We start from the raw sequence: 57,671 nt of genomic DNA, 5'->3' as shown, positions 1-57,671 counted from the left end.
TCAGCAGGATTACGCCGCCATCTCGGCGGGCGTGATGGTCATTGGCGCGCTGGTCATTACCGTGAACGTGCTATCTGATATTCTGGGAGCCATGGCTAACCCTCTGAAACATAAGGAATGGTATGCCTTACGATAGCGTGTACCTGGAGAAGCGCCCCCCGGGAGCGCTGCGCACCGTGTGGCGCAAATTCTACGGCGACACCAGCGCCATGATCGGCCTGTACGGCTGCGCCGGGCTGCTGCTGCTGTGCGTTTTTGGCGGCTGGTTTGCCCCTTACGGCATCGATCAGCAGTTCCTCGGCTACCAGCTGCTGCCGCCCTCATGGTCGCGCTACGGCGAGGTTTCGTTCTTCCTCGGCACCGACGATCTCGGCCGCGACGTTCTGAGCCGTCTGCTGAGCGGCGCGGCGCCCACCGTCGGCGGCGCGTTCGTCGTCACCTTCGGCGCCTCGCTGTTTGGCCTGGTGCTCGGCGTGATTGCCGGTTCGACCCACGGCCTGCTGTCGGCAATGCTGAACCACGTCCTCGATACCCTGCTGTCGATTCCGTCGCTGCTGCTGGCGATTATCGTCGTCGCCTTTGCCGGACCGCATCTGAGTCACGCCATGTTCGCCGTCTGGCTGGCGCTGCTGCCGCGCATCGTGCGTTCGGTCTATAGCATGGTGCACGATGAGCTGGAAAAAGAGTACGTTATTGCCGCCCGGCTCGACGGCGCCTCAACGCTGAATATTCTCTGGTTCGCGGTCCTGCCCAATATCACTTCCGGGCTGGTGACCGAGATTACCCGCGCGCTGTCGATGGCGATCCTCGATATTGCCGCGCTGGGCTTCCTCGACCTCGGCGCGCAGCTTCCCTCTCCGGAGTGGGGGGCGATGCTCGGCGACGCGCTGGAGCTGATTTACGTGGCTCCGTGGACGGTGATGCTGCCGGGCGCCGCCATTATGATTAGCGTCCTGCTGGTTAACCTGCTGGGCGACGGCATCCGCCGCGCAATTATCGCCGGGGTGGAATAATGCCGTTACTCGATATTCGCAATTTAACCATCGAATTCAAAACCAACGAAGGCTGGGTCAAAGCCGTCGATCGCGTCAGCCTGACCCTGAACGAGGGCGAAATTCGCGGGCTGGTCGGCGAATCAGGTTCCGGTAAGAGCCTGATTGCCAAAGCGATATGCGGCGTAACCAAAGACAACTGGCGGGTCACCGCCGACCGCATGCGCTTCGACGATATCGACCTGCTGCGGCTCTCCAGCCGCGAACGCCGCAAGCTGATTGGCCACAACGTGTCGATGATCTTCCAGGAGCCGCAGTCCTGTCTCGACCCTTCCGAACGGATCGGCCAGCAGCTGATGCAGAACATTCCCGGCTGGACCTTTAAGGGCCGCTGGTGGCAGCGTCTCGGCTGGCGTAAACGTCGGGCGATAGAGCTCCTGCACCGCGTGGGTATCAAGGATCATAAAGACGCGATGCGCAGTTTCCCTTACGAGTTAACCGACGGGGAGTGTCAGAAGGTGATGATCGCCATCGCCCTTGCCAACCAGCCGCGTCTGCTGATCGCCGATGAGCCGACTAACGCGATGGAACCCACCACCCAGGCGCAAATTATCCGCCTGCTGACGCGGCTGAATCAGAACAACAGCACCACTATTTTGCTGATCAGCCACGACCTGCAGATGCTGAGCAAATGGGCGAACAGAATCAACGTCATGTACTGCGGGCAGACCGTGGAATCAGCGCCGAGCGAAGAGCTGGTCACCACGCCCCATCACCCCTACACCCAGGCGTTAATCCGCGCGATCCCCGATTTTGGCAGCGCGCTGCCGCACAAAAGCCGCCTGAACACCATGCCCGGGGCCATTCCGCTGCTGGAGCAGTTGCCGATCGGCTGCCGGCTCGGGCCGCGCTGCCCTTACGCCCAGCGCAAATGCATCGAAGCCCCGCGGCTGACCGGCGCGCGGGCGCATCTGTACGCCTGTCATTTCCCGCTGAACATGGAGAAAGAGTGAAATGGTCGAAACGTTGCTCGAAGTCCGCAATCTGAGTAAGACCTTTCGCTATCGTACCGGCTGGTTTCGTCGTCAGACGGTGGAAGCGGTCAAGCCGCTGAGCTTTACGCTGCGCGAGCGCCAGACTCTGGCGATCATCGGCGAGAACGGCTCGGGGAAATCCACGCTGGCGAAAATGCTGGCCGGCATGATTGAACCCAGCGCCGGCGAGCTGCTGATTGACGACCGTCCGCTGGAATTCGGCGACTACTCGTTCCGCAGCCAGCGTATCCGCATGATTTTCCAGGATCCGTCAACTTCACTGAACCCGCGCCAGCGCATTTCGCAGATCCTCGACTTCCCGCTGCGTCTGAACACCGAGCTTGAGCCAGAGGCTCGGCAGAAGCAGATTATTGAGACGCTGCGAATGGTCGGCCTGCTGCCGGACCACGTCAGCTACTACCCGCATATGCTGGCGCCGGGGCAAAAGCAGCGTCTGGGCCTTGCGCGCGCGCTGATCCTGCGGCCTAAGGTCATTGTCTGCGATGAGGCGCTGGCGTCGCTGGATATGTCGATGCGTTCACAGCTGATCAACCTGATGCTGGAGCTGCAGGATAAACAAGGTATTTCATATATCTACGTTACCCAGCATTTAGGCATGATGAAGCATATTAGCGATCAGGTTCTGGTGATGCATCAGGGGGAAGTGGTGGAGCGCGGCAGCACCGCTGACGTGCTGGCTTCGCCGCTGCACGATCTGACCAAGCGGCTGATCGCCGGCCACTTTGGCGAAGCGCTGACCGCCGACGCGTGGCGCAAAGACGGTAAATAGCCCTTCAATCACCCGGGTAAGGCTGGCGCCTTACCCGGGCCTGTTACTTAGCGGTGCCCGCAGGCGCGTTCTCAGCCCGGAAGTATGGTTTGCGCCGGCAGCACCCGCCGGTCAAAGCGACGCAGCGAGTAGTACAGCAGCCCGGTGGCGAACCAGCCGATAATCCACGACACGTCGTTATCGGCGAATACCCACGTCAAAGAACCGTGGAACAGCGGGTTCTCGATAAACGGCAGCTGGATAAGCACCCCCACCACGTAGATGGTTATGGCGTAAATATTCCAGTAGCCGTAGCGTTTTTTCGGGTCAGACAGCGCGGGAATATCCACGGCACCGGCAGAGATAAGATAGTAATCGGTGAGGCTAATGGCGCTCCACGGAACAAAGAACGCCAGCAGGAACAGCAGGAAATGGGTGAAGTTCTTCAGAAACGCCGGCTCGCTCAGCAGGGCGATAATGCACGATATGGACACCATCAGAACCACGAAGATGAGGCGCGATCGCTGCGATAGCGACGTCTGGCGGCGAAAGCCGGAAACGATGGTGCTCAGCGACATAAAGCTGCCGTAGGCATTGAGCGTCGTGAAGGTGATTTTGCCGAAGCAGATCGCAAAGTAGATAACCATCGCCATCACCTGGCTTTTACCTAATCCCACGATAAAGCTCACTTCATGCCCGGGGAAGGCGCTGCCAGCAATAGCCGCCGTCAGCACGCCCAGGGTCATTGACGCCTGGGTGCCAAGCACCGTCCCGCTAAAGACGCAGAAAAAGGTTTTCGCGCCAGACACGTTGCTCGGCAAATAGCGCGAGTAGTCGGAAACGTAGGGACAGAAGGCTATCTGCCACGACGAGGAGAGCTACACGGCCAGCAGGAACATCGGCAGGGAGAAATGGCTATTCTGCGCGATGGCCGTCAGGTCTGCGGAGAGCAGCAGCGTAATGAACAGATAGGCAAACGCCAGCACGCCGACGATGCTCGCCACTTTGCCCAGCTTATGGATAACCCGATAGCCCAGCACGGCAATGACGATGATAATCGCGCTGAACAGCAGCATGCCGGTGACGTTTGAGACCGACAGCAGCCTTGCCATCGCCTGCCCGGCAAGGACGGTGCCGCTGGCGGAAAAGCCAACGTACATAATGCAGACCAACACCAGCGGCACCACCGCGCCAAAAACGCCAAACTGCGCGCGGCTGATGATCATCTGCGGCAGCCCCAGGCGCGGGCCCTGCAGGGCATGCAGCGACATCACCGCGGCCCCAAGCACCTGCCCCAGCAGCAGACCAATCAGCGACCACACTACGTCACCGCCCAGCACCACGGCTAGCGCGCCGGTGACGATAGCGGTAATCTGCAGATTGCCGCCAAACCACAGCGTAAACTGGCTGAAAGGATGTCCATGTCTCTCGCCTTCGGGAATAAAATCGATCGAGCGCGTTTCCGTTATGCGCTGCTCACTGCCTTTTGACTGCCCATCTGTTGAAGAAAAAGAAGACATAGTTTCCTCGCTATAATCGGTGTTCTTGTTGCGTCGCGTTTTTCACCGACGGTCCGCTATGCCAGCCAGTTCGCCGGCTGTTTTTTAATCGTCGCGACCGCTTTAGCGATTTCTGGGGCAAGCCAGCGATCGTCTTCCCACGTCGCCACGCTTTGCCGCAGCAGCGCCAGGCCGTGGCGGGTGCCCCGCGCCAGCATGTTGATGGGATGGAACTCCAGCGCCTGAGCGGCGAGTAAATACTCGATCGCCAGAATTTGATACAGGTTGCTCAGCAGACGCTGAAGCTTCAGCGCCGAGCCGGTCCCCAGGCTCAGGTGATCCTCCTGCAGACCCGAGGTGACAAAGTTATCGAGCACCGCGGGCTGCGCCAGCTGCTTGTTTTCCGCGCACAGCGAGGCCGCGACGTACTGCGCAATCATCATCCCGGAATTCACCCCCGGCTTTGCCACCAAAAACGCCGGCAGGCCGCTGACGAGCGGGTTAACCAGCCGATCCAGACGCCGCTCGGCAATGGCGCCGAGCTCGGCCATCGCAATCGCCAGCAAATCGCAGGCCATAGCCACCGACTCGCCGTGCGGATGCGCCTGGGAGACCACTCGCCAGCGATCCAGCGTCCCGAGAATCAGCGGGTTATCCGTGCAGGCGTTCAGCTCAACGTCGACCTGCCCCGCCGCGTGCGCGAACTGATCGCGACAGGCGCCGTGGACCTGAGGCATAGAGCGCAGACTCAGAGCGTCCTGGGTACGCACTCCCTGGCTGGCCGCCAGCAGCGGGCTGTCCGTCAGCATCTGCCGTAAGCGAAGGCCGCAGTGCTGCATTCCCGGGCTGGCCTTCAGCGCGAGGATCTCGGCGTCAAAGGCCACCGCCTGCCCGCACAGGGCTTCAAAACTCATGGCACCGGTCACATCGGCCCAGTCCAGCAGCCGGGCGGCATCATCCAGCGCCAGGCAGGCCATGCCGGTCATACAGGGCGTACCGTTGACCAGGCTTAGCCCCTCTTTTGCTCCCGGCGCAATGGGCTCGAGCCCGGCCTGCGCCAGAGCCTGCTCGGCGGGAACGACCTGCCCCTGCCAGCTCACGTCGCCGATCCCCATCAGCGCCAGGCCGATATGTGCCATATGGGTCAGGTAGCCCACCGACCCTTGCGACGGGACCTGCGGCGTAATCTGCAGATTCAGGAAGGCGAGCAGCTGCTCAACGATGGCGCAGGAAATCCCCGACTTCCCGTGGCTGTAGTTGGCGATCGCCGCGCACATAATGGCGCGCGTGTGCGCTTCATCCAGCAGCGGGCCAACGCCGCAGGCGTGGCTGAGCAGGGTGTTGCGCGATAGCTGCCCGAGCTGCTCTTCGGGCAGCGTGATATTGCACAGCGCCCCCAGGCCGGTATTAATGCCGTAGGCTATCTGCCCGGAGTCAATAATGTGCTGAACAATCGACCGGCCCTGGGCAATGCGCTGCCAGGCGCTGTCGCTCAGCGCCAGCGCGGCTTTTTCTCGCGCTACCCGCACGACGTCCTGCCAGCATAACGGGGCGTCGCCCCACAGCACGCGTTCGCTCATACTGGCTGCCCCGGCTGATGGTGGCTGGAAATAAACTGCTGAAAACGCGGCGATGCGTGTGAACCAAAGAGCGCGTCCGGCGGGCCGTCGCAGTCGATCGTCCCCTGATGCATAAACACCACGCGGTTGGAGACGTGGCGGGCAAATCCTAGCTCATGGGTCACCACCAGCATGGTGCGCCCCTCTTCTGCCAGGCTGCGCATCACTTTCAACACCTCACCGACCAGCTCCGGGTCCAGCGCCGAGGTCGGCTCATCGAAAAGCATCACTTCCGGATCCATTGCCAGCGCACGGGCGATGGCCACCCGCTGCTGCTGCCCGCCGGAGAGCTGTGCCGGGTAGAAGTCCTTGCGGTTCAGCATGCCAACGCGATCGAGCAGCTGCTCCGCCTGTTCAATACACTCCTGCTTACTGCGTTTTAAAACGTAGTGCGGGCCTTCGATAACATTTTGCAGTACCGTCATATGCGACCACAGGTTGAAGCTTTGAAAAACCATCCCCAGCCGCGAGCGGAGGCGCTCAATCTGCTTCGGGTTGGCCGCCAGACGGTGGCCGCGGGCATGATGCTTCATCTCGATGGTTTCACCGCCGACGCTGACCACGCCCGCATCCGGCGTTTCCAGCAGGTTAATGCAGCGCAGGAGCGTGCTTTTTCCTGAACCGCTGGCGCCAAGGATCGAAATCACATCGCCTTTTTGCGCCTGGATAGAAATCCCCTTTAACACCTCGAGCGAACCAAAGGATTTGTGGATGTCGCTGACTGACAGCGTCACGGGACGGGAATCGTGCATACTACTCTCCTTTAGCGGCGGTATTGAGTGAAACGGTGGCAGGGTTTTGCCGGGTGTGCGGCGTCAGGCGACGCTCCAGCAGGGCATAAAGCTGCACGATAATAAAGTTAAGTAGCAGGTAGATCGCTGCGGCGCAGAGAAAGACCTCCATCGTCCGGTAGGTTCGTTGGATAATCTGCTGCGCCACGCCGGTGACGTCCCATACCGTGACCAGGCTGGCCAGCGCCGTCGATTTCACCAACAGAATCGCTTCGGTGGAGTAGGCCGGCAGCGCGTAGCGCAGCATCACCGGGGCGACAATCCTGCGCAGCAGCAGGAAGCGCGACATTCCGCAGGCCTGGCCGGCCTCAATCTGGCCGATGGGAACCGCCAGCAGCGCCCCGCGCAGGATTTCGGCCGTATAGGCCGCAGTGCACAGAGCCAGCGCCAGCACCGCGCAGATGAACGGCTCCCGCAGCAGCGGCCATAAAAAGCTGTGGCGGATAACGCCGAACTGCCCCAGCCCGTAGTAGATCAGAAACAGCTGAATCAGCAGCGGAGAGCCGCGAAAGATCAGAATGTAGCCTTTCGCAAAACCGCTCAGCAGCGGCCAGCGGCTCATCCGCAGCGCCAGCACGCCCAGCGCCAGTACCCCGCCGCAGATAAACGAGCTGATAAACAGCCCCAGCGTCACCGGCAGTGCGGTGCAGAGTTTTAAAAACGTGTCGCTGAGGAAGGCGAAGTCGATAAACATAGATTCTCCTTAGGCCTGAGCCGCCGCGCGGCGGGACCAGGCCCGATTGAGACGAATTTCCGCCCGAATAAATGCCCGGTTAGAGAGTAACGTCAGGAGCAGGTAGCAACCGCCGCCAATCAGGTAGAACAGGAAGTATTCCCGGGTGGATCCGGCGGCTATCTGGCTGGCGCGCATCAGCTCCACGATCCCGGTAACCGAAACCAGCGCCGAGTCCTTCAGGCTCATTTGCCACACGTTGGACAGCCCCGGCAGCGAGTAGCGCACAATTTGCGGCAGCATAATCCGCTGGAAAATGCGCCAGCGCGGCATGCCGATGGCCAGCGCCGCCTCAACCTCACCCGGCGTCAGCGCCAGACGCGCCGCGCGATAAACTTCGGCCTGATAGGAGGCGGAAATGAGGCCGATAGCCAGCGAACCTATCAGGAACGGCGGGATTTCAATAAAACCATCGGCGCCAAACAGCTGCCCTACCCACGACACCAGCCCCGACCCGCCAAAATAGAACAGGTAGATAACCAGCAGCTCAGGGATGCCGCGAAACACCACCGAATAGGCCGAGCCAAACCAGCGGGCCGGCGCTCGGGGCGACAGCTTTGCGGCGGCAATGATGCCCCCCACTACCGCCCCCACCGCAAGCGCGGCGAGGGACAAAAGAAGCGTTGTCAGTGTTGCGCTAAGGATGACCGTCCCCCAGCCGTTCTCACCAAAACTCAGCAGACTTGCCATCTTCAACCTCGCTTATGGGGTGACGTCACTCTTAAACCATTTTTCACTCAGCTTTTTCACCGTTCCGTCGGCCAGCGCGGTCTGAATTGCCGCATCGAGCTTCGCTTTCAAATCGGCATCCGCATGGCGAACGCCCATCGCTTCGCCTTCCCCCCAAATGGGGCCGCTCAGCTGCGGGCCGCTAAAGTTCAGGTTGCTATTTTCCGGGCGCGCCAGCGTGGTATTGGCAAAGGTAATATCGTCAAACACCGCATCAATACGCTCGGACTGCAGATCGAGAATCGCATCCGCCGAGCTGTTGTATTCACGAATGTCCGCGATATCTTTGAAATACTTGTCAATAAACGGCGTATAGACGGTACCGGAGGCGATACCAATGGTTTTCCCTTTTAGCGCCGCCCGCAGCGGCGCAATCGCCGCCTGAATCTCTTTTTCGTCATCGTGGAGCTTGATGGTGTGGCCGGCGCCGGTCGCTGGCGGCAGCAGCGTGCCTTTTACCGCAATAAATGAGGCCGGCGTGGCGGCATAAGGCTGCGTGAAGGTGACCACCTGCTTCCGCTCAGGGGTGATCACAATGGCATCCATAATCACGTCGTATTTGCCCGCGTTCAGGCCGGCGATCATCCCGTCCCAGTTTTGCACCACCAGCTTGCACTCAATCCCCATGCGCTGGCAGAGATTTGCCATCAGCTCGGGTTCGAATCCGCTCAGCTTCCCTCCCGGCAGCGTCAGGTTCCAGGGCTCATACCCTCCTTCGGTCGCGATGGTAATCGACTTCCACTCCTTCGCATTGACCGATCCACCGCAGAGCAATAGTCCAGAAAACAGGGCTGACAGGCAGGTCTGACGAAAGGTGATGCTCTGATTCATGATTGATTCTCCTGATGCCATTAAAATAGTTGCCGTGCGGCTGCTGCCAGGCGGGTACAAATCGCAGATGACAGATCATGTATATACAAGCATTGACAATTCCATACACTGTTCCGATGATGGATTTGTGAACCAGGCTGTAAATAATTTGTAATTGAATTGAAAACTAGATGTATCAAAAAATTTACATGTATTCACATATAAGGTGGTATGCCCGCGATGATTATGCCCTTTACATTTTCCTCCCTGCCCGTCACGCCGTGGAAAAACGGCGGCGGCGAAACCCGTGAAATCGTCAGCGTGCCGTCGCCTGATGCGCCGTTTCTCTGGCGGGCCAGCATCGCCACTTTACAAAGCGACGGGCCGTTTTCGGCTTTTCCGGGCGTAGATCGGGTGATAACGCTAATAGACGGCGGTTCGCTGTGGCTGCGCGGCGGAGATATCGCCCATCACCTGCACCTGTGGGAGCCATGGGCCTTTGCCGGCGAATGGCCGCTGGCCAGCGAGGGGATTGCGCAGCCGGGGCTGGACTTCAACATCATGACCCAGCGTAGCCGGGCCACGGCGCAGGTGAGCGTGGTATCCACCGCGCGGCGGCCCGGCGCGGCGGGTGTCGCCTGGGTGCTGCAAGGTCGCTGGCAGTTGGGGGAGCAGCTGCACGCTGCCGGGAGCGGCATCTGGTGGCAGGATACGCCGCCGGGGGAGCTTCTCCCGCACTCCGCCGACGCCAGGCTGCTGCTGGCGAGCCTGAGCGTACGTTAGCCGCATTTTGCCCGGAGAACGGCGCCGAACGCCCGCGATATCCGGTGATATACTGGAGAGTACGCGATGGCAGGGATACGATAAGCCGCCTGCGCTGACCGTGAAGGTTGACGCCCATGAACGCAGCGGTAGCGCCGATGTCGCCCGCGGGATGTCGGCTATTGCTGAAAAATAGCGTGACACAGGGGGTCGTCAGTGGGATATAATTCTCGGCTAAATTTGAGTTATTTTGAAATAACAACACTAACTACATGATTGTTAAAGTAAAAATAAGCAATAACGATAAGGATTAAAGCTATGGGTTTTCTTTCCGGTAAGCGCATTCTGGTGACTGGCGTTGCCAGCAAACTGTCCATCGCCTACGGTATTGCGCAAGCAATGCACCGTGAAGGGGCTGAACTGGCGTTCACCTATCAGAACGACAAACTGAAAGGTCGTGTGGAAGAATTTGCTGCGGCACTGGGTTCCAACATCGTACTGCCGTGCGACGTGGCTGAAGATGAGAGCATTGAGTCTCTGTTCACCGAACTGACCAAAGTATGGCCGAAATTCGACGGTTTCGTTCACTCAATCGGTTTCGCACCGGCGGATCAGCTGGACGGCGACTACGTTAACGCGGTAACCCGTGAAGGTTTCAAAATCGCTCACGACATCAGCGCCTACAGCTTTGTGGCGATGGCGAAAGCCTGCCGCGAGATGCTGAACCCAGGCTCCGCCCTGCTGACGCTCTCCTACCTGGGCGCAGAGCGCGCAATCCCTAACTACAACGTGATGGGCCTGGCTAAAGCGTCTCTGGAAGCGAACGTACGCTACATGGCGAACGCGATGGGTCCGGAAGGCGTGCGCGTCAACGCCATCTCTGCTGGTCCGATCCGTACTCTGGCAGCATCCGGGATTAAAGATTTCCGTAAAATGCTGGCCCACTGCGAAGCCGTCACCCCGATTCGTCGTACCGTGACCATCGAAGATGTCGGCAACAGCGCAGCGTTCCTGTGCTCTAACCTCTCTGCGGGCATCTCCGGTGAAGTGGTTCACGTTGACGGCGGCTTCAGCATTGCCGCTATGAACGAGCTGGAACTGAAATAAGTTCTTTGCCCTCCTCACGCCCGTGAGGAGGGTTTTACTCTGCTGCTGCTGACGACCTTTTGCGCCATCTCTCCCGCTCTGTTATTCCAATCAGCTATTTGTTAGCACGTATCAATATTTTCTCCTGCTCCAGGGTTACGCCAGGATAGTTATGCATAGATGGCCCACAGAAGTGCGGCCGGACACATATCGATCAAGGAACGCCCATGGAGCAACGCCGCGTGTATGGCAAAAACCACTGGTATCACGAGACCCAGTCAACAATCTGCCCGGTGGATGTATTACCGCTCGTCCCTGAAGCCGCGTATGTCGAAGACCGTTTTTTACTCGACCTGACGTTGCCCGCAGAGCTGCTCCACGCGCATGCGGGCTGGCTGGCGCCGGCACGATGTTTGGCCGACGCGCTCTTTCCGACCTCCGTGACGGCGAATCGTCTGCAAACTTTTAGCGCCTACGACCGCCTGAGCACGGCGCTCACCGTCGCGCAGGTCTATGGCGTGCAGCGGCTGTGTAACCACTATGCGGCGCGCCTGGCGCCGCTGCCTGGCCCGGACTCATCCCGCGAGAGCAATCGTCGTCTGGCGCAGATCACGCAGTATGCGCGCCAGCTGGCCAGCTCGCCCTCGGTCATTACCTCCCTCTCCCGCAGCCAGCTGGACGAAGTGGGCTTAACCAGCCGCGATATTATCCTGATTAACCAGATTATCGGTTTCGTTGGCTTCCAGGCCCGCGCAATCGCCACCTTCCAGGCGACGCTGGGCTTTCCGGTGCGCTGGATGCCGGGAATGCCGCAGCAGGAGGATGCGCCGGCAGAAGGCTTTGCCGCCGCGGACGCCGACTGGCTGGCCGACGTTAACGACAGCGACCTGCGCTACGCTGACGACGATCGCCAGGCACGGCTGGTCAGCTGGCAGCAACATCCCGGCCTCGCCGAGCTGGCGCCGCTGCTGGCGGTACATGATGCTATCCTCAGCGCGCAGGATGAGCTGCTGACCCGACTGAGTGAAAATCAGCCGTTTGCGCCGCTGGTCGCGCTGATTGCGGCGCGGATCAACGGCAGCGTCAGCTGCTTTAACGCCTGGGCGCGAGAATGGTCCGCCTCGCCGACGTTTCCTGAGGCGCTCCGCCACGACGATCGTGCGCTTCAGGCGTGGGGCGAAAGGCATCAATCCGAACGCGCAATCTATCTGGCGGTGCAGCTGTTAACCCGCTCCCCCGACCGCTTCAGCGCCGCTCAGCTAACGCCCCTCACTGAATACGGGCTTTCCCGAACTCAGGTTATCGATATTCTGGCCTGGTGCGGGCTATGCGGCTGGATCAACCGGCTGAAAATCGCCCTCGGCAATGTTGGTCAACGGACGTAAAATGCCAAACAGCGCTTGCTGCAACAGGCATAATCGCGTAAAAATGACAGCCGCTCTTTTAGCCACGAAAATACCAAATTATGTTTCAGGACAACCCGCTGCTAGCGCAGCTTAAACAGCAACTGCATTCTCAGACTCCTCGCGTTGAAGGGGTCGTTAAGGGTACGGAAAAAGGCTTTGGCTTCCTCGAAGTTGACTCGCAGAAAAGCTATTTCATTCCGCCGCCGCAAATGAAAAAAGTGATGCATGGCGATCGTATTACCGCCGTGGTCCATACTGAAAAAGAACGTGAAAGCGCGGAGCCGGAAGAGTTGATCGAGCCTTTCCTGACGCGTTTCGTTGGTAAAGTGCATAAGAAAGACGATCGCCTGTCTATCGTTCCCGATCATCCGCTGCTGAAAGATGCCATTCCGTGCCGCGCCGATCGTAGCGTCAGCCACGATTTCAGCGAGGGTGACTGGGCGGTTGCCGAAATGCGCCGTCATCCGCTGAAAGGCGATCGCGGCTTCTACGCCGAATTAACCCAGTTCATCACCTTCAGCGACGACCATTTCGTGCCGTGGTGGGTGACCCTGGCGCGTCATAATCTGGAAAAAGAAGCGCCAGACGGCGTGGCTACAGAGATGCTGGACGAAGGGCTGGAGCGCCGCGACCTGACGGCGCTGGCGTTCGTGACCATCGATAGCGCCAGCACCCAGGATATGGACGATGCGCTGTATGTGGAAGCCGCCGCTGACGGCAAGCTGCAGCTGACCGTCGCGATCGCCGACCCGACCGCCTGGATCGCCGAAGGCAGCAGGCTGGACGACGCGGCAAAAATCCGCGCCTTCACCAACTACCTGCCGGGCTTTAACATCCCGATGCTGCCGCGCGAGCTCTCCGACGACCTGTGCTCGCTGCGCGCCAACGAAACGCGCCCGGTGCTGGCCTGCCGCATGATCCTCTCGGCCGACGGTACGATTGAAGATGATATTGAATTCTTCGCCGCCACCATTGAGTCGAAAGCAAAGCTGGCCTACGACAACGTCTCCGACTGGCTGGAGAATAGCGGCAGCTGGCAGCCCGAAAGCGAAGCCATCGCGCAGCAGATTACCCTGCTGCAGGACCTGTGCCTGCGCCGCAGCGAATGGCGTAAAACCCATGCGCTGGTGTTTAAGGACCGTCCGGACTACCGCTTCGTGCTGGGTGAGAAAGGTGAAGTGCTGGATATCGTTGCCGAGCCGCGCCGTATCGCCAACCGCATCGTTGAAGAGTCGATGATTGCCGCCAACATCTGCGCCGCTCGCGTGCTGCGCGACCGTCTGGGCTTTGGCGTTTACAACGTGCATACCGGCTTCGATCCGGCCAATACCGAACAGCTTGCCGCGCTGCTGAAGACCCATGACGTGCACGTCGATCCGCAGGAAGTGCTGACCCTTAACGGCTTCTGCAAGCTGCGCCGTGAGCTGGACGCACAGCCTTCCGGCTTCCTCGATAGCCGCATCCGTCGCTTCCAGTCCTACGCCGAAATCAGCACCGAGCCGGGCCCGCATTTCGGCCTTGGCCTCGAAGCCTACGCCACCTGGACCTCACCGATTCGTAAGTACGGCGATATGATTAACCATCGCCTGCTGAAAGCCATCATTAAAGGTGACACCATCGCGCGCCCTAATGATGACGTAGCGGTGCAGATGGCAGAACGCCGTCGACTGAACCGGATGGCCGAACGCGACGTTGGCGACTGGCTGTACGCGCGCTATCTGAGCCCGAACGCCGGCACCGATACGCGCTTTGCGGCGGAAATTATCGATATCAGCCGCGGCGGCATGCGCGTGCGCCTGGTTGATAACGGCGCGGTTGCCTTTATTCCGGCACCGTTCCTGCACGCCGTCCGCGATGAGCTGGTCTGCAGCCAGGAAAACGGCACCGTGCAGATTAAAGGTGAAACCGTCTACAAGGTGACCGACGTTATCGACGTCAAGATTGCCGAAGTCAGAATGGAAACGCGCAGCGTGATTGCCCGGCCGTTCGCCTGATATTGCCCCTCAGCGGCTCCCGACTCAGGGAGCCGTTCTTTTAGCCAATCCCCGTTCCCCGCCCGCGCCTGCGCTAAAAACCTCCCGATGAGATAGGTTGTGCGATCTTTTCACTTCTCTTTTGCATCCGTTTTTTGCATCATTGATTTCATTCGCTTTTGTAACCAGGATAATACTATGTCTGATCTGAATGCCCGCCTGCTCGCCCAACGTATCGATACCGTGCTGGATATTCTGGTTGCCGGAGACTATCACTCCGCGATTCATAATCTGGAGATCCTCAAGGCGGAGCTGCAGGCTCTTGCTAACGATGAGCCGGAAAGCAAGCCCGGTCAGCCGAAAGCCCCCTGGGAAATCTGACAGCCCTTCGCGCCGCAGCCGACCGTACAGCGTCGATTGCCCGTAAAATAGCCCCCTAACTGTGATGTTGCTATGAACGCCCGACAACAAAGTATTTTGCAAATGGTCATCGATAAAGGCCGCATGAGCGTGGCCGATCTCGCGAGAATGACCGGTGTCTCTGAAGTGACCGTACGTCAGGATTTGAATCTGCTGGAAAAGCAGAGCTATCTGCGTCGTACCCACGGTTTTGCCGTGCCGCTGGATAGCGAGGACGTAGAAACCCGCATGATGACCTATTTCGCCATTAAGCGTGAGCTGGCTATGCGGGCCGCTGAGCGGGTTTCGTCCGGCGAGACGGTATTTATCGAAAACGGTAGCTGCAACGCCCTGCTCGCCCGGACGCTTGCCGAGCGTGGCGATATCACCATCATTACCGTCAGCAGCTATATTGCTCATCTGCTGAAAGAGACGCCTGGCGAGGTGATCCTCCTCGGCGGGATCTACCAGAAACGTAGCGAGAGCATGGTCGGTCCGCTGACCCGGCAGTTTATCCAGCAGGTTCATTTCAGCAAAGCGTTCATTGGCATCGACGGCTGGCAGCTTGAGACCGGGTTTACCGGGCGGGATATGATGCGGGCGGACGTGGTTAACGCGGTGCTGGAGAAAGGCTGCGAGGCCATTGTGCTCAGCGACAGTTCAAAATTCAGCGTCGTACACCCTTACCCGCTCGGTCCGGTTGGGCGCTTTGATCGCATCATTACCGATAGCAACCTGCACGATACCGCTCGTCAGCAGCTGGCTGACAGCGGTTTAACCGTCGATATCGTCAACGTCGCCTGATCTGCCCCCTTCTTCTATTCCTTTCTTCGTCGCCCACTCAGGTGGGCGCAGGCCGCACCGCCCCACGTCTGAGAGTATTCTGAGCCGCCAATTCAGACTTTTTACCTGCCGGTAAAGTTTAAAAAAAGTAGAATTATTGTTAGCGATATAACAGGAAGTGACTATCACCCGCGTGATTAAAGTAACACCTGCGCAACTAAACTTCATGGAATAGCCCTTAACGCATAGTTCACGCTATGCTTTAAAGGAAGTTGTATCCATGAATAGATTATTCAGGAGAAAAATATGATGACTTCAATGAGCAAAAAAATGGCTGCAGCAGTTCTGGCTGTAACAGTGGTAATGTCCCTGAGCGCGTGTTCTAACTGGTCAAAACGCGATCGTAATACCGCCATTGGCGCCGGTGCTGGCGCGCTGGGCGGCGCGGTATTAACCGACGGCAGCACCCTGGGTACTCTGGGCGGCGCAGCGGTCGGCGGGATTATCGGTCACCAGGTAGGTAAATAAGTTTTAAATCAGTTCAAATAAAAAATAACTGCTCGCAGATTTTCTGACTTACGCACCGGAAAAAATCAGGGCCACGGTATTTACCGTGGCCCTGTTGTTATTATCAGCCGCCGGCCAGCTTGACCTTCATGCCCTTAGCTTCGAGCAGCGATTTTATCAGGTCGCGCTTATCACCCTGAATTTCAATCACCCCCTCTTTTACCGATCCGCCGCAGCCGCATTTCTTTTTCAGCTCAGCGGCCAGCTTCGCCAGCGCGTCATCGTCCGCGTCAATGCCGACGATCAGGCATACGCCCTTACCTTTACGGCCGCTGGTCTGGCGCTGAATACGCACCACGCCATCGCCTTTAGGGCGCTCGACAACCTGCTTCGGCTCATCGATACGTCCGCTCTCCGTCGAGTAAACCAGACGGCTGTTAGAATCGGTCATTAGGCCCCCTTGTTCAGCGATGCATTAATCTGGCGTAAGGTCGCCGCCGGGTCGGCAGACTGCGTCACCGGACGGCCGATAACCATATAGTCCACGCCCGCGGCCTGCGCCTGCTCCGGCGTCATAATGCGGCGCTGGTCGCCCGCATCGCTGCCCTCGGGACGAATGCCGGGGGTCACCAGCTTAAAGGCCTGGCCCAGCTCCTGTTTGAAGCGCGCCGCTTCCTGCGCCGAGCAGACGACGCCATCAAGGCCGCAGCGTTGGGTCAGCGCCGCCAGCTTGGCCGCATGGTCGGCCGGAGAGAGCGTAATACCCAGCTCCTGCAAATCACCGGCTTCCATGCTGGTCAGCACGGTGACGGCAATCAGCAGCGGCGCATCTTTGCCAAACGGCAGCAGGGCTTCGCGCGCTGCGGTCATCATCCGCGCGCCGCCGCTGGCATGGACGTTGACCATCCAGACGCCAAGCTCGGCCGCCGCCGCAACGGCATGCGCGGTGGTGTTAGGGATATCGTGAAATTTGAGATCGAGGAAAACTTCGAAATTACGCTGGTGCAAATCGCGGACAAACTGCGGCCCCAGCAGCGTAAACATCTCTTTGCCAACCTTGAGGCGGCAGTCCCGCGGATCGATGCGGTCGACGAACGCCAGCGCCTTATCGCGGTTATCATAATCGAGAGCCACAACAACGGGAGAGGATGTGACAACGCGAGAAGAAGATGTAGCAGTAGACGTCATGACCAGACCTTAATTGTTGATGGGCGCCGGGCTCGGCGCAAAAAAGGTAAACGGGCAGCATTCTACCTGCGATAAGGGGAAAATAACAGGCTGCGTTTCAGCACCTGCCGGACGATGGCGGCGCAATGGCCCAACGACGGCGCGGTGCAAAAAACCATCAGGATGTTGTAACTAAAGAAGGGCTTTTTTTAAATCTTACTGGCCGTCAAGGCCGCGAATCGGTTTGATGGTGGACCACGAGCGGCAGGACGGGCAGTGCCAGTAGAGGCTGTGGGCGGTAAAGCCGCATTTTTGGCAGCGGTATCGCGGCTTGCTGCGTACCTGCTCACCAACCATATTGCGCAGCACGCCGAGGCTCTCTTTCGCGCGCCCCTCTTCCGCTTCGTTAAGGTGGTAGTCCATCAGCTTATGGAAAACGCGCATCGTCGGATGGCGCTCCAGCTGACGGGTGACGTAGCTTTGGGCGGCTTCAATCCCCTCGCGCTGCTCGAGGATCTGCGCCAGCATCAGCTCGGCGGTCGCGCCGGTATTTTCATCGGCGCAGCGGCGGAGAAACGCTTCCCACTCGTCGATTTTACCCAGCTGCTGGTAGCAGGTCTGGAGCATTTCGAGGGTCTCGCCGACCAGCTCTTTGTCCTGATTGATCACCCGTTCCAGGCTTTCGACCGCCTTCGGATAATCGCCCTTTTCCATCCACACCCGGCCCATCATGATCGACACCCTGGCGCTGTTGCGATCGGCCGCGGCGCCTTTTTTCAACAGCGACATGGCCTTTTCCATATCGCTGTTTGCCATCTGCTGCAGCGCCAGCTCGCACCAGAAGTTGGCGATATCGCCGCGATGCTTCTCTTTGCCGAGCTTCACCAGACGTTCGGCTACATCAATGGCGGACTGCCAGTCGCTGGTGGCCTGATAAATCTGCAGCAGCTGCTGCAGCGCGCTGAGGCGAAAATCGGTTTCATCCACCAGCTGTTTGAACATGTCCTCCGCGCGGTCATACAGGCCGGCGGCCATATAGTCACGTCCCAGCTGCTGCACGGCAAGCAGGCGCTGATCGTAGGTCAGCGAGGCGCTTTCCATCAGGCTTTGGTGAATGCGGATAGCCCGGTCAACCTCGCCGCGGGAGCGGAACAGGTTGCCGAGAGTCAGGTGAGCTTCAACGGTGCCGGTATCCTCTTTCAGCATATCGAGGAACAGATCCACGGCTTTATCCTGCTGATTGCTCAACAGGAAGTTAACCCCGGTCACATAATCACGTGACAGGCGGCTAGCGTCGTCCTGTTTGGACTGTTGTGCACTTCTGCGCCCCATATACCAGCCGTACGCGGCGGCTACGGGCAAAAGCAGAAACAACAACTCCAGCATAAACGATTATTCCTTCACCGCAGGGGTACCTGCGTCGACTGGCGCTACGCCCGCTGGCGCAATCTGATGCTCAAGGCGCTTAACTTTGCGCTCGGCGCGAGCCAACGAGACGCGAACCCGCAGCCAGAAAAGGCCGCAAATCAGCCAGCCAATAGCAAACCCTGCCGCGAAGAGCACCGCCAGCAGCGTTGAAATACGGAATTCACCCTGTGCGAGTAAATAGTTGAACGTAACCAGTTGGTCATTTTGCGCACCCAGCGTCACGGAGATGACGAAGATCGCGAGTACCAGTAAGAAAATGAGTAAATATTTCACACTACTTCCCGTTATGTGGGTTGCGCGAAAAAATCCCGCGTTCAGCCCTATAAAGTATCATTTTCGCTGCAGCGGTGGAATGGAAAAGCACGACACCACTGCAGGATATGGGGCCGTATGGCGCGAAAAACAACGTTAGCCCCGTTATTGCGTCCGTTTCTTAATATCCTGCGTCTCTTCCCCAGGCGGCGTCAGCGGGCCACACAGCCGCTGGGTCAGCCAGGTGGCCAGCGTCACCAGCAGCCAGGAGATAAGCGTGGCAACGAGCAAATCCTGCGGCCAGTGCATTCCCAGCGCCAGACGGCTCCCCATCACCGCGGTGGCCCAGACCATCAGCAGCGCAATGGTCAGCCAACGGCGGCGCGGCCACAGCAGCCCCACGCCGAGCAGCGCCCAGCTGGCCGCAAACATGGTGTGTCCGGATGGAAAAGCAAAACCGGTCTCTTTCTGCCAGTGTTTGCGCAGGAATTTAGGGATCCCCTGCTCCTGAACCAGCTGTTCATGCACCAGTTTAGCGCGTTCTTTGCGTTTTAACGCGTAGAATTGATCGACCGGAACCTGCTGCGTTTTTTCCAGCCAGATAACGAAGGGACGCGGCTCCTGCACCTGGCCTTTGATCCAGGACTTAATGCCCTGTCCGAGCAAAATAGCCGCGGCCAGAATCATAAACAGCACCACCGCGGCCCGCAGGCGAAAGCGCAGGCACCACAGGAACCAGCCGCAAAGGATCGTATGGGTGATGATGCCCCACGGCTGAGTCACGCTCTCGGTAACCCAGTACAGCAGCTTTAACCCCTGCTGCGGAAGTCCAGGATGCCACTTCCAGCCGGTGAGCCAAACCACTGCGGGCATAATCATTAATAGTGCCGCACCGGTGGCGGTTCGTCTGGCAATCGACAGCATTTCATCTCCTTAATCCTTTCTGCCGACTATCATAACGGAAAGTGGTTCGTTTGTGCGCTTTACGCGCAGGCAGCAGTGCGTAATTAGGAGAACCTCACGGCATTGTGGCAAAATAGCGGCAAACAGAAAGCACATTCAGGTGCTGACAAAGTCTGGAGAATCACATGCAGCTTAAACGTGTGGCAGAAGCCAAACTGCCAACCCCATGGGGCGATTTCCTGATGGTGGGTTTTGAAGAACTGGCAACCGGGCAGGATCATGTCGCGCTGGTTTTCGGCGATATTTCGGGCCAGGCGCCCGTCCTGGCTCGCGTACACTCTGAGTGTCTGACGGGCGATGCCCTTTTCAGCCTGCGTTGTGATTGCGGTTTTCAGCTGGAAGCGGCGCTGTCGCACATCGCCGAAGAGGGTCGCGGGATCCTGCTGTACCATCGTCAGGAAGGCCGCAACATTGGCCTGTTAAACAAAATCCGCGCCTACGCCTTACAGGATCAGGGCTACGACACCGTAGAAGCGAACCATCAGCTCGGCTTTGCCGCCGACGAGCGCGACTTTACGCTGTGTGCTGATATGTTCAAGCTGCTGAACGTTGAACGCGTCCGCCTGCTGACCAACAACCCGAAAAAAGTAGAAATTCTGACCGAAGCCGGGATCAATATCGTGGAACGCGTGCCGCTGATCGTCGGACGCAATCCGAAAAATGCCCACTATCTGGATACCAAAGCCGCCAAGATGGGGCATCTGCTGAATAACTGATTCGGCAGGATAAATTCAGGGCCAGCGATTGCTGGCCCTTTTTTTTACAGCATATTGCGGATCACATAGTGCAGAATGCCGTCGTTCTGATAATAGGTCAGCTCCGTGGCGGTATCGATACGGCAGCGGCAGGCAATCACCTCCTGCTTCCCGTCCGTCCGCGTCAGGGTCACCGGCACCGTTGCGCCGGGTTCTAACGCCTGCAGCTGGCTGATATCAATCCGCTCTTCACCGGTGAGCCCCAGCGTTTTGCGGGTTACGCCCTGCGGGAACTCCAGCGGTAAAATCCCCATGCCGATCAGGTTAGAACGGTGAATACGTTCAAAGGATTCGGCGATCACCACCCGCACGCCGAGCAGACGCGGGCCCTTCGCCGCCCAGTCGCGGCTGGAGCCGGAGCCGTACTCTTTCCCGGCAACCACCGCCAGCGGCGTCCCCTCATCCTTGTAGAGCATGGCCGCGTCATAAATCGCCACCGGCTCGCTGCCCGGCAGGTGTCGGGTCATGCCGCCCTCAATGCCCGGCACCATTTCGTTACGAATACGGATGTTGGCGAACGTCCCGCGCATCATCACCTCGTGGTTACCGCGCCGGGATCCGTAGGAGTTAAAGTCGATACGCTCAACGCCGCGGTTTTGCAGATAGCGTCCGGCGGGGCTTTCCGCCTTGATGCTTCCCGCAGGCGAGATATGATCCGTGGTCACCGAGTCGCCGAGCATCGCCAGAATCCGCGCGCCGCGAATATCCTCTACCGGTTTGGGCTCAACGCCCATCTCATCGAAGAACGGCGACAGGCGGATATAGGTTGAGTCGCTCTGCCAGTCATAGGTATCCGAACGCTCGACGCCAATGGCCTTCCATTCAGGCGTGCCTTCGAAGACCTCGGCATACTCTTTATGGAACATCTCGGTGGAGACCTGCTCTACCGCCCGCGCAATCTCCAGGCCGCTCGGCCAGATATCCTTCAGATAGACCGGCTGACCGTCTTTGCCGACGCCCAGCGGGTCGCGGGTGAGGTCAACGTTCATATTGCCGGCCAGCGCGTAGGCCACCACCAGCGGCGGCGAGGCCAACCAGTTGGTTTTCACCAGCGGATGAATGCGCCCTTCGAAGTTGCGGTTGCCGGAAAGCACCGCCCCTACGGTCAGGTCGCCCTTTTTAATCGCCTCTTCAATCGGCTCCGGCAGCGGACCCGAGTTACCGATACAGGTGGTGCAGCCATATCCCACCAGGTTAAAGCCCAGCGTATCGAGATAAGGCGTCAGTCGCGCATGCGCGAGATAATCAGAAACCACCTTCGATCCCGGTGCCAGCGAGGCTTTGACCCACGGCTTCGGCTTCAGGCCGAGCTCCACCGCTCGTTTTGCCAGCAGGCCGGCGGCCATCAGGACGCTGGGGTTGGAGGTGTTGGTGCAGGAGGTAATGGCGGCGATGGCCACCGCGCCGTCCGGCAGCGAATACTGCTGTCCGTTCAGCGTATAGTCGACCGGCCGTTTGTCTTTCTGCGCGTGGTTGACCTCCAGCTCGGTGCTGGCCGCAAAGGCTTTCGGCACATCACCCAGCGCGACGCGGTCCTGCGGGCGCTTCGGCCCGGCAAGGCTTGCTTCTACCGAGCCCATGTCCAGCGCCAGGGTGCTGGTAAATACCGGCTCATCGCCGGTCAGGCGCCACATGCCCTGCGCTTTGGCGTAGGCTTCCACTAGCGCCACCTGCTCTTCACTGCGCCCGCTCAGGCGCATATAGCTGAGGGTCACCGCATCGATCGGGAAGAAGCCGCAGGTTGCACCGTACTCCGGCGCCATATTGGCGATGGTTGCCCTGTCCGCCAGCGGCAGCGAATCCAGGCCGTCGCCGTAAAATTCGACAAACTTACCCACCACGCCGTGCTGGCGCAGCATCTGGGTGACGGTGAGCACCAGGTCCGTCGCGGTGATCCCTTCGCTTAATTTACCGGTCAGCTTAAAGCCGACGACGTCGGGGATCAGCATCGAGACCGGCTGGCCTAACATTGCCGCTTCAGCCTCGATGCCGCCTACGCCCCAGCCGAGCACGCCGAGGCCGTTAATCATGGTGGTATGCGAGTCGGTGCCGACCAGGGTATCGGGCCAGGCAAACCATTCGCCGTTATGCTCTTCGCTCCACACGGCCTTGCCGAGATACTCGAGGTTGACCTGGTGGCAAATGCCGGTACCCGGCGGCACTACGCTAAAGCGGCTGAACGCCTGCTGCCCCCAGCGCAGGAACGCGTAGCGCTCGTGGTTACGCTCCATCTCCAGGCGAACGTTCTCCTCGAAGGCGTCATCGTTACCAAAGCGGTCTACCGTCACCGAGTGGTCAATCACCAGATCGACGGGGGAAAGCGGGTTAACCTTAGCGGTATCGCCTCCCAGGCGTTTTACCGCTTCGCGCATAGCGGCGAGGTCTACCACCGCCGGCACGCCGGTGAAATCCTGCATCAGAACACGCGCCGGGCGATAGGCAATCTCCCGATCCGCATGGGCCTGCTTGAGCCAGGCGGCCAGGGCGTGGATATCCTCTGCGGTGACCGAGTCACCGTCCTGCCAGCGCAGCAGGTTTTCCAGCAATACTTTGAGCGATTTCGGTAACCGGGTCAGATCGCCCAGTTCTTTAGCGGCCAGCGCGAGGCTGTAGTAGTGGTAGGTTTTATCATTGACCTGTAGCGCGTCCTTACTGGCTTCTCGTAGGGTTGACGACATAGCTCCTCCTTTATCTCAGGGATGGCATGCCCTGATGCTCCTCAGGGTTTATATTAAAGATAACACATACCAGGCATAACACTTTGATAACAACCCGAATTGCTAAAATCGGCAAAACCGCATCAAAGATATTGCACCAAAATAGACAGCAGGAATTTTGTGGTTATAAAGAGATGAGTTCAGGAGGGATATTATTAGCTGAAAGAGTAACAGGTAGCGAAATGTGAAAAAGAACTAATCGCCGGTTCAGTGACGATTAGTTCAAAGGAATGGATTGTTGATTAAAAACCATCGTGGCGAAATATATCCTCCTGAATGCCGTTGGTTTATTAAACTGGAATAAACACCGAGGTTCTTACTGTCATAAAAGTGACATTTTCAGCGAGACGGAAATGTGTCGCTTAGCTCACGATCCAGACGTTACAGATGACGAGTGCAACGATACTCCAGAACATAGCAAGCCCGATGAACACAGCGCCCCAGGCCCGACTTCTCAACACAGGATCCACTTCCGTCTTGTCACCGGCCTGTGACATCGCCAACTTCATATAATCGATATCACTTATCATATCTTCACCACCAATCGTTAAAATTATCAGGTACAGTTAAATATTAATTACGGACACTCTATTAATCCAGTGAATTTTGCCCAGAATTATTATCTTTAATCGTTAATTTGATCGGGGTAGGTATAATTGCAACCCTGTTAAAAGGAATAATGAAATTTGTGAGTTATACGAGGTTTACAATGTTAAATACGGTCCATTATAGGTATTGGCATCCCGGGGATGGGATGCCGAATATTTAGCCGAATCATTTCTCAGGCAGTTTAATATCCTTAAACATCGCCTCAATATCTTCATTCGAGCGTAAAGCCACCGCAGTATCCACCACGTCGCGCGTCAGGTGCGGCGCAAAACGTTGAATAAAATCATACATATAGCTACGCAGGAAGGTGCTGCGACGGAAACCTATTTTCGTGGTGCTGTGGCTGAAAATGCCGTTGGCGTTGAGCTTCACGAGGTCCGGGTCGGACACCGGATCGACCGCCATGCTCGCAATAACCCCAACGCCCAGCCCCAGGCGAACGTAGGTTTTGATGACATCGGCATCGGTAGCGGTAAACACGATGCGCGGCGTCAGGCCGGCGCGGTTGAACGCGGTATCGAGCTCGGAGCGCCCGGTAAAGCCAAAGGTGTAGGTAACCAGCGGATACTGGGCCAGCTCTTCAATCGTTACCGAGCCTCTGGAGGCGAGCGGATGCTCCGGGGTCACGACAATCGAACGATTCCAGTGGTAGCACGGCAGCATCACCAGGTCATCGTAGAGATGCAGCGCCTCGGTCGCGATAGCAAAATCGGCATTCCCCTTCGAGACCGCTTCGGCGATCTGCGTTGGCGACCCTTGATGCATATGCAACGAGACGCGCGGGTAGCGTTCGATAAAGCCCTTAATCACGCCAGGCAGCGCGTAGCGCGCCTGGGTATGAGTGGTCGCCACGTACAGCGACCCCTTATCCGGCCACGTGTGCTCGCCCGCCACTGACTTGATGGCGTCAACCTTCGACAGCACTTCGCGGGCAATGCGGATAATCTCCTGACCGGCAGGCGTCACCTGAGTTAAATGCTTGCCGCTGCGGGCAAAAATCTGAATACCCAGCTCATCTTCCAGCATGCGGACCTGCTTGCTGATGCCGGGCTGCGAGGTATACAGGCCTTCGGCGGTAGAGGAGACATTTAGATTATGGTTAACAACCTCAACGATGTAGCGGAGTTGCTGTAGTTTCATGGCTGATATCCGTTAACGCGTAAAATGAATTCGCTTGATACAGTTGACGTTCAGGCCGCCTGCCGGCAGAGAGGCTGCGCGCCGCTGCCGCCCCTGCGGTTCGCCGCGCTGGCACCACAAAGCGTCCTGAAACGAGAATGTAGTAAGACGATTTAATAATAAAAAAGGGATTAACTATAACCACTATATCATTTATATCTACAGTGTATAGACGCTAACGGAAAATAATAAGGCGGTTATAAGCCCGAATAAATTCGGCAAAACTTCAAGGATTTCAGCAATCAACGGGAAAAGAAAAGGGCCGCAGTGCGGCCCTTTTGAGGGGTAAGGCGCTTACTTTTTCGCTTCAGTCCACTTGCCGTCGATGTAGAAGGCTGACCAACCGGTCGCTTTGCCATCTTTTTCCGACGCAACGTACTGCTGCTTGGTTTTACGGCTAAAACGCACCAGCGTTTTATTGCCTTCCGGATCCTGCTGCGGCGCATCGGCAAGATAACGCAGCTTCTCGGCGAGGCGGTCACGGAAGCGGTACAGCTCCTCAACCAGCGGCGCGCGAGTTTCGCGGGATTTCGGGAAGGTGTTTGCCGCGAGGAACACGCCGGCTGCACCGTCACGCAGAACAAAATAGGCGTCCGATTTCTCGCACGGCAGCTCCGGCAGCGGAACCGGATCTTCCTTCGGCGGCGCCACTTCCCCGTTACGCAGAATTTTGCGCGTATTCTTACATTCGTCGTTGGTGCAGGCCATGTACTTACCGAAACGACCCATTTTCAGGTGCATCTCAGAACCACATTTCTCACACTCAACTACCGGGCCATCGTAACCCTTAATGCGGAACTCGCCCTCTTCAATCTCATAGCCGTCGCAGGTCGGGTTGTTACCGCAGACATGCAGCTTACGCTTAGGATCGATGAGGTAGCTGTCCATTGCCGTGCCGCACTTCTGGCAGCGACGCTTGGCGCGCAGCGCGTTGGTTTCAGCATCGTCGCCTTCCAGCACGTTGAGTACTTCGTTTTCCGGCACCAGGTTAATGGTGGTTTTGCAGCGCTCTTTCGGCGGCAGCGCGTAGCCGGAGCAGCCGAGGAACACCCCGGTGCTGGCGGTACGAATGCCCATCTGACGACCGCAGGTCGGACAGTCGATGCTGGTCAGCACCATCGGGTTAGGCTGCATGCCGCCCTCTTCCGGATCCTTCTCCGCCGTTTCCAGCTGAGCGGTAAAGTCACCGAAGAAGTGATCCAGCACCTGCCGCCACTCGGCCTGATGGTTCGCCACCTGGTCGAGACGGTCTTCCATCTGCGCGGTAAAGTCGTAGTTCATCAGATCGCGGAAGTTCTCTTCCAGACGATCGGTGACGATCTCACCCATTTTTTCCGCATAGAAGCGACGGTTTTCAACCCGAACGTAGCCGCGATCCTGAATAGTCGAAATGATCGACGCATAGGTTGACGGACGGCCAATACCGCGTTTTTCCAGCTCTTTAACCAGCGATGCTTCGCTGAAGCGCGCAGGCGGTTTGGTAAAGTGCTGCGCCGGGCTAAGTTCAACCAGGCTTAAGCTGTCGCCCTGATTAACCACCGGCAGGACGCGGTCTTCATCGCCCTTGCGCAGCGCAGGCATGACTTTCGTCCAGCCATCAAAACGCAGCGTACGGCCGCGAGCCTTGAGCTTAAAGTCGCCGGCTTTCACCGTCAGTGTGGTAGAGTCGTACTGCGCTGGCGTCATCTGACAGGCGACAAACTGGCGCCAGATCAGCTGATAGAGCTTCAGCGCGTCAGATTCCATACCTTTTAAATCTTCCGCCATCACGTTCACATCGGAAGGACGAATTGCTTCGTGCGCTTCCTGCGAGTTTTCTTTGCTGGCGTACTGGTTGGCGTTCTCCGGCAGATACTTTTTACCAAAGTTATCGCCGATGTAGCCGCGCACCATGCTCAGCGCATCCTGACTCAGGTTGGTGGAGTCGGTACGCATATAGGTGATGTAGCCGGCCTCATACAGACGCTGCGCCATCATCATGGTTTTCTTCACCCCGAAGCCCAGACGCGTGCTGGCCGCCTGCTGCAAGGTTGAGGTGATGAACGGCGCGCCCGGCTTGCTGCTGGTCGGCTTATCTTCGCGTTCCAGCACGCTGTAGCCGGATTTCTCCAGCAGCGCGACGGCAGACATGGTCTCATCGCGGTTAACCGGACGGAACGGCTTATCGTTCTTGTGCGTGACCTGCAGCGCTAAAGCGTCGCCGCCAGGCGTCGTGGTGCTGGCGTCAATCTCCCAGAACTCTTCCGGGACGAAGGCTTTAATTTCGCGTTCACGTTCGACCACAAGGCGGACGGCAACGGACTGAACGCGGCCTGCGGAGAGGCCACGCGCTATTTTTTTCCACAGCAGCGGAGAAACCATATAGCCCACAACGCGGTCCATAAAGCGGCGCGCCTGCTGGGCATTAACGCGATCGATGTTCAGTTCGCCCGGCTTGTCAAAAGCCTGACGGATCGCGTTTTTAGTAATTTCGTTAAATACAACGCGGCTGTAGCGTTTTTCATCACCACCGATAACTTCCCGCAGGTGCCATGCAATGGCTTCCCCTTCGCGGTCAAGGTCAGTTGCGAGATAGATGTGGTCGGCTTTTTCAGCCAACTGCTTGAGTTCTGAAACTACCTTTTCTTTACCCGGGAGTACTTCATAGTGCGCATCCCAGTCATGCCACGGGTCGACGCCCATGCGATTGACCAGAGCGCTACGTTCGTCCTTTTTAGGCTTTTTGGCCCCTTTGGTGGCGGTAGAGTCGGCGCTCTTTTTGGAAGCTGAGCCACTGGTCGGCAAATCGCGGATATGACCGACGCTGGACTTAACCACGTAGTCATTACCCAGATACTTATTGATCGTTTTGGCTTTTGCCGGGGACTCAACGATAACGAGAGCTTTACCCATATTCACCTTTACCTAATTTGATTCATCCAGGAATACATCGCACATTGATTCACCATCCGCTGGCGACGTCCGTCATATGTTGCGTCGTCGTCGAAGGATATCAACCCTCTGCACGTCCGGCCTCACGTCCATAAAACCAGATAGCCGGGTTTACTGACTTTGTCTAGCCAGGCGACATAGCACGAATAATTTTTGGCCGAATGTCAAGCAAATCTGCTGCCAGATCGCTGAAAGCGTCACACTGTACCTGATAAAATTCGTTACGCAACTTTATTAGCATGCAAAAACGAATCCTGCCAGTAAAGTCATGTTTCTTAGGCCGTTGTCAGTACCCCTGCAGAATAAATGGAAAATTTGCCCCTGCCCGCCGCGCGGCGTAAACTATTGCGCGAGGAATCACAGGAGGCCGTAATGCAAGGTACAACCCAACCCATCGATCGCCAGACGCTGCTTGAAAAAGCCAATAAACTTATTCGCGAACATGAAGATACGCTAGCCGGGATCGAAGCCACCGACGTCGTTCAGCGCAACGGCATTCTGGTATTTAGCGGCGAGTTTTATCTTGACGAGCAGGGTCTGCCTACGGCGAAGAGCACGGCGGTATTTAACATGTTTAAATACCTGGCGCACGCGCTGTCTGAAAAATATCACCTGGTCGATTAAGCCCTTGTGTGTTGCAGGGCGCTAAACGATAACGCGAGGCCAGGGCCTCGCGTTATTTTGCCTACATCAGCGGTTTTTGTCCCCGCTGCCACCAGCGCAGCAGCAGACGATCGGCGCTTTCAGCGGCACTGCCGGTGAAGCGATCAAACATCTTTTTCCTCTGCTGATAGCGCACGCTAATCACGTCGTGGCTGTCGATCAGCCCCAGCAGCAGCTCATCGCTGGTTTCTACGGCATCGACCAGCCCTTTCTCCAGCGCCTGAACGCCGTACCAGTGCTCGCCGGTCGCCACCTGCTCAATATCCAGCGTCGGCCGCATTTTGTGGACGAAATCTTTAAACAGCTGATGGGTATCGTTCAGATCTTCCCGGAACTTACGCCGCCCTTCGTCGGTGTTTTCACCGAGCATCGTCAGGGTGCGCTTGTACTGCCCGGCGGTGTGCAGCTCAATATCGATATCCTTGTTCTTAAGGAAACGATTAATGTTTGGGATCTGCGCGACCACGCCGATGGAGCCGAGAATGGCAAACGGCGCCGAGACGATTTTATTGGCCACGCAGGCCATCATGTAGCCGCCGCTGGCGGCAACTTTGTCTACCGCCACCGTCAGCGGAATTTGCTTGTCGCGAAGGCGCTGCAGCTGCGAGGCGGCCAGCCCGTAGCCGTGCACCACGCCGCCGGGGCTTTCCAGGCGGATAATGACCTGATCGCGCGCTTTTGCCGTTGCCAGCACGGCGGTGATCTCTTCGCGCAGGCTGCTCACCTCGTGGGCGTCCATGCTGCCTTTAAAGTCGAGCACCCAGGCGCGCGGTTTGCCGTTTGGCTCCGTCGAACCGAGCTTCGCCCTCGCCTTCGCGGCCCGGGCTTCCTGCTTGAGCTTTTTCTTTTGCGCTTTATGCCAAAGCTTCTGCTGCGGGCCATCGAGCAGCGCTACCGCAAGCTCCTCCCGCATCTCTTTATACTGCTCGCTAAGGTTGGTGACCCGCAGCTCCCCGCGCTGTTTCTTACGCTGAGCGAGGTTAACGATAATTGCGGCGATAACCGCAATAGCGACGACAACAGTCGCGATTTTGGCCAAAAATAAGCCATATTGAGCAAGTAATTCCACGTTTTCACCTTGTGTAAACCACTGACGTTGAAGCACAGTGTACATCAGCCTTTGCCGGGAAGTCTCTGCGCTTTGTGTCCTGTGCGAGGCGCCTTCTTGTTTTTTTCAGCGACGATGAAATCGTTGCAAGATATTAATTCCGCAAAGAGTTTCCGCTTCGCCGATTGCATTACCCGGCCGTTTCAGGCATAAAACGCAAAAGTGAACGACCGAAGAGAAAGCGTGACCCGTCAGCAGGTCACCCAAGGAGTCACCGTGCACTATCAGCCGCAGAATCATTTATTGAAAGATCGCATCATCCTGGTGACCGGCGCCAGCGACGGGATCGGACGCGAAGCCGCGCTGACCTACTCCCGCTACAGCGCCAGCGTTATCCTGGTCGGCCGTAACGAAGAGAAGCTGCGCCGCGTGGCGCAGGAAATTGAGCAGGACGGCGGGATCCCGGCGCCCTGGTTTACGCTCGATCTGCTCACCTGCACCCCGCAGGAGTGCCAGCAGCTGGCACAGCAGATAAGCGTCCACTACCCGCGCCTCGACGGCGTATTGCACAACGCCGGTCTGCTCGGCGACGTCTGCCCGATGGACGAGCAGAAGCCGGAAGTCTGGCAGCAGGTTATGCAGGTCAACGTCAACGGTACCTTTATGCTGACCCAGGCGCTGCTTCCTTTATTACTCAAGTCCGAGTCCGGTTCGCTGGTTTTCACCTCATCAAGCGTAGGTCGTCAGGGTCGCGCCAACTGGGGCGCCTACGCGGTGTCAAAATTTGCCACCGAAGGGATGATGCAGGTGCTGGCGGAGGAGTATCAGAGCCGCCACCTGCGGGTTAACTGCATCAATCCGGGCGGCACGCGCACGCAAATGCGCGCCAGCGCCTTCCCGACGGAAGATCCACAAAAGCTTAAGACCCCCGCCGATATCATGCCGGTTTATTTATGGCTGATGGGCGACGATAGCCGTCGCAAAACGGGAATGACCTTCGATGCCCAACCGGGGCGCAAACCAGGAATTGCACAATGAGTGAAGAACGCCACCGCGAACGCCAGCAGCGGGTAAAAGAGAAGGTCGACGCCCGAATCGAGGCAGCCCAGGAAGAACGCGGAATTATTATCGTCTTTACCGGCAACGGCAAAGGTAAAACCACCGCCGGTTTTGGTACCGTTACCCGCGCCATCGGGCACGGCAAAAAGGCCGGCGTGATCCAGTTCATTAAGGGCACCTGGCCGAACGGCGAACGCAACCTGCTGGAGCCGCACGGCGTCGAATTTCAGGTAATGGCGACCGGCTTCACCTGGAATACCCAGGATCGCGAAAGCGATACCGCCGCCTGCCTCGCCGTGTGGCAGCACGCTCTGCGCATGCTGTCAGACGAGAGTCTCGATATGGTTCTGCTCGACGAGCTAACCTATATGGTGGCCTATGACTATCTGCCGCTTGAAGAGGTGCTTAGCGCGCTGCGCCGTCGCCCGGCGCAGCAAACGGTGATTATCACCGGCCGCGGCTGCCATCGCGACATCGTGGAGCTTGCCGATACCGTCAGCGAATTACGCCCGGTTAAGCACGCCTTTGACGCCGGCATTAAGGCGCAGATGGGCATTGACTACTAAGCGCCAGCCTCTCCAGCAGCGCGCCGTTTAGCGCCAGACACAGGCAATCCTCGCCCTGAGCCAGCACGCTTTCGACGCTGTTTTGTCGGGAAATAAAGCGCTTACGGTATTCTGTCGGCGTCAGCCCGCAGTATTTTTTGAAGGCGGCAATCAGGTACTTATGCTCCTGAAAGCCGCAGCTATGGCTAATTTCGGTGATCGGCGTGCGGGTATCGCGCAGCAGCGTCTTCGCCTTATTCAGCCGCACCAGCGTCAGATACTCCTTGAAGTTGTGCCGGCTCACCTTCTTAAACAGCCGCGAAAACCACGAATAGCTCATTCCGCTGCGGCTCGCCACCTCGCTGAGGGTCAGCGGCTGGTCAAAGTGCTGGTTAATAAAGTCGATGCCTTTCTTTATCATCGCCTCTTCGCGCAGGGAGCTTTCCGCCTGCGGCACCGCGTCCCCCGCCAGCGTCAGCGCATCGAGCAGGAGATAGATAGTCGCGATGCGTTGGAACGGGGCGCGGTTGTCAATCAGCTGGCTGAGCAAGCTCAGGAGCCGTTGACGCACGACGCCATCGGCCTCGCTGCCGCCGCGCCCCGCGGTGCACCAGCTCAGCACCGGCGCGGGATGGAGCTCATCGAACAGGCCCGGTGAAAACTGCACGGTCACCAGCTGGCTGCCGGGCTCCTCCGCGCACAGCGAATGCACCGCCTCGGCGTTGATGTACAGCATGTCTCCCTGAGCCAGCTCCACGCTCTGCTGGCCGACAACGATAGCGAAGCGTCCCGTCAGCACGGTTATCAGCTCCGGCGCCGGGTGCCAGTGCGGTTCGCAGTAGCGTACCTCGGCGGCAAACGCGTTCAGCTTCTCGGCATCAAAAGCAATCAGCTCGTAGCCGCTGTTCACCGTATGCCGCCCGGCTTCCGTCGCTGAACGGGGGTGAGTGACTGAAAAGGGAAACATGCGCCATCTCCTGTAGTCGGGCGGTTATTCGCGCCCGGCAAGGACGCGATTCAGCTCATCGCTGTCGATATCAAGCGCCAAAAACTCCGTCAGGGCGATCAGCAGGCCGCAGAAGAGATCCGGCGCCAGCTGGATCAGCCTCTCGCGGATCTGCGCCGGCGGCAGCTGGCTCTTGCGCGCAATCAGGGCAACCACCCGGTCAAGCGCCTCGGGCTGCTGGATCAGCTGCTGCAGCGAATTGTCGTCCCGCAGCGGCACGTAGCGCGGCGCAGTGGCCACTTCGACGTCGGCGACGAGAGGCAGATCGCGCGAAGAGCCGCCAATCCGCACCTGCCAGAGGCCCGGAGTGATAACCCAGTCCGAAAGCCCTGGATGATAGCAGGCCAGGTCGGCAATCGGCAGCTGCAGGCTGACGCGACGGCTCTCGCCGGGGGCAAGTGCCACTTTACAGAACGCCTTCAGCGCCCGATCCTCGCGGATCAGCTCACCGTCCGGCGCGCTGACGTACAGCTGCGCGATCTCTTTCCCCGCCCGATCGCCGTCGTTGGTCAGGGTGAACGAGACGGTCAGCGTCTCGTCAGGCCCGACCCGAGAGGCGGAAAGTTCGGCCTGGCCGTAGGTAAACCGGCTGTAGCTGAGGCCAAAGCCAAACGGGAACAGCGGCGTCATCCGGCGTTTGTCATAGTAGCGATAGCCGACAAACAGCCCTTCGCCGTAATGATGACGCAGGTTCTCTCCCGGGTAGTTGAGCCACGCCGGCGTCTCTTCCAGCGTATTCGGCACCGTCACCGTCAGTTTACCGCAGGGGTTACGCTGGCCGAAGAGAATTTCCGCCACCGCCCGCCCCATGCCCTGTCCGGCGAAGAAGGTTTCCAGCAGCGCTTTACACTCCGCCAGCCACGGCATCACCACCGCATCGCTATTGGCCAGCACCACCACCACGTTGGGCTGCACCGCCGCCACCTCGCGGATCAGCCGTTCGTGTACCGCGAGGATGTTTAAATCATGACGGTCGCCGTTTTCGCCATCCTCACCCACCGCGGTACTGACGAATATAACCGCCACGTCCGCCTCCTGCGCCACCGCACGCGCCTGGGCCAGCGCCTGTTCATCGCAGCGCTCGTCATCCGGAGCGCCAACGGCCCAGGTCACGGTAAAGTCGTCGCCCGCCAGATCGAAGATCTCGTCCAGCGGACGATCCAACAGATAGGGTACCGTGGTGGCACAGCCCGATCCCTGAATCACCGGCTCCTGCGCCGGCTTGCCCAATACCGCAATCCGCCGGCTGCGCTCCGGGGTCAGCGGCAGGAGGTTATCTTCATTTTTCAGCAGGACGATTGACTCGCCGGCCAGCTGCTGCGCCAGCTGGTGATGGGCCGTGAAGTCGGCCCGGGTCTCCGGGCGACGGTGGCGCTGCACCTTTTCCAGCAGCGCCAGCATTCTCCGGCAGGCGCGGTCGACCACCGCCAGAGGCACCTCTCCTGACTCGATCGCCGCCAGCAGCGTCCGCTTGTCGCGGCGGGTTTCCGGCATCGCCAGATCGTTGCCCGCCAGCAGCGACGCCGGGCGGTCCTTGATGCCGTACCAGTCGGACATCACCAGCCCGTCGTATCCCCACTCATCCCGCAGTACCTGGGTGAGTAAAAAGGGATCCTGCGAAGTCTGTACGCCGTTGAGGCGGTTGTAGGAGGACATCACCGTCCACGGCTGCGATTTCGCTATCGCCCGCTGGAATCCGGCGAGGTAGATTTCACGCAGCGCCCGCTCTTCGATTATCGAATCCATCTCGGTACGGCGATATTCAGAATTATTGGCGGCAAAATGCTTGAGGCTGGCGCCTACCCCTTCGTGCTGCAGGCCGTTGATCAGCGCTGCGGCAATATCGCCGGAGACAACCGGATCTTCGGCATAGTATTCATAGCCCCTGCCGGCGAGCGGCGTGCGGCGGATATTGATGCCGGGCCCCAGCAGGATCCCGACCCCCATCTGCTGACATTCGCGGCCCAGCGCCTGGCCCATCTGATAGACCAGCTCCACGTCCCAGCTACAGGCTAAGCTGGAGCCGTTAGGAAAGCAGGTTGCCGGCAGTGAGGCGCTGAACAGCGCTTCGCTGCCGCCTTTTGCCGCCGGTTCCTCCGCGCTGACCTGGTCAGCGGTTTGGGTGATGACCGAAATAAAGTCATCCATGCTCCACTTTTCGCTGCCGTCGATTTGTGCGCTGCTGTAGCGCACGCCGTAGGTTCCGTCGGTCATCACGATATCGTTGATACCATGCTGCGGCAGCGATGCCGTGCGCCACAGGCCGCTGCCGGTCAGCAGCGCCACTTTTTCCTCTGCCGTCATGGCCGCAATCACGGTATTAAATTCACTCTTCATCTCTCTGGCTCCCTGAGGTTACAGCGCATTCTGCTTGCGCAGGCTAATTTTATGGACAATATCGCGGTAGGTTTTTTCATCCAGCGAATAGCACGCCACAAATATGGCGCTGAGGGCAAACATGGCGCCGGGGAATAATGTCATCAAAATATTAATCCCGTTAATCGCGCTCGCCGTGATATTCCCTGCGTCATAATGATAATAGTCCAGCATCCATCCCGCGCAGCCGCCGCCAATCGCCATCGCGATTTTAGTGATGAAATTAAAGAAGCCGTAGATCGCGCCTTCACTGCGCACGCCGTGATGCCATTCGGCATATTCTACGGTATCGGCAATCATCGACCACATCGCCACAAAACCCATCCCCAGCGTAATGCTATACAGGCACACTCCGGTCATAATCAGCCACAGGTTATTTCCGGCCACAAAATACTGCATCATCACCCCCAGGATACCAATCCCCAGAGCAATCAGCGTCATTCTCTTTTTACCCATCAGGGCAATAACTTTTTCAGAAATAACCGTACCGACGATATACGCAGCTGACTGAATCAAAAAGAAGGTCGCGGTATAGCCTTCGCTGCCAATGATATATTTAATAAAGTAGATCGCTATCGCCATCCAGACGGTATAGGCAATATAGAAGAACACCGTAAACAGCGACAGGTTAAGCAGCGGTGTATTGCCCGTTACCGCACGCAGCATCTCGCGCAGCGTCGGCGCAGGCGCCTCATCCTCGTCTTCGCCCACCCGCTCTTTGGTCATGCCAAAACAGGCGAGGAACAGAAAAGTGGCCAGCAGCGCAAAGCACGAAACCGCGAAAACGTAGCCCGTCTGTTTATCCGTAAACGGCGAAATTAGCAGGTCGGCGGTCGTCGAAACAATTAAATAGCCGACGATCGCCAATACGAAGCGATATACCGACAACGACGAACGCGAGGCTTCATGCTGCGTCAGGCGGTTGGTCAGCGCCGAGTACGGCGTATTGACCGCCGTATATGCCAGGCAATATATCGTATAAGAGATTAAGGCAAAGTAGAATTTCGCTTCGCCGCCAAACGGCACGAAGCACAGCACCGTCAGAAAGCCCAGCGGAATCGAACCGTATAATAACCAGGGACGCAGCTTACCGTAGCGGCTGTGCGTTTTATCAATCGCCAAACCAATCAGGATATTAAAAATAGCATCAATGACTCGGGCAATAACAAATATCAGACTGGCCTGCACCGCGCTAATGCCATAAATATTGGTATAGAAGAAGAGTAAAAACAGCGAGACGAAACCAAATGATAAATTAGAAGCAAAGTCGCCGAAGCCGTAACCTATTTTCTCTTTAACGCCGATAACCACATAGCTGGCCGATAGTTTTCCTGCTGTATCCATTTTTGGCTACCTGTTTTTGTAATCAGTGTTGCCAGTATATGGCGTTCGCCGCCGCTTCACTTTGCGTTATTTGTCCGGGCATTTCCTGTTTTTTGTCTTTATAAGGAAGTGTGAAAGGAGTCACATCAGGAAGGGAAAATAAGCGTCCGGCGGGAGCCGCCGGACGCGTCAACATCAATCTTTGCCACGACCCGCAGAGCGGCGGTTATTGCTGCTACCCACCTGGCTATGGCGTTTAACCGCGCGGCGGATCTGGTTCGCCTTCACGCGGCGACGATCTTTTTCTACCGCCACTTTAGACGTGGTTTCTGCCGGCAGCTCCACCAGCTCGCGCAGGTAGTTAGTCTGCGCCAGGTCCAGCTCGGTATAGCCGCCGCGAGGCAGGCCTTTCGGCAGCAGAATGTCGCCGTAGCGCACGCGGATCAGGCGGCTAACCTGAACGCCAACCGCTTCCCACAGGCGACGAACCTCGCGGTTACGCCCTTCCGTCAGGGTGACGTTATACCACTGGTTAATGCCTTCGCCGCCGGTGAATTTGATGGTTTTGAAGGCCGCAGGGCCATCTTCCAGCTGCACGCCGCGGGACAGCTGGCGCAGTTTGTCTTCATCGACCTGACCGAACACGCGCACGGCATATTCACGCTCAACTTCGCGGCTCGGGTGCATCAGTCGGTTCGCCAGTTCGCCATCGGTGGTGAACAGCAGCAGGCCGCAGGTGTTCACATCCAGACGACCTACCGCAATCCAGCGCGCGCCGCGCAGCTTTGGCAAGCGGTCGAAGACCGTCGGGCGGCCTTCCGGATCGTTGCGGGTGCAGAGCTCGCCTTCCGGCTTGTAGTAGGCCAGAACGCGGCAAATTTGCTCCGCGGACTCTTTCACCGAAATCAGGTGACCATCGATACGAATTTTTAAACCAGGGACAATTTCTACGCGATCGCCGAGGGTGGCGATTTTGCCATCGACGCTGACGCGGCCAGCTTCGATTTTAGATTCAATTTCACGGCGGGAGCCGTGGCCGGCGCGGGCCAGCACTTTCTGTAGTTTCTCGCTCATTGAGCTTCCTTAAGGTGTCGCCTTCCCAGGCGTCTGGTATACTTTGTAAAACAGCAGGCTAAAACGCTCTAACCTGCTGTTCTGTAGATACTTTTCAAATAACAGACGCTCACCATCTTCAGCCGATGCCGGACGCGCCCGTATATACGTGGCCGAACATACTACACTAACTTCGAAATGAAAGCTTCTTCGCGTTGCATTCGTCGGCGAATTCGCGCCGCTTTTTGTGCAGCGCAGAGTGAATTATGTATCAGCCTCGCGCTTTTATCTCTCCCGCCCGGCGGTTATTTCAGCGCGATTCGTCCTCCGGCTTAGCGTGCTGGTAATAGAACGAACCCGTATCGCAGCGGAAGCTGGAAAACTCCGCCGGACGGTGGAAATAGTATCCCTGCGCTTTCTGGCAGCCCAGCTGCTGCAGCTGCAGCTTCACGCTTTCGTCTTCGATGCCCTCGGCAATCAGCGGCACTTTAAAACCGCGGGCAAGCACAATCAGGGAGTTAATCACCGATTTGGCTTTATCATCCCCCAAATAGCCGCTGACAAAGTGCCTGTCAATTTTGATGCTGTCGAAGGGCAGCGTATGCAGATACGAAAGGCTGGAGAAGTTCGCGCCAAAGTCGTCGAGCGCAATGGCGATCCCGTGGCGGCGCAGATAGTTCAGCATCTTGCTGATGCGCTGCACGTTGCTGGTCAGCACGCGCTCGGTAATTTCAATGCACACGTTGGCGTTTATCAAACCGCTGCGGCGAATCGAGTCCATCAAATGCCAGGCAAAGTCCTGCTGCAGCAGCTGGATCGCCGAGACGTTGATATAGATAACAAAATCCTTCGGCGCGCCGCGGGCGATCATCGCCGCCAGCTCCCGGCAGGCCTCTTCGATCACCCATTTCCCCAGCGGAATAATGAGTCCGGTCTCCTCCGCCAGCGGAATAAAGCGATCCGGCGGCACGTTGCCCAGCGCCTTCGAGTGCCAGCGAATCAGGCACTCGCCCTCGCGGCAGTGCTCTTCATCTCCCTGATCGATAATCGGCTGCAGCACCAGATGGAATTCATGATGATGTATCGCATCGCTAAGATGCTCATGCAGGCGGATGTTGTAGAGCTCATGCTCGCGCATTTCGCTGGCAAACAGCGAAATGACGCCGTTACCCTGCTTCTGCGCATGTTTTAGCGTGATCCAGGCTTCCTGCAGCACCTGAGTGATGTTTTCGCTGGTGACCTCGGTCATGACCATGCCCACGTTACCGGTATAGACGTATTTCTTGCCCGAAGGATGCTGGTCCAGACCTTCGCCAATAAACAGCTGGGACAGCATATCGCGGTAGCGCTGGTAGTCCTTCTGCTGATTAATTCCCGGGAACGCCAGAATCAGCTTATCGACTTTATCCCGGGCGATCAGCGTGTCCGTCGGCAGCAGGCTCCGCAGGCGGCTAACGAACTCGTTGATAAAGGTATCGCCGTACTCCGCTCCCAGGGAGTTAATAATGGTGTTCATATTGCTGATATGCACCAGCCCCACCAGGTTTCGCCGGCTGTACAGCGCTTCCTGCTGCAGCAGTCCCGCCCGGGTGAGAAGCCCCGTCATGCTGTCTTCTTCAATTTTCTGCCGCTGGCTTTCAAAGCTCTCCGCCAGCTTGTGCGACAGCGCCATAAAGGTGGTTTCCAGCGAAATAATTTCCGGGAAGTGGCGCTTATTGTCCGGCGGCGTCCAGCGGTGGGTCGCTAGCCGGTCAGCTTTACGCACGATCTCCTGCAGCGGCTTGGCCACCCGCGACAGAACCAGGAAAACAATCAGCAAACCGGAGGTCAGAACGATAAACAGCATCCCCATCGTCATCATCAAGTACTTCACCACCGAGTGGGTAAGCACCCTGGCGGGGCTGATGATAATGCCCTTCAGTTTCAGCAGCGACTGGCGGTCGTGGATGGCGAAGACGTCGACATAGTAGCTATCGCCATCGATCTCAATCGAGCGAAAACCGCTCTGCAGGGGACGCGGCAGCGCTTTATTGACTGCGCTAATGACCGGTATACCGGTTTTATCCAGAGTTGGCAGCACGACCTCTGACTGCTTAGCATCCTTTAGCATGGCCTGGGACAAAGCCGGAAGCGAAGACGAGAGCAGTTGGTTGTGTTCGTTGACAATCAGCAGCATGCTTTCAGGAAACGGATTAAATTTCTGCAGATTTTTATTGAGTTCGTTGAGATGCAGTTCGCTGGATACCACGCCAACAAACTTGCCCTGGCGATTAAACGCCGGCGAGCTAAACGCGACGGCAACCTCCCGATTATATTCATAATCATGAAAAGGCTTTATCCAGTGAGGGTTGCGATCTTTTTCCGCCGACGTAAACCACGCCCGCTGATAGATGTCGTAGTTATCCATGATCTGCTCGACGGCAGAGTCCGGGCTAAGGTGATGAAACGACATCAGCTTGTGGTGAGTACCGGCATCTTTGAGGGTCAGGTAATCGTCGTGGGTGCGGTGCTTATCATGGGCGATCTGCACGAAATCACCGTTTACCCCGCCAAACTCGACCACGTTGAGGTACTGCTTCTCGGTAAAAACGTTGTTGATGTTATTCACCATTTCGCCAATCAGGCTGCGTACCGCAATGGAGTCCCCCTCCTCGCGGCCAATGGCGTGCACGATAATCGCGTTGGACTGGATCGGCACGTCAATATATTCGTGGATAGCGGCCTCAATCGTCGCCTTTTTGGCGCTGAGGATATTTTCGCTGACCTCATCAAAAAAGGCGTATCCCTCGTAGTAAAGGAAGGCGTAGACGGTGATCAGCACCACGCTAACCGTCGCCAGCAGCGTCAGCAAAACGGCGTGGGTTAACGACAGCGGATAGCGCTTAATCGAGAACTGCTTTTTTAAAATTTGCATAGATGCTCTGCCCTGAAACGCGCCTGTTATTCCGGTTTGATGAGTAAAACACCGTCTTGCGGAACAAAATGATCGAACGGCTTCGGTCGCGAATAGTAGTAGCCCTGCGCCAGGTCGCAGCCCATCTCCCGCAGCTTGGCGCCCATTTCGGCGGTTTCAACGCCTTCGGCGACCAGGGGAACATCAAAGCTTTGCGACAGCATCAGAACGGATGCGATCACCGCCTCACTTTTCTTGTCATCAAGGACGTTCCTGACAAACCCGCGATCGATTTTCAGGCAATCGAACGGCAGCGAGTGCAGATAGGAGAGGCTTGAGTAGCCGGAACCAAAATCATCGATGGCCACGGAGACGCCCAGCCGGCGTAAATAGGCCAGAATTTCGACGATCCTGTGGGTATCGTGAAGCAGCACGCTTTCGGTGATCTCAATGCAGATATTGCTGTTCATCAGTTCATTACGATGAATTGACTCCAGCAGATGATGCGAAAAATCAGGCTGCTGAAGCTGGACCGCGGAGATATTGACGTGAAGCTTGAAGTCCCGAGGCGCGCCGCGGGCGATAAACATCGCCAGCTCGCGACAGGCGGTTTCGACGATCCACTTGCCGAGCGGTACGATCATGCCGGTGTTTTCCGCCAGGCCAATAAACTTGTCCGGTGGGACAAAGCCCAGCACGTTAGACTGCCAGCGAATCAGGCATTCGCCTTCATTACAGGCGAGCTCGGGGTCAAAAGGCACGATCGGCTGCAAAACCAGGTGGAAGCCCTCCGTTTGCAGATCGTCGCACAGCGCCTGATGCAGGCGCAGGTTATTGACCTCCTCCTCGCGCATCTGGGGCGTGAAGAGCTCGCTGGCGCCGTTGCGCTGGAGCTGGGCGTGCTGCAGCGCCAGGCTGACGTTCATCAGGCACTCGCTAATATTCTCCTGCGACAGCGTCTCAATCACCATTCCCACGTGGCCGGTATAGATGTGCGATTCGCCGGACATATCCGTCGTGGTCAGGCGGAAAACCGAGGAGAGCAGCGAGCAGTAATAGGTCACATCCTTACTCTCGTAGATGCCATCAAACGCGATGATGAACAGATCTTCCCGGTCGCAGCAGCAGAGCGCCCCTTCTGGCAGCATCGCGCGCAGGCGCTGGGTAAACTGTTTGATAAACTGCCGCGCCAGCTCGTTGCCCAGCACGTTTTTGACCGAGTTGTAGTTGCTGACATGCACCATTGCCAGCAGGTTTCGGTTCTCATACAGCGATTCGGTATGCAGCAGACCGCTGCGGGTTAAAAAGCCGGTTTCAACATCCTCCTCCAGCTTCTTGCGCTTAAATTCGAACGTTCCCGGTAGCGCCAGAGCCACCTTATTCAGCGCCTCATCCAGGCTGGCAATCTCCGGGAACAGGCGCTTACGCTCTTTTTTCCACGGGGTCAGCCCCAGACGAACCTTACCCACCACCTCTTTCAGGGTGCCGGTGAAGTGAGAAATAATCAGCGCCAGCACCACCATCAGGGCGAAGACAAACAGCATGTTGCTGAAGGTCATCATCAGCCGCTGCTTTTTCATTTCGGCAATCGCGGCGTGTCGCGGCGCGATAAGCACCGCTTTCCACTTCAGTAAATGCTGGCGATCCTGCACATCAAACGTGGTCGCCAGGTATTCGTCTCCGCCGACGCGAAACGTCAGCATCCGCTGGTGGCCGTCCGATTTCAGCAGTTGGCGGATCACGGGCTGGTTTTGCTGCAGCAGCGCGCCGGCGCCGACCTGCACCACGATATTGCGCCTGTCGTCCGCAATCAGCAGCGAGTCGTTTTTTCCCGGCAGAATGCTGTGCAGGTACTCCCTCATATCGGTCGGCATCGTTTTGCCGGTCACCACGCCGCGAAACTGCCCCTGGCGGTCGTACACCGGCAGGTGATACGTCACGACCGGGCCGTCGGTCAGATACTCCGTGCGCCAATACGGCAGCTTTTGCCGCCGGGCTGCGCTAAACCACGGCTGCTGCTGAACGCTGAAGCTCTCGTTGACCTTGACGATATTGGAATCCTGGGTGATACCGCTGTATTTCACCAGCCGCTGAGAATTGGCTTCCAGGGTGCGCTCAAGATATATTTGGTTACTGTGATTGGCGCGCGCAATAGCATAATAGCGGCCGTTCCTTTCAGCCCACGAGAGGCTCTTGAACGCCGGGGTAGTATTAAAAGCGTGGGCCGTTAAATAGACCATCTCTGGAATAAGCTGGGGATCCGCCGTGCTGTTTTCGATGCCCTGCAGATACTGCAGTAATAAATTACTGACCTGCTGGGGATAGTCGAAAAAATCTTCCAGCTTATGCTGTATCAATTCACTCTTGCCGAGCAGCAGCTGTTTATTCACCACCTCATCGACCTGATGCGACTGGTAATTAAACAGCCCCGTCAGGCAGAACACGCTAACGATCAGCGAGAGTAATGAAACGATGAGAACACTTTTCAACAAAGTGAACGGATACGCTTTAAGAGAAGACTTTGCCATAAATCACGTTACTTTATAAATTCGTTGTGAGTGAAGCGATGAAATAACCCTGCCGATAGCTCTCGGCAGAATAATCAGATTGACGCCAGCGGCTGGCTGATGGCCGTGACCGGCGGGGCGCTGGTGCGATTGCGGCCCATTTTTTTCGATTGATAGAGATAGGCGTCGGCCTCTGACAGAAGCTTGTCGAAAATATCGACGATATTCCAGCGCATGGCCTTGCCGTAGCTGAGGCCAACGCTGACGGTCAGAGAGAGCATTTTGCTGCCCCATTCCACCTGCATACTCTCTATCTCCTTGCGGATCTCTTCTGCCAGCAGATAGCCTTCGCCGCCCGGTTTACCCGCCATGATGACCGCAAACTCCTCGCCGCCGAGCCGCGCCACGATGCCGCGCTGGCCCACCACGTTCTGCACCCGAACCGCAAATGCCGCCAGCACCTTGTCGCCGCAGTCGTGACCCCAGGTGTCGTTGATATTTTTGAAATGGTCGATATCAAGAACCAGTACGTTCAGCGGCGTATCGCGCTCGCCATCGTGCAGCTCTTTTAGCCGCTCGTAGAGGCCAAAACGCGAATATACGCGGGTCAGGTAGTCGTACCTGACCTGATGAGAAAGCTGCCTGACCAGAGTATTGATGGCCTGAACGCTAACCGCGACAATCACCGGGCTAATGGCAATCGACGCAATCCCCAAACGGGCCGAGATTATCAGGGGAACATGCCCCACCAGGCTGATACCCCCGGCCTTTTGATCGACCATCAGCACCTCAACCACCCCGGCCAGCAGCGTGAGCAGGCAGGTCGTGGGCAGCGAGTAGCTAATTGCGCACCAGATTAGCGCCGGGAGAATCATTGACAGCGTCCCCATACTCCCCGCCGTGCCGGTGGCAATCGAGATAGCCAGCGAGACGGCCAGCAGCCCCACCGGGATCAGTCGCCTGAGCTCGGTGGGACGAAACGGCTGCTGCGCCGTACAGATTAAGACAAACGGCAGAATCAGTACGCTGGTGGTAAACTCTTCGCTAAACCACACCGGATAAATACGCCAAAAATCGATCTGATGGGATAGCGAGAAAAAATAGCTGCCTGGCCCGGAACATGCGACCGCCGTTAATAAGCAATAGCTGTACAGGCGAAATATCGTTATTTTGATAAAACTTTCGCAACGCTTTTTTTCGCTGATAATCATCCAGCTGAGCATCGCCACAAAGGCAATATCAGAAAAGTCAGTGAGCAGTTCGCTTACGCTGCGGCTCCCCACTGCCAGGCTGCAAAATAAGGTCGCGAGAATAAAAATCGTAAAATAGTGAAACTGACGCAGCACCCGATGGCGAATAAACAGCCCGGCCAGCACCGCATTCATCGGCCAAAATAATGCAATGTCATTATGCCGAATCAGACGTCCGGCGGCATATAGCGCGACCGTCGTAGAAAACAGCACCACGGCATTAAATAATGGATTCTCCTGCTTAAAAAAATCGGCAGGGGTGATTGTCAGCTTATGCATAATATTGAGGTTCTAATCAGGAACGATGTCTGTAGCAGATATCGTAAGCGAGCTAATAATACGGCTGAGAAAAGAATGCCTCAATATCAATGTTATCTTAAAATAAATATTGCGCGCAGAACGCGGAGTGAATGCCGGGCGCAGCGCCCGGCGGAGGGGAAAAAGATTACAGGAACGGCTTCACGTCGCCGACGCCTTCACGCACGACGATCGGCGCATCGTCGGTCAGATCGATAACCGTGGTCGGCTGCTGGCCCAGATAGCCGCCGTGGATAATCAGATCGACCAGCTTCTCCAGCCGATCCTTAATCTCTTCCGGATCGGACTCGGTGAATTCGCTGCCCGGCAGCATCAGCGAGGTGGAGAGCATCGGCTCGCCCAGGGTCTCGAGCAGCGCCTGGGCAATCGGGTTCGACGGCACGCGCATGCCGATCGTTTTACGCTTTTCCTGCAGCAGACGACGCGGCACCTCTTTGGTCCCTTTGAGGATGAACGTGTAGTTGCCCGGCGTGTTGTTTTTAATCAGGCGAAACGCCACGTTGTCGACAAACGCGTAGGTCGAAAGCTCCGAGAGATCGCGGCACATCAGGGTGAAGTTGTGGCCATCCGGCAGCTGACGAATGCGGCAGATCCGCTCCATCGCACCCTTATCTTCAATCTTACACCCCAATGCGTAGCCTGAATCAGTGGGGTAGACAATCACCCCGCCTTTACGCACGATCTCCACCGCCTGGTTAATCAACCGCGCCTGCGGGTTGTCCGGATGGATGTAAAAAAACTGGCTCATACTTCCCTCTCAATTTTATTCTGCGGCCGTTTCCCAGCTGTGCCAGATCCCTTCTACACCTGCGGGTAGCCAAAGTTTACGGCCCAGCTCAATCCACGGGCAGGGCTGATGGAAATCAGAACCCTGGGAGCCCAGAAGACCAAACTGGACGGCATACGCGGCGAGCTGCGTGCGCTCATGCGGCGCCTGCTGACACTGGGCCAGCTCCATGGCATCGCCGCCCTGCTCGCTAAAGTGGGCCAACAGCCTTTTCAGCCACTTGGCGGAGAGGTCATAGCGCCCAGGATGGGCGACAACCGCTTTGCCGCCAGAATGATGAATGACATCAATCGCTTGTTTTATTGTACACCACTGCGGCGGAACGTAACCGGTTTTCCCGCGGGCGAGGTATTTTTTAAAAACATCGGCCATATTGCTGGCGTGGCCGGCTTCCACGAGGAAGCGGGCAAAATGTCCGCGGGTTACCGCCCCGCCGTCGGCAAGCTTCATCGCCCCCTCCCACGCGCCGGGGATCCGCGCCTTATCCAGCCGCTCGGCAATCATCTGCGCCCGCAGCTGGCGGCGCGCCTTCTGCTCATCAAGCAGAGCCAGCATGGCCGGGTGCTCAATATCAATATTCAGGCCCACGATATGAATTTCATGGTTTTCCCACAGAGTGGAAATCTCCACCCCGGTCACCAGCGTCAGCGGCAGGCCGGCGCGGGCAATTTCCGCCCGTGCGGCGGGAATGGCCGCCACCGTATCGTGATCGGTAATCGCCAGCGTCCCCACCCGCATCTGGTGGGCACGATGGACAAGTTCTTCTGGAGTCAGCCGCCCGTCAGAGGCGGTGGTATGGCTATGCAGATCGTAAATCACTGCGTAAAGGGTATCGCTCAAGGTGACTCCTGCTGGACATGGACTTAAATAAGCGCATTATCATACCGACTCGCGGAGAAAATCTGCAAACAGGGGTTGACATTATTCCTCTGGACTAGTTAACTAGTACGCAAGTTCACATGAAGGGGTATCACGATGAAAACGCAAACTATCACTCTGCACGGCTGGTGGCGCACCTCCTGATAACGGGCGGCGTGATCGCGTTTTGCACTCAGCATACAGATACCCGGCCCGCCAATGAGCGGGCTTTTTATTGGACAAATTATTATACCGAACAGGCGAGAACAATAATGCAAACATCAAAACCGGCACTCGAGCTTCTCACCAGCGACGCCATCTATCGCGAAAACCCGACGGCGCTGTTCCACCAGCTGTGCGGCGCGCGTCCGGCAACCCTGCTGCTGGAATCCGCGGATATCGACAGCAAAGATGATTTAAAGAGCCTGCTGCTGGTTGATAGCGCGCTGCGCATCACCGCCTTAGGTGACACCGTCACTATTCAGGCACTTTCCAGCAACGGCGCATCGCTGCTGGATTTACTCGACAACGCCCTGCCTGCGGGCATCGAAAATCTGCGTCAGCCGAACGGCCGGACGTTAACTTTCCCCCCGGTCAGCGCCCTGCTGGATGAGGACGCTCGCCTCTGTTCTCTGTCGGTCTTTGACGCCTTCCGCCTGCTGCAGGAGCTGGTCACCGTGCCGCACGACGAGCGCGAAGCGATGTTCTTCGGCGGCCTGTTTGCCTATGACCTGGTGGCCGGTTTCGAAAACCTGCCGCCGCTGGAAAGCGACACCGCCTGTCCGGACTACTGCTTCTACCTGGCCGAAACGCTGCTGGTTATCGATCACCAGAGCAAAAGCACGCGCATCCAGTCGAGCCTGTTCACGCCGCTGGAGAGCGAAAAGCAGCGTCTGACGCAGCGCATCGCCCAGCTTCGCCAGCAGCTCAACGAGCCGCCGGCACCGCTGCCGGTCACGACGGTGGAGAATATGACCTGCGACTGCGACCAGAGCGACGAAGAGTACGGCGCCGTGGTCCGCAAAATGCAGCGCGCTATCCGCGCCGGCGAAATTTTCCAGGTGGTGCCATCGCGCCGCTTCTCTCTGCCCTGCCCGTCACCGCTGGCGGCCTACGACGTGCTGAAGAAGAGCAACCCGAGCCCGTACATGTTCTTTATGCAGGATAACGACTTCGCCCTGTTCGGCGCGTCGCCGGAAAGCTCGCTGAAGTACGATGCCGTCAGCCGCCAGATTGAGATCTACCCGATTGCCGGTACCCGCCCGCGCGGCCGACGCGCGGACGGTTCGCTGGATCGCGATCTCGACAGCCGTATTGAACTCGAAATGCGCACCGACCATAAAGAGCTCTCCGAGCACCTGATGCTGGTAGACCTCGCGCGTAACGACCTCGCCCGCATCTGCACTCCGGGCAGCCGCTACGTGGCCGACCTGACCAAAGTCGACCGCTACTCTTTCGTGATGCACCTGGTGTCCCGGGTAGTCGGCGAGCTGCGTAACGACCTCGACGTGCTGCACGCCTATCGCGCCTGTATGAATATGGGCACCCTGAGCGGCGCGCCGAAGGTGCGCGCGATGCAACTTATCGCCGCCGCGGAGGGTAAGCGTCGCGGCAGCTACGGCGGAGCGGTCGGCTATTTCACCGCCCACGGCGATCTGGATACCTGCATCGTGATCCGCTCAGCCTACGTGCAGGACGGCGTGGCCACCGTTCAGGCCGGCGCCGGTATTGTCCTCGATTCAGTGCCTCAGTCCGAAGCAGATGAAACCCGAAATAAAGCCCGCGCGGTGCTGCGCGCAATTGCCCAGGCTCACCACGCGAAGGAGACTTTCTAATGGCCGACATTCTGCTGCTCGATAATATCGATTCTTTTACCTATAACCTGGCAGACCAGCTGCGCGCCAACGGCCATAACGTCGTGATTTACCGTAACTCGGTTCCGGCACAAACCTTAATCGAGCGTATCGGCACGATGGACAATCCGGTGCTGATGCTCTCCCCGGGCCCGGGTACGCCGAGCGAAGCCGGCTGCATGCCGGAGCTGCTGATTCGCATGCGCGGCAAGCTGCCGATCATCGGCATCTGCCTTGGCCATCAGGCGATTGTTGAAGCCTACGGCGGCTACGTCGGCCAGGCGGGCGAAATCCTGCACGGTAAAGCGTCCAGCATCGAGCATGACGGCCAGGCGATGTTTGCCGGCCTGACTAACCCGCTGCCGGTTGCCCGCTACCATTCGCTGGTCGGCAGCAACATTCCGGCCGGGCTGACCATCAACGCCAACTATAACGGGATGGTGATGGCGGTGCGTCATGATGCCGATCGCGTTTGCGGCTTCCAGTTCCACCCTGAGTCGATTCTCACCACCCAGGGCGCGCGTCTGCTGGAGCAAACGCTGGCCTGGGCGCTGCAGAAGCTGGAGCAAACCAACACCATCCAGCCGATTCTGGAAAAGCTGTATCAGGCGGAAACCCTGAGCCAGCAGGAGAGCCACCAGCTGTTTTCTGCGGTCGTGCGCGGCGAAGTGAAGCCGGAGCAGCTGGCCGCCGCCCTGGTCAGTATGAAGGTGCGCGGCGAGCAGCCGCAGGAGATTGCCGGCGCCGCCACCGCCCTGCTGGAAAATGCCGCGCCGTTCCCGCGTCCTGACTACCCGTTTGCCGATATCGTCGGCACCGGCGGCGACGGCAGCAACAGCATCAATATCTCTACCGCCAGCGCGTTTGTGGCCGCAGCCTGCGGGCTGAAGGTCGCGAAACACGGTAACCGCAGCGTCTCCAGCAAATCGGGCTCTTCCGACCTGCTGGCCGCATTCGGCATCAACCTCGATATGAACGCCGATAAATCCCGCACCGCGCTGGATGAGCTGGGCGTCTGCTTCCTGTTTGCGCCGAAATATCACACCGGTTTCCGCCACGCGATGCCGGTCCGTCAGCAGCTGAAGACCCGGACGCTGTTTAACGTCCTTGGGCCGCTGATTAACCCGGCGCACCCGCCGCTGGCGCTGATTGGCGTCTACAGCCCGGAGCTGGTGCTGCCTATCGCGGAAACCCTGCGCGTGCTGGGCTACCAGCGGGCAGCGGTCGTCCACAGCGGCGGCATGGATGAGGTGTCGCTCCACGCGCCAACGGTGGTCGCCGAGCTCCATAACGGCGAGATCAAAAGCTATCAGCTGACCGCGGATGACTTTGGCCTGACGCCTTATCACCAGGAGCAGCTGGCCGGCGGCACGCCGGAAGAAAACCGTGACATTCTGACGCGCTTACTACAAGGTAAAGGTGAAGCCGCTCATGAAGCCGCGGTCGCCGCCAACGTGGCAATGCTGATGCGTTTACACGGGCATGAAGACCTGAAAGCCAACGCCCGGCAGGTGATTGACGTGCTGCGCAGCGGAGCGGCCTATGACAGAGTGACCGCATTAGCGGCAAGAGGGTAAATAATGCAGACCGTTTTAGCAAAAATCGTTGCCGACAAAGCGATTTGGGTAGAAGCCCGCAAGCAGCAGCAGCCGTTAGCCAGTTTTCAAAACGAGGTCGTCCCGACGCAGCGTAACTTTTACGATGCCCTGGCAGGAACGCGCAGCGTGTTTATTCTCGAGTGCAAAAAAGCCTCGCCGTCGAAGGGCCTGATTCGCCAGAATTTTGACCCGGCGGAAATCGCCGGAGTGTATAAGAACTACGCCTCGGCCATCTCGGTGCTGTGCGATGAGAAATATTTCCAGGGCAGTTTTGATTTTCTGCCCATCGTCAGCGCCATCGCGCCGCAGCCGATACTGTGCAAGGATTTCACCATCGATCCTTACCAGATCTATCTGGCGCGCTACTACCAGGCCGATGCCTGCCTGCTGATGCTGTCGGTGCTTGACGATGAACAGTATCGCCAGCTCGCCGCCGTCGCGCACAGCCTCAATATGGGCGTGCTGACCGAAGTGAGTACCGAAGAAGAGCTGGAACGCGCCATTGCGCTGAAGGCGAAGGTGGTCGGGATCAACAACCGCGATCTGCGCGATATGTCGATTGACCTCAACCGCACCCGCCAGCTGGCACCGCGCCTGGGCCATGACGTCACCGTGATCTGCGAATCCGGGATTCATACCTACGCCGAGGTCCGCGATCTCAGCCACTTTGCTAACGGCTTCCTGATTGGCTCCGCGCTGATGGAGCACGATGACCTCGACGCGGCCGTCAGGCGCGTGCTGCTCGGTGAAAACAAAGTTTGCGGCCTGACCCGTCCTCAGGACGCGCAGGTGGCCTGTGAATCCGGCGCCATCTACGGCGGGCTGATTTTTGTCCCTGGCTCACCGCGCGTCGTCAACGAGGCGCAGGCTAAAGAGATTATCCAGGCCGCCGGGCTGCGCTACGTCGGAGTATTCCGCGATGCGCCGGTCGAGGACGTGGCCGAGCGCGCAGAGAGCCTGCAGCTGGCTGCGGTTCAGCTGCACGGCAGCGAAGATCAGGCCTATATCGACGCGCTGCGCGCGCGGCTGCCGGAGCAAGTCCAGATCTGGAAAGCGCTCAGCGTCGGTGACACGCTGCCGGAACGCAGCCTGCATCACGTCGATAAATATCTTTTCGATAACGGCCAGGGTGGCAGCGGTCAGCGCTTCGACTGGACGCTTTTACAGGGCCAGGACCTGGGTAACGTCCTGCTGGCAGGCGGACTCGGTGCCGATAACTGCGTAGAAGCCGCCAAAAGCGGCTGTGCCGGACTCGATTTTAATTCAGGCGTTGAGTCGCAGCCGGGTATTAAAGATGCCAGCAAGCTGGCCTCGGTTTTCCAGACGCTGCGCGCATATTAAGGAGCAATGCAATAATGAGTACTTTACTGAACCCCTATTTTGGCGAATTTGGCGGTATGTACGTCCCGCAGATCCTGATGCCCGCCCTGCGCCAGCTGGAAGAAGCTTTCGTCAGCGCGCAGAAAGATCCTGAGTTCCAGGCTGAGTTTAGCGACCTGCTGAAGAACTACGCCGGTCGTCCAACGGCCCTGACCAAATGTCGTAACCTGACCGCAGGCACCCGCACCACGCTGTACCTCAAGCGTGAAGATCTGCTCCACGGCGGCGCGCATAAAACCAACCAGGTGCTGGGCCAGGCATTACTGGCGAAGCGCATGGGTAAAACCGAAATCATTGCCGAAACCGGCGCCGGCCAGCACGGCGTGGCCTCCGCGCTCGCCAGCGCGCTGCTCGGCCTGAAATGCCGCATCTATATGGGCGCTAAAGACGTTGAGCGCCAGTCGCCAAACGTCTTCCGCATGCGCCTGATGGGAGCGGAAGTGATCCCGGTGCACAGCGGCTCCTCCACGCTGAAGGACGCCTGTAACGAAGCGCTGCGCGACTGGTCCGGCAGCTACGATACCGCTCACTATATGCTCGGTACCGCAGCCGGCCCGCACCCGTTCCCGACCATCGTCCGCGAGTTCCAGCGCATGATCGGCGAAGAGACCAAAGCGCAGATCCTCGAGCGCGAAGGCCGTTTGCCGGATGCGGTCATCGCCTGCGTCGGCGGTGGCTCCAACGCTATCGGCATGTTTGCTGACTTTATCGATGAAACCGACGTGGGGCTGATCGGGGTTGAACCTGCGGGCCACGGAATTGAAACCGGCGAGCACGGCGCGCCGCTGAAGCACGGTCGCGTGGGTATCTATTTCGGCATGAAATCGCCGATGATGCAGACCGATGACGGCCAGATTGAAGAATCTTACTCTATCTCCGCCGGGCTGGACTTCCCGTCGGTGGGCCCTCAGCATGCGTTCCTCAACAGCACCGGCCGCGCCGACTACGTGTCGATCACCGACAACGAAGCGCTGGAAGCGTTCAAAGAGCTCTCCCGCCATGAGGGGATTATTCCGGCCCTGGAATCCTCCCACGCCCTGGCCCATGCGCTAAAAATGATGCGTGAAAATCCGGAAAAAGAGCAGCTGCTGGTGGTTAACCTGTCCGGTCGCGGCGATAAAGACATCTTCACCGTACACGATATTCTGAAAGCGCGAGGGGAAATCTGATGGAACGTTATGAGACGCTGTTTGCACAACTGAAATCTCGCCAGGAAGGCGCGTTTGTTCCCTTCGTCACGCTGGGCGATCCCAACCCGGCGCTGTCGCTGCAGATCATCGATACGCTGATCGAAGCAGGCGCCGACGCTCTGGAGCTGGGTATTCCCTTCTCCGACCCGCTGGCCGATGGCCCGACTATCCAGGGCGCAGCCCTGCGTGCGTTCGCCTCTGGCGTGACGCCGGCGCAGTGCTTCGAGATGCTGGCGGCAATCCGTCACAAGCATCCGACGATCCCTATCGGCCTGCTGATGTACGCGAACCTGGTGTTCAGCCCCGGCATTGACGCCTTCTATGCCGAATGCGCGCGGGTTGGCGTGGATTCCGTGCTGGTCGCCGATGTGCCCATCGAAGAGTCGGCGCCGTTCCGCCAGGCGGCAATGCGGCACAATATCGCGCCCATCTTCATCTGCCCGCCGAATGCCGATGACGAACTGCTGCGCCATATTGCCTCTTTTGGTCGCGGCTATACCTATCTGCTGTCGCGCGCCGGGGTTACCGGGGCGGAAAACCGCGCCGCCCTGCCGCTGCATCATCTTATTGAGAAGCTGAGCGAATATAACGCCGCGCCGCCGCTGCAGGGCTTCGGTATTTCCGCAGCCGATCAGGTGACCGCCGCGATTGACGCCGGCGCCGCCGGGGCAATTTCCGGCTCCGCCATCGTCAAAATCATCGAACGTAACCTCAGCGATCCGCAAACGATGCTGGCCGAGCTGAAGGCTTTTGTGCAGAGCCTGAAAGCCGCCACTAAAGCAGCGTAACCCCCCGACCGCCTGGCCACTCGTCAGGCGGTTATTTTTTGCTGCAGGCTGTCCGCGTATTTACGCGTCAGGCGAAACAGCGCCAGCACATCCTCCTGCGTCCAGTCCATGAGCACCTGATTCATCAGCCGCGTTCTGGCTAGCGCAATACGTTCAATCAGCGTCTGACCCTGCCCGGTCAAGGTCACTTCACTAATCCGTCGATCGCTAACATTCGGCTGCTTCAGCGCCAGGCCCTGCGCCTCCAGCTTTTTCACCTGCCGGCTGACGGTGGTGTAATCCCGTCCCAGGCTATCCGCCAGCTCAACCACGCCCACCGGCCCATAGCGCCCTATCGCCACCAGCAGCGGGAAGAGGATCTGATCGAGCTGCACCCCGGCGGCCTGCAGTATTTGCTCATCGCGCACCGGCAGATTCATCACCCGGATGATATCCAGCAGCGCGCCGTGAAAGTCGGTGATATCGTAATTATTATGTGCATATTGCATATATTATTTAACCCGGTGTATAGTGCCGTTATCTGATATGTGCATTTTACACGTAATTCTTCCCGGAGGTAACACCATGAAAGCAGCCGTCGTATTCGAACTCCAGCAGGGCCCGGTGTGGGCCGACTTTGCCGATCCGCAGGCCGATGAGCATCACCTCCTGGTCGACGTACGCGCCGCCGCCATCAGCCACGTCGTCAAGGGCCGGGCGAGCGGCAAGCACTACAGCTTTGACGGTCGTCTGCCCTTCGTGGTGGGCATCGACGGTGCGGGAACCCTCCCCGACGGGCAGCGCGTTTACTTCGCCTTCCCGCGCGCGCCCTGGGGCAGCATGGCGCAACGGGCGCCGGTGGCGGCGGCTAACTGCCTGCCGCTGCCGGATACGCTGGATGATGTTACCGCCGCAGCCATGGCCAACCCCGGGATGTCGGCCTGGGCTGCGCTGGTTAAACGCGCGGGCTTTATCGCCGGTGAGACGGTGCTGATCAACGGCGCCACCGGCAGCGCCGGACAGCTGGCCATCCAGATCGCCCGCTATCTGGGCGCGAAAAAAGTGATCGCCACCGGGCGGAATGCTCAGACGCTGGCCGCGCTCGACGCGGACGTCTGCATCAACCTGAGCGCGGATGACGCGACTTTGCGCGCTCGCTTCGCCGAGCTTGCCGCAGGGCAGATTGACGTCGTCGTCGACTATTTGTGGGGGCATAGCGCCGAGCTGCTGCTCCCGGCGCTGGCAAAAAGCAGCCCCGGCCATGCGCCGGTACGCTATGTCCAGGTCGGCTCTCTCTCCGGGGCGGATATTTCACTCAACGGCGCGGTGCTGCGTTCAGCGCCGCTGCAGCTGCTGGGCAGCGGGATCGGCAGCCTGTCGATGGCCCAGCTGCTGGCGGCAACCGGGGAGATGCTGCAGGCCGCCGCGGCCGGCGGGTTTACTATCGCCACCACGCCGCTGCCGCTGCGGGAAGTGGCGGCCGCCTGGCCACGCGACAATAGCCAGAAGCGCAGCGTTTTCGTGATCGATTAAAAAAATCGCTTCCGCACAAAAGATGGGGTTGATATCTTAAATGAGAAACATTATCTTTCTCATTACCAAATAGTTGAGCAAAACACTCAGGTATTCGGTACGACATTGCTCACATTGCTTCCAGTATTTTTCGCCCGCATTCGTTGCGGGCTTTTTTTTACCCCTGGTGCACCCGACGACATACGCTAAGCACCTGCTGACGCAACCAGCGGTGGCCGGGCTCCTGCTCCTGTCGGGGATGCCACATCTGTGAAACGGTGATTTCCGGCGTCTGTACCGGCAGCTCAAAAACGGCGATATCGGCCGCAGGGCCGTCGCCAATATAGGATGCCGGCACCAGCGCAATCAGCTGCGAACGGCGGGCCACCGCCAGCGCGGCGGCAAAGCTGGGCACCACGGCGACAATCTTACGCTGCAGGCCGAACCCGGCGAGGGCGTCATCAACCGGCCCCCGCACCATGCCATGACGAGACGTAATCACGTGCCCGCAGGAGATATACGCTTCCCGGGTCATGCGTGCCGACTGCGCCAGCGGGTGGCTCTTCGCCAGCACGCCGACGAAGCGATCGCGGAACAGCGCCTGCAGGCGGATTTCCGGCCCCATATTCTTGAGTACGCCAATCTCGAGGTCCACCCGCCCCTCGCGCAAAAACTGCGGATCCTTCTCGGTCTTCGCCACAAAGGTGAGCGTCACTCCCGGCGCATCCCGCGCGCAGGCGGCAATCAGCGCCGGGGCGAAGGTTTCGACGAAGCCTTCGTTGGTGCGCAAGGTAAAGGTTTGCGCCAGCGTCGGGAGCTGGAGCGGCGAAAGCGACGCGTTCAGGACCGAACGCACCTCGAACAGCACATTCTGCGCGCGCGCTTTGATATTTTGCGCATGTGGGGTTAGCACCATTTTACGCCCTGCCCTGACCAGCAGCGGATCGCCGGTCGCGTCGCGCAGGCGGGTGAGCGTCCGGCTCATTGCCGATGCGCTGAGCCCCAGACGTCGCGCCGCCCCGGCCACGCTCTCTTCGGCCAGCAGCGCGTCGAGGGCAACAAGAAGATTAAAATCGGGATCGGTCATAAGGTATCCTGCCGTAAGATAGAGCGTGCGGCGCATGCTAATAGTGCACATGCTGCGCCTTCCGCCTGATATAGCCTATGACTATAGTCAGATCCTCACTCTTTACTGCGGATTTCGACTATGACCCCTCTTACTCATCACAGCATTTTAATCGTCGGCGCCTCTCGCGGGCTGGGCCACGCGATGGCCGCCGAATTTTTGCAGCACGGCTGGAACGTTATCGGCACCGTACGCAATATTCAGCACCCTACGCCGCTTCACCAGCTCGCCCGGGATAACCCCGGCCGGGTGCGCCTTGAAACGCTGGACGTCTGCGACGACGAGCAGCTGGCCGCCCTGGACCACAGGCTCTCGGGAAGCCGCCTGGAGATGCTCTTTGTCAATGCCGGAACCACCAACCGCGATCCTTCGCAGACCATCGGCGAGGTCTCCACAGCGGAGTTTATGCAGGTGATGCAGACCAATGCCCTGGCACCAATGCGGGTCATAGAGCGCCTGCAGCGCCACGTGACCCCGTCGGGATTGCTCGGCGTGATGTCTTCCGGACAGGGAAGTCTCGGCAATAACCTTAGCGGGCAGCGCGAGCTGTACAGAGGCAGCAAGGCCGCGCTGAATATGTTTATGCGCAGCTTTGCCGCCCGCGCGGCTTCGGCGACGCATCCGATGGTGGCGATGGCGCCGGGCTGGATCCGCACCGCACTGGGCGGCATAGCTGCGCCGCTGACCATCGAGGAGACCATCCCCAGCCTGGTCAAAGTGCTGCTGGAGAAACGCCAGCGCCCGGGGCTGGAGTATCTGGATTATCAGGGCCGCACCGTGCCGTGGTGATGGGTACAGAACGGCAGGCGGGGTAAGGCACAAAGGCATCGAGAGCCGGCAGAGAACCACAGCAGGCCCTGGTCATACCGCGGCCAGGGCGGCAAGAGGCCTGGAATCGGTAACATCGGGGTTGGTTCATCAACGGGGAGCACACCAGCCCCTTTCGCGGGTTCGAAAAATAGCCCGCTTTTACACGGGATAACCCACCGAAAACGACTTAAGTTTTGCATAAGCGTCAAGACGGTCTGTATGTAACGCCTGATTTTATTTTATACTTAAAAAATATGGGATTAGGACAGGAACCAAAGCGATGAAATTCGCGAAGTGGTTAAAACGTATCGTATTCTCCTTACTTCTTTTAGTGGTTGGCGCTATTGGGATACGCCTGTATGACATTCAGCGCGGACCCGACCTGCAGCTCTGGCATACGTACGTACCTGATGAGATGGACGCGGATGAAATCGACAGCGCAGACTGGAACGATTACATCAAGAGAGAAAATTCGCTCTTCAACGAAGTTAAACGTAACGTCACGGATAAGCTTGATGTTCAGCAGCAAACTGAACTGAATCGTTACTATGCCAATAGCCCTATCTATCCGGACACATTCCCAACAAACTGGAATCGGTCTTACATCATGATGCCGGACGCCAGGCCCAAAGGGGCAGTGGTGTTATTGCATGGTCTGACGGATACCCCCTACAGCCTAAGGCATATTGCTAATAACTACCGTCAGCATGGCTATATCGCTATTGGGATCAGATTACCGGGACATGGCACCGTCCCTGCAGCATTGACCGACGTGAACTGGCAGGACTGGCTTGCCGCAACGCGCCTTGCGGTGAGAGAAGCGCAAAAGCTTGCTGGTCATGATGTGCCGCTGCATATGGTCGGATTTTCCAATGGCGGTGCTCTGGCGATGAAATATACGCTGGACGCACTGGATAATCCCGGCCTGGCTAAGCCACAGCGCGTGATCCTGATTTCGCCGATGATTGGTATTACGAGCTTCGCGCGCTTTTCTGGCCTGGCGGGTTGGCCTGCGTTTCTACCCGCATTCGCCAAAGCCGCATGGTTAGGCATAATGCCGGAGTTCAATCCGTTTAAATATAACTCATTCCCGACCAATGCCGCCCGCCAGTCGTTCCTGCTGACAAAGGCGCTTCAGAGCCAAATTATCACTGACTCGCGTAACAAAAAAATGGCAAGCCTACCTCCGGTGCTGACATTTCAGTCGGTCATGGATTCAACCGTCAGTACGCGGGCGATCGTCACGGCGTTGTACAACCGTTTACCGGATAACGGCAGTGAAATCGTGTTGTTCGATTTGAATCATGCGGTGAGGTTTAATTCGTTATTACGCAGAACATCATACACCGCGCTGTCCCGGTTGCTCCCTGCAGCTCCGCGGCTTTATAGCACCACGATCATCACTAACGCGAATCCTGGCACGACAGAAATGGAGATCCGCACCACGCCGGCCGGGAAAACAGAACAATCTGTGGAAAAACTGCAGGGGCAGCGCTATTTGCCGGACGTCTACTCCCTTTCCCACGTTGCTCTCCCCTTCCCTTTAAGTGACTCCTTATATGGGCGCTATCCACATCCGCTAAATCAATATGGTATCAGCCTCGGGACATTTGCTGCCCGTGGCGAGCGATCGGTGCTTGTTGTTGGGCTGGATTCACTCATGCGCCAGTCTTCAAATCCATTCTTCCCCTATATGATTACGCGAATCGATGAAGGAATCGACGCCGGTGCCGCCGCCGCTCCCGGCAGTGATTGATTTCGGCTGCGGCGTCGAATGACCCGGTCGCACCGGCAAGGCGGGTCATATCATGATCCGCCTTGCCGGAATTTTGCAGTAGAAATCAGAACCGATATTT

The 57,671-nt window shown here is 58.0% G+C and carries 50 protein-coding genes, 1 pseudogene and 1 other annotated feature (1 of these 52 running past the window's edge); of the genes and pseudogenes, 24 read left to right on the top strand and 27 right to left on the bottom strand.

Annotated features, from left to right (window positions below):
* The 4 genes in view from sapB to sapF are tightly spaced (at most 1 nt apart) and all read left to right on the top strand, a layout consistent with a single transcriptional unit that may run on beyond the window.
* On the top strand, positions 1–136 hold the 3' portion of the coding sequence (gene sapB / locus RTE01_RS13785) for a putrescine export ABC transporter permease SapB (protein ID WP_041145208.1). The gene continues 830 nt to the left of window position 1, outside the view; 136 of the gene's 966 nt are visible here — the last part of the coding sequence; its start codon lies beyond the left edge, outside the window; it ends in the stop codon at positions 134–136.
* Positions 123–1,013, top strand: a complete 891-nt coding sequence (sapC, locus tag RTE01_RS13780; RefSeq protein ID WP_123551339.1) for a putrescine export ABC transporter permease SapC — start codon at positions 123–125, stop codon at positions 1,011–1,013. The genes sapB and sapC overlap by 14 nt, the downstream gene beginning before the upstream one ends.
* Positions 1,013–2,005: a putrescine export ABC transporter ATP-binding protein SapD gene (gene sapD / locus RTE01_RS13775; RefSeq protein ID WP_041145206.1), complete on the top strand. Its 993-nt coding sequence runs from the start codon at positions 1,013–1,015 to the stop codon at positions 2,003–2,005. The genes sapC and sapD overlap by 1 nt, the downstream gene beginning before the upstream one ends.
* Position 2,006: 1 nt before the next feature.
* The gene (gene sapF / locus RTE01_RS13770) at positions 2,007–2,816 is read left to right on the top strand and encodes a putrescine export ABC transporter ATP-binding protein SapF (RefSeq protein WP_041145205.1); all 810 of its coding nucleotides are present in this window, start codon (positions 2,007–2,009) and stop codon (positions 2,814–2,816) included.
* Positions 2,817–2,887: 71 nt separating this feature from the next.
* Here sapF and RTE01_RS13765 read toward each other — a convergent pair.
* From RTE01_RS13765 to RTE01_RS13740, 6 genes and pseudogenes are all read right to left on the bottom strand, one after another.
* Positions 2,888–4,264, bottom strand: a pseudogene (locus RTE01_RS13765) (purine-cytosine permease family protein).
* 107 nt (positions 4,265–4,371) lie between these two features.
* On the bottom strand, positions 4,372–5,874 hold the full coding sequence (locus RTE01_RS13760) for an HAL/PAL/TAL family ammonia-lyase (protein ID WP_141335098.1): 1,503 nt from the start codon (positions 5,872–5,874) through the stop codon (positions 4,372–4,374).
* A complete protein-coding gene (locus RTE01_RS13755; RefSeq protein ID WP_041145203.1) occupies positions 5,871–6,665 on the bottom strand; it encodes an ABC transporter ATP-binding protein in 795 nt (264 codons plus the stop codon). Before RTE01_RS13755 ends, RTE01_RS13760 begins: the two co-directional genes overlap by 4 nt.
* A 1-nt stretch (position 6,666) precedes the next feature.
* The gene (locus RTE01_RS13750; RefSeq protein ID WP_134525722.1) at positions 6,667–7,398 is read right to left on the bottom strand and encodes an ABC transporter permease; all 732 of its coding nucleotides are present in this window, start codon (positions 7,396–7,398) and stop codon (positions 6,667–6,669) included.
* A 9-nt stretch (positions 7,399–7,407) separates the two neighbouring features.
* A complete protein-coding gene (locus RTE01_RS13745; RefSeq protein ID WP_041145201.1) occupies positions 7,408–8,127 on the bottom strand; it encodes an ABC transporter permease in 720 nt (239 codons plus the stop codon).
* Positions 8,128–8,139: 12 nt separating this feature from the next.
* Positions 8,140–8,997 (bottom strand): transporter substrate-binding domain-containing protein, encoded by an 858-nt coding sequence (locus RTE01_RS13740; RefSeq protein ID WP_134525720.1) that lies wholly within the window; start codon positions 8,995–8,997, stop codon positions 8,140–8,142.
* 219 nt (positions 8,998–9,216) lie between these two features.
* Here RTE01_RS13740 and RTE01_RS13735 point away from each other — a divergent pair, with 219 nt between their 5' ends.
* The 7 genes from RTE01_RS13735 to osmB all read left to right on the top strand — a co-directional run bounded on the left by RTE01_RS13735 (position 9,217) and on the right by osmB (position 15,913).
* A complete protein-coding gene (locus tag RTE01_RS13735) occupies positions 9,217–9,759 on the top strand; it encodes a HutD/Ves family protein (protein WP_115193016.1) in 543 nt (180 codons plus the stop codon).
* Positions 9,760–10,056: 297 nt separating this feature from the next.
* Positions 10,057–10,845: an enoyl-ACP reductase FabI gene (fabI, locus tag RTE01_RS13730; RefSeq protein WP_041145198.1), complete on the top strand. Its 789-nt coding sequence runs from the start codon at positions 10,057–10,059 to the stop codon at positions 10,843–10,845.
* 206 nt (positions 10,846–11,051) lie between these two features.
* Positions 11,052–12,209, top strand: coding sequence for a CMD domain-containing protein (locus tag RTE01_RS13725; RefSeq protein WP_134525718.1), 1,158 nt, complete (start codon positions 11,052–11,054; stop codon positions 12,207–12,209).
* An 80-nt stretch (positions 12,210–12,289) separates the two neighbouring features.
* Positions 12,290–14,224: an exoribonuclease II gene (locus tag RTE01_RS13720; protein ID WP_123551335.1), complete on the top strand. Its 1,935-nt coding sequence runs from the start codon at positions 12,290–12,292 to the stop codon at positions 14,222–14,224.
* Positions 14,225–14,401: 177 nt separating this feature from the next.
* Positions 14,402–14,584 carry a YciZ family protein gene (locus RTE01_RS13715; protein WP_041145195.1) on the top strand — a complete coding sequence of 61 codons (183 nt, stop codon included), beginning with the start codon at positions 14,402–14,404 and terminating at the stop codon, positions 14,582–14,584.
* Between the two features lie 72 nt (positions 14,585–14,656).
* Complete coding sequence (gene yciT / locus RTE01_RS13710; RefSeq protein WP_041145194.1) at positions 14,657–15,406, top strand: DNA-binding transcriptional regulator YciT; 750 nt, start codon at positions 14,657–14,659, stop codon at positions 15,404–15,406.
* 288 nt (positions 15,407–15,694) lie between these two features.
* The gene (gene osmB, locus RTE01_RS13700; RefSeq protein WP_032688354.1) at positions 15,695–15,913 is read left to right on the top strand and encodes an osmotically-inducible lipoprotein OsmB; all 219 of its coding nucleotides are present in this window, start codon (positions 15,695–15,697) and stop codon (positions 15,911–15,913) included.
* A 103-nt stretch (positions 15,914–16,016) separates the two neighbouring features.
* Here osmB and yciH read toward each other — a convergent pair whose 3' ends face one another.
* The 5 genes from yciH to pgpB all read right to left on the bottom strand — a co-directional run bounded on the left by yciH (position 16,017) and on the right by pgpB (position 19,663).
* Positions 16,017–16,343: a stress response translation initiation inhibitor YciH gene (gene yciH / locus RTE01_RS13695; RefSeq protein ID WP_041145193.1), complete on the bottom strand. Its 327-nt coding sequence runs from the start codon at positions 16,341–16,343 to the stop codon at positions 16,017–16,019.
* Positions 16,343–17,080: an orotidine-5'-phosphate decarboxylase gene (pyrF, locus tag RTE01_RS13690; protein WP_123551333.1), complete on the bottom strand. Its 738-nt coding sequence runs from the start codon at positions 17,078–17,080 to the stop codon at positions 16,343–16,345. Before pyrF ends, yciH begins: the two co-directional genes overlap by 1 nt.
* 195 nt (positions 17,081–17,275) lie before the next feature.
* Entirely contained in the window at positions 17,276–18,445 is a 1,170-nt protein-coding gene (gene lapB, locus RTE01_RS13685) for a lipopolysaccharide assembly protein LapB (protein WP_041145191.1), read from the bottom strand.
* A 6-nt stretch (positions 18,446–18,451) separates the two neighbouring features.
* A complete protein-coding gene (locus RTE01_RS13680; protein ID WP_041145190.1) occupies positions 18,452–18,760 on the bottom strand; it encodes a LapA family protein in 309 nt (102 codons plus the stop codon).
* Positions 18,761–18,904: 144 nt separating this feature from the next.
* Positions 18,905–19,663, bottom strand: a complete 759-nt coding sequence (gene pgpB, locus RTE01_RS13675) for a phosphatidylglycerophosphatase B (RefSeq protein ID WP_041145189.1) — start codon at positions 19,661–19,663, stop codon at positions 18,905–18,907.
* Positions 19,664–19,827: 164 nt separating this feature from the next.
* Between pgpB and ribA the strand changes: the two genes are divergently transcribed.
* Positions 19,828–20,418, top strand: a complete 591-nt coding sequence (ribA, locus tag RTE01_RS13670; RefSeq protein ID WP_041145188.1) for a GTP cyclohydrolase II — start codon at positions 19,828–19,830, stop codon at positions 20,416–20,418.
* 44 nt (positions 20,419–20,462) lie between these two features.
* Here ribA and acnA read toward each other — a convergent pair whose 3' ends face one another.
* The 4 genes from acnA to topA all read right to left on the bottom strand — a co-directional run bounded on the left by acnA (position 20,463) and on the right by topA (position 27,854).
* Positions 20,463–23,135: an aconitate hydratase AcnA gene (gene acnA / locus RTE01_RS13665; protein WP_141335096.1), complete on the bottom strand. Its 2,673-nt coding sequence runs from the start codon at positions 23,133–23,135 to the stop codon at positions 20,463–20,465.
* A 401-nt stretch (positions 23,136–23,536) separates the two neighbouring features.
* Positions 23,537–23,704 carry a YmiA family putative membrane protein gene (locus RTE01_RS13660; RefSeq protein ID WP_071844914.1) on the bottom strand — a complete coding sequence of 56 codons (168 nt, stop codon included), beginning with the start codon at positions 23,702–23,704 and terminating at the stop codon, positions 23,537–23,539.
* A 244-nt stretch (positions 23,705–23,948) separates the two neighbouring features.
* The gene (gene cysB / locus RTE01_RS13655) at positions 23,949–24,923 is read right to left on the bottom strand and encodes an HTH-type transcriptional regulator CysB (protein ID WP_041145186.1); all 975 of its coding nucleotides are present in this window, start codon (positions 24,921–24,923) and stop codon (positions 23,949–23,951) included.
* Positions 24,924–25,256: 333 nt separating this feature from the next.
* Positions 25,257–27,854, bottom strand: coding sequence for a type I DNA topoisomerase (gene topA, locus RTE01_RS13650; RefSeq protein WP_134525716.1), 2,598 nt, complete (start codon positions 27,852–27,854; stop codon positions 25,257–25,259).
* Positions 27,855–28,265: 411 nt separating this feature from the next.
* On the opposite strand from topA, the gene RTE01_RS13645 reads away from it, so the two are divergent.
* Complete coding sequence (locus RTE01_RS13645; RefSeq protein ID WP_041145184.1) at positions 28,266–28,517, top strand: YciN family protein; 252 nt, start codon at positions 28,266–28,268, stop codon at positions 28,515–28,517.
* A gap of 61 nt (positions 28,518–28,578) precedes the next feature.
* Here the strand turns inward: RTE01_RS13645 and sohB are convergent, their stop codons facing one another.
* Positions 28,579–29,625: a protease SohB gene (gene sohB, locus RTE01_RS13640; protein WP_041145183.1), complete on the bottom strand. Its 1,047-nt coding sequence runs from the start codon at positions 29,623–29,625 to the stop codon at positions 28,579–28,581.
* 255 nt (positions 29,626–29,880) lie between these two features.
* Between sohB and RTE01_RS13635 the strand changes: the two genes are divergently transcribed.
* Both RTE01_RS13635 and cobO read left to right on the top strand, forming a co-directional pair.
* Positions 29,881–30,642 carry a YciK family oxidoreductase gene (locus RTE01_RS13635; RefSeq protein WP_134528458.1) on the top strand — a complete coding sequence of 254 codons (762 nt, stop codon included), beginning with the start codon at positions 29,881–29,883 and terminating at the stop codon, positions 30,640–30,642.
* Positions 30,639–31,229 (top strand): cob(I)yrinic acid a,c-diamide adenosyltransferase, encoded by a 591-nt coding sequence (gene cobO, locus RTE01_RS13630; protein WP_134525714.1) that lies wholly within the window; start codon positions 30,639–30,641, stop codon positions 31,227–31,229. The genes RTE01_RS13635 and cobO overlap by 4 nt, the downstream gene beginning before the upstream one ends.
* Here cobO and RTE01_RS13625 read toward each other — a convergent pair.
* The 9 genes from RTE01_RS13625 to rnm form a co-directional block, all read right to left on the bottom strand.
* Positions 31,201–32,175, bottom strand: a complete 975-nt coding sequence (locus RTE01_RS13625) for a helix-turn-helix transcriptional regulator (RefSeq protein ID WP_134525712.1) — start codon at positions 32,173–32,175, stop codon at positions 31,201–31,203. The two genes, cobO and RTE01_RS13625, sit on opposite strands and share 29 nt — an antisense overlap.
* A 24-nt stretch (positions 32,176–32,199) precedes the next feature.
* Complete coding sequence (locus RTE01_RS13620) at positions 32,200–34,551, bottom strand: beta-glucosidase family protein (RefSeq protein WP_134525710.1); 2,352 nt, start codon at positions 34,549–34,551, stop codon at positions 32,200–32,202.
* A gap of 18 nt (positions 34,552–34,569) precedes the next feature.
* Positions 34,570–35,934, bottom strand: coding sequence for an MFS transporter (locus RTE01_RS13615; RefSeq protein ID WP_041145178.1), 1,365 nt, complete (start codon positions 35,932–35,934; stop codon positions 34,570–34,572).
* A gap of 174 nt (positions 35,935–36,108) precedes the next feature.
* The gene (gene rluB / locus RTE01_RS13610) at positions 36,109–36,987 is read right to left on the bottom strand and encodes a 23S rRNA pseudouridine(2605) synthase RluB (RefSeq protein WP_041145177.1); all 879 of its coding nucleotides are present in this window, start codon (positions 36,985–36,987) and stop codon (positions 36,109–36,111) included.
* A 289-nt stretch (positions 36,988–37,276) separates the two neighbouring features.
* Complete coding sequence (locus RTE01_RS13605) at positions 37,277–39,880, bottom strand: bifunctional diguanylate cyclase/phosphodiesterase (protein ID WP_141335094.1); 2,604 nt, start codon at positions 39,878–39,880, stop codon at positions 37,277–37,279.
* Positions 39,881–39,906: 26 nt separating this feature from the next.
* Positions 39,907–42,387, bottom strand: coding sequence for a bifunctional diguanylate cyclase/phosphodiesterase (locus RTE01_RS13600; protein ID WP_134525704.1), 2,481 nt, complete (start codon positions 42,385–42,387; stop codon positions 39,907–39,909).
* A gap of 74 nt (positions 42,388–42,461) precedes the next feature.
* Entirely contained in the window at positions 42,462–43,895 is a 1,434-nt protein-coding gene (locus RTE01_RS13595; RefSeq protein ID WP_115193026.1) for a GGDEF domain-containing protein, read from the bottom strand.
* Between the two features lie 166 nt (positions 43,896–44,061).
* A complete protein-coding gene (locus tag RTE01_RS13590; RefSeq protein WP_076945377.1) occupies positions 44,062–44,682 on the bottom strand; it encodes an L-threonylcarbamoyladenylate synthase in 621 nt (206 codons plus the stop codon).
* A 15-nt stretch (positions 44,683–44,697) separates the two neighbouring features.
* Positions 44,698–45,561, bottom strand: a complete 864-nt coding sequence (gene rnm, locus RTE01_RS13585) for an RNase RNM (RefSeq protein ID WP_076945376.1) — start codon at positions 45,559–45,561, stop codon at positions 44,698–44,700.
* A gap of 135 nt (positions 45,562–45,696) precedes the next feature.
* Here rnm and trpL point away from each other — a divergent pair, with 135 nt between their 5' ends.
* The 6 genes from trpL to trpA all read left to right on the top strand — a co-directional run bounded on the left by trpL (position 45,697) and on the right by trpA (position 52,388).
* On the top strand, positions 45,697–45,744 hold the full coding sequence (trpL, locus tag RTE01_RS26605) for a trp operon leader peptide (protein WP_115193975.1): 48 nt from the start codon (positions 45,697–45,699) through the stop codon (positions 45,742–45,744).
* Positions 45,721–45,816 (top strand) — a sequence feature (Trp leader region). It overlaps the preceding gene by 24 nt.
* Positions 45,817–45,851: 35 nt before the next feature.
* The gene (locus RTE01_RS13575; protein WP_134525698.1) at positions 45,852–47,414 is read left to right on the top strand and encodes an anthranilate synthase component 1; all 1,563 of its coding nucleotides are present in this window, start codon (positions 45,852–45,854) and stop codon (positions 47,412–47,414) included.
* Positions 47,414–49,009: a bifunctional anthranilate synthase glutamate amidotransferase component TrpG/anthranilate phosphoribosyltransferase TrpD gene (gene trpD / locus RTE01_RS13570; RefSeq protein ID WP_041145171.1), complete on the top strand. Its 1,596-nt coding sequence runs from the start codon at positions 47,414–47,416 to the stop codon at positions 49,007–49,009. The genes RTE01_RS13575 and trpD overlap by 1 nt, the downstream gene beginning before the upstream one ends.
* 3 nt (positions 49,010–49,012) lie before the next feature.
* Positions 49,013–50,371 (top strand): bifunctional indole-3-glycerol-phosphate synthase TrpC/phosphoribosylanthranilate isomerase TrpF, encoded by a 1,359-nt coding sequence (gene trpCF, locus RTE01_RS13565; RefSeq protein WP_123551324.1) that lies wholly within the window; start codon positions 49,013–49,015, stop codon positions 50,369–50,371.
* Positions 50,372–50,385: 14 nt separating this feature from the next.
* A complete protein-coding gene (gene trpB / locus RTE01_RS13560; RefSeq protein ID WP_041145169.1) occupies positions 50,386–51,579 on the top strand; it encodes a tryptophan synthase subunit beta in 1,194 nt (397 codons plus the stop codon).
* Positions 51,579–52,388, top strand: a complete 810-nt coding sequence (gene trpA / locus RTE01_RS13555) for a tryptophan synthase subunit alpha (RefSeq protein WP_134525696.1) — start codon at positions 51,579–51,581, stop codon at positions 52,386–52,388. Before trpB ends, trpA begins: the two co-directional genes overlap by 1 nt.
* Before the next feature lie 23 nt (positions 52,389–52,411).
* On the opposite strand, the gene RTE01_RS13550 is transcribed toward trpA, so the two are convergent.
* The gene (locus RTE01_RS13550; protein ID WP_041145167.1) at positions 52,412–52,876 is read right to left on the bottom strand and encodes a MarR family winged helix-turn-helix transcriptional regulator; all 465 of its coding nucleotides are present in this window, start codon (positions 52,874–52,876) and stop codon (positions 52,412–52,414) included.
* Between the two features lie 76 nt (positions 52,877–52,952).
* Between RTE01_RS13550 and RTE01_RS13545 the strand changes: the two genes are divergently transcribed.
* Positions 52,953–53,900: a quinone oxidoreductase family protein gene (locus RTE01_RS13545; RefSeq protein WP_041145166.1), complete on the top strand. Its 948-nt coding sequence runs from the start codon at positions 52,953–52,955 to the stop codon at positions 53,898–53,900.
* 157 nt (positions 53,901–54,057) lie between these two features.
* Here the strand turns inward: RTE01_RS13545 and RTE01_RS13540 are convergent, their stop codons facing one another.
* Positions 54,058–54,966: a LysR family transcriptional regulator gene (locus RTE01_RS13540; RefSeq protein WP_134525694.1), complete on the bottom strand. Its 909-nt coding sequence runs from the start codon at positions 54,964–54,966 to the stop codon at positions 54,058–54,060.
* A 120-nt stretch (positions 54,967–55,086) separates the two neighbouring features.
* On the opposite strand from RTE01_RS13540, the gene RTE01_RS13535 reads away from it, so the two are divergent.
* Complete coding sequence (locus tag RTE01_RS13535; protein ID WP_134525692.1) at positions 55,087–55,794, top strand: SDR family NAD(P)-dependent oxidoreductase; 708 nt, start codon at positions 55,087–55,089, stop codon at positions 55,792–55,794.
* 301 nt (positions 55,795–56,095) lie between these two features.
* A complete protein-coding gene (locus RTE01_RS13530) occupies positions 56,096–57,571 on the top strand; it encodes an alpha/beta hydrolase (protein WP_134525690.1) in 1,476 nt (491 codons plus the stop codon).
* Positions 57,572–57,671 lie beyond the last annotated feature (100 nt).

It is taken from the genome of Klebsiella terrigena (assembly GCF_006539725.1).
Classification (GTDB): domain Bacteria; phylum Pseudomonadota; class Gammaproteobacteria; order Enterobacterales; family Enterobacteriaceae; genus Klebsiella; species Klebsiella terrigena.
Note: the sequence above shows the minus strand (reverse complement) of the source record. Positions and strands in the feature narration are given on the sequence as shown.

Coding starts and splice junctions, on each gene's coding strand:
- RTE01_RS13605 (WP_141335094.1), bottom strand. CDS start 39,880: ATGCAAATTTTAAAAAAGCAGTTCTCGATTAAGCGCTATCCGCTGTCG.
- cysB (WP_041145186.1), bottom strand. CDS start 24,923: ATGAAACTACAGCAACTCCGCTACATCGTTGAGGTTGTTAACCATAAT.
- RTE01_RS13575 (WP_134525698.1), top strand. CDS start 45,852: ATGCAAACATCAAAACCGGCACTCGAGCTTCTCACCAGCGACGCCATC.
- topA (WP_134525716.1), bottom strand. CDS start 27,854: ATGGGTAAAGCTCTCGTTATCGTTGAGTCCCCGGCAAAAGCCAAAACG.
- trpA (WP_134525696.1), top strand. CDS start 51,579: ATGGAACGTTATGAGACGCTGTTTGCACAACTGAAATCTCGCCAGGAA.
- cobO (WP_134525714.1), top strand. CDS start 30,639: ATGAGTGAAGAACGCCACCGCGAACGCCAGCAGCGGGTAAAAGAGAAG.
- ribA (WP_041145188.1), top strand. CDS start 19,828: ATGCAGCTTAAACGTGTGGCAGAAGCCAAACTGCCAACCCCATGGGGC.
- RTE01_RS13620 (WP_134525710.1), bottom strand. CDS start 34,551: ATGAAGAGTGAATTTAATACCGTGATTGCGGCCATGACGGCAGAGGAA.
- RTE01_RS13645 (WP_041145184.1), top strand. CDS start 28,266: ATGCAAGGTACAACCCAACCCATCGATCGCCAGACGCTGCTTGAAAAA.
- acnA (WP_141335096.1), bottom strand. CDS start 23,135: ATGTCGTCAACCCTACGAGAAGCCAGTAAGGACGCGCTACAGGTCAAT.
- fabI (WP_041145198.1), top strand. CDS start 10,057: ATGGGTTTTCTTTCCGGTAAGCGCATTCTGGTGACTGGCGTTGCCAGC.
- sapD (WP_041145206.1), top strand. CDS start 1,013: ATGCCGTTACTCGATATTCGCAATTTAACCATCGAATTCAAAACCAAC.
- RTE01_RS13740 (WP_134525720.1), bottom strand. CDS start 8,997: ATGAATCAGAGCATCACCTTTCGTCAGACCTGCCTGTCAGCCCTGTTT.
- sapC (WP_123551339.1), top strand. CDS start 123: ATGCCTTACGATAGCGTGTACCTGGAGAAGCGCCCCCCGGGAGCGCTG.
- RTE01_RS13595 (WP_115193026.1), bottom strand. CDS start 43,895: ATGCATAAGCTGACAATCACCCCTGCCGATTTTTTTAAGCAGGAGAAT.
- lapB (WP_041145191.1), bottom strand. CDS start 18,445: ATGCTGGAGTTGTTGTTTCTGCTTTTGCCCGTAGCCGCCGCGTACGGC.
- pyrF (WP_123551333.1), bottom strand. CDS start 17,080: ATGACGTCTACTGCTACATCTTCTTCTCGCGTTGTCACATCCTCTCCC.
- RTE01_RS13615 (WP_041145178.1), bottom strand. CDS start 35,934: ATGGATACAGCAGGAAAACTATCGGCCAGCTATGTGGTTATCGGCGTT.
- RTE01_RS13530 (WP_134525690.1), top strand. CDS start 56,096: ATGAAATTCGCGAAGTGGTTAAAACGTATCGTATTCTCCTTACTTCTT.
- RTE01_RS13625 (WP_134525712.1), bottom strand. CDS start 32,175: ATGTTTCCCTTTTCAGTCACTCACCCCCGTTCAGCGACGGAAGCCGGG.
- RTE01_RS13735 (WP_115193016.1), top strand. CDS start 9,217: ATGATTATGCCCTTTACATTTTCCTCCCTGCCCGTCACGCCGTGGAAA.
- RTE01_RS13745 (WP_041145201.1), bottom strand. CDS start 8,127: ATGGCAAGTCTGCTGAGTTTTGGTGAGAACGGCTGGGGGACGGTCATC.
- yciT (WP_041145194.1), top strand. CDS start 14,657: ATGAACGCCCGACAACAAAGTATTTTGCAAATGGTCATCGATAAAGGC.
- osmB (WP_032688354.1), top strand. CDS start 15,695: ATGACTTCAATGAGCAAAAAAATGGCTGCAGCAGTTCTGGCTGTAACA.
- RTE01_RS13715 (WP_041145195.1), top strand. CDS start 14,402: ATGTCTGATCTGAATGCCCGCCTGCTCGCCCAACGTATCGATACCGTG.
- RTE01_RS13660 (WP_071844914.1), bottom strand. CDS start 23,704: ATGATAAGTGATATCGATTATATGAAGTTGGCGATGTCACAGGCCGGT.
- RTE01_RS13535 (WP_134525692.1), top strand. CDS start 55,087: ATGACCCCTCTTACTCATCACAGCATTTTAATCGTCGGCGCCTCTCGC.
- RTE01_RS13755 (WP_041145203.1), bottom strand. CDS start 6,665: ATGCACGATTCCCGTCCCGTGACGCTGTCAGTCAGCGACATCCACAAA.
- RTE01_RS13720 (WP_123551335.1), top strand. CDS start 12,290: ATGTTTCAGGACAACCCGCTGCTAGCGCAGCTTAAACAGCAACTGCAT.
- RTE01_RS13760 (WP_141335098.1), bottom strand. CDS start 5,874: ATGAGCGAACGCGTGCTGTGGGGCGACGCCCCGTTATGCTGGCAGGAC.
- RTE01_RS13750 (WP_134525722.1), bottom strand. CDS start 7,398: ATGTTTATCGACTTCGCCTTCCTCAGCGACACGTTTTTAAAACTCTGC.
- RTE01_RS13545 (WP_041145166.1), top strand. CDS start 52,953: ATGAAAGCAGCCGTCGTATTCGAACTCCAGCAGGGCCCGGTGTGGGCC.
- yciH (WP_041145193.1), bottom strand. CDS start 16,343: ATGACCGATTCTAACAGCCGTCTGGTTTACTCGACGGAGAGCGGACGT.
- RTE01_RS13725 (WP_134525718.1), top strand. CDS start 11,052: ATGGAGCAACGCCGCGTGTATGGCAAAAACCACTGGTATCACGAGACC.
- trpCF (WP_123551324.1), top strand. CDS start 49,013: ATGCAGACCGTTTTAGCAAAAATCGTTGCCGACAAAGCGATTTGGGTA.
- RTE01_RS13550 (WP_041145167.1), bottom strand. CDS start 52,876: ATGCAATATGCACATAATAATTACGATATCACCGACTTTCACGGCGCG.
- trpD (WP_041145171.1), top strand. CDS start 47,414: ATGGCCGACATTCTGCTGCTCGATAATATCGATTCTTTTACCTATAAC.
- RTE01_RS13600 (WP_134525704.1), bottom strand. CDS start 42,387: ATGGCAAAGTCTTCTCTTAAAGCGTATCCGTTCACTTTGTTGAAAAGT.
- sapF (WP_041145205.1), top strand. CDS start 2,007: ATGGTCGAAACGTTGCTCGAAGTCCGCAATCTGAGTAAGACCTTTCGC.
- rluB (WP_041145177.1), bottom strand. CDS start 36,987: ATGAGCGAGAAACTACAGAAAGTGCTGGCCCGCGCCGGCCACGGCTCC.
- RTE01_RS13590 (WP_076945377.1), bottom strand. CDS start 44,682: ATGAGCCAGTTTTTTTACATCCATCCGGACAACCCGCAGGCGCGGTTG.
- RTE01_RS13540 (WP_134525694.1), bottom strand. CDS start 54,966: ATGACCGATCCCGATTTTAATCTTCTTGTTGCCCTCGACGCGCTGCTG.
- trpB (WP_041145169.1), top strand. CDS start 50,386: ATGAGTACTTTACTGAACCCCTATTTTGGCGAATTTGGCGGTATGTAC.
- pgpB (WP_041145189.1), bottom strand. CDS start 19,663: ATGCTGTCGATTGCCAGACGAACCGCCACCGGTGCGGCACTATTAATG.